Origin of the sequence: Roseovarius sp. M141 (assembly GCF_024355225.1) — a bacterium.
GTDB lineage: Bacteria > Pseudomonadota > Alphaproteobacteria > Rhodobacterales > Rhodobacteraceae > Roseovarius.
In genome coordinates, this window is the sequence record NZ_VCNH01000001.1 from 55,059 (window position 1) to 108,974 (window position 53,916).

The following is a 53,916-nucleotide window of genomic DNA, read 5'->3' on the forward strand; positions in this document are numbered from 1 at the left end:
AGGGTTCAGAGAATTTTGCTTCATACTGGCAACCGAGAGTTTCTAAGGAACAATGGCCGCCATGAGTCTTCCATTCGCTTATGTATCGCAGGCACCGTGTTATCTGGACAGTTTGCATAAGGCACAACGAAGCCCCCTGTTTGGCGGTAACCAAACGGTCCGTACTCTTGGGGACCTCCCTGAATCAGCGGATGTATCTTCTGCAGCAGTCTTCGTATCCTAGCGAACTCTGGGTTTTCGTCAGCTAGGGGGGCAGGTGAAATGAAAAAGCGTTGGTCAAACTCTAAGACTGGACTGTAGTCAAAGTGATTGATGGCATTACTTCTGTTTCGAGCTTCATCAGCTCCCTCAGGGCAGATGAAGAGCGGGCACAACAATACGTTAACTTCGGGGCCCAACGATACTGCTAAATCAACGGCATCGAGCATCTGAGAACCCGATCCTACAAAATCTTCAAGCAGCACCAGATTTTTTCTCACTACATTCCCATTTGCGTCCTCGTCTAGAACGCTCCTGCGAAATGCTGCGGGGTCCCAGTTTTCAGTGTTGCCTTCCCATTTGTAGCGCAAGGCTTCAGTTTGGATTTGGTTAGCAGTGCAAAATGCGCGGATTCCGAAGCTGTCCGTTACCTCCGTAAATCGGGTTGCCGCCAATTCTTGCGCCAACATTTGGCTGGCATTGTTCTGGAATGGATCAATGTTTGCGACCCTCATCAACCACTGCATGACATGTTTGCTGTAGGCCGTCCTATAGGCCGCCTCTTGTTCCCCACGGCCAATGAAAAAGAGGTGCGCAAGGACGCGATACAGTTCTTTTCGGTCAGCGTCGTTGTTTAGGTTTCCAATCCAATAGGCAAGCCGCGCGCCAAAATTTGCATGCCCACCATACGCCGTAACTGAATACTCGTGAAAAAGTTCGCGTTCTAAGAACTCCAAGTCCCGTTTAAGGTCTTCGATGCCGTCAGCGTCCCGCGCGTCTTCTAGGCACCAGCGTTGCAGGATTGTTCGAAATTCTGCTCTGGTCACAATGCGGCCCAACTGTCACTAAGCGTGGTTCCAACTAGCCTCGAAAACTTCGGTGGAACCGCATTTCCAATCATCCGATACTTTGTAGTCTTGGCGCCCGTGAACTTGAAGCTGTCAGAGAAACTCTGAATTCGCGCCGCCTCCCGCACGGCGAGCCCACGGTCTTGCTCTGGGTGCAAGAAGTACCTTGGTTGTCCGAAGCGCGTATCAACAGTAGGTGAAACGTCGTCCCACTTCAGACGACGAAACTTGCCGTTAAACGTATTCCGAAGATCTATGAAATCTCCTATTTTCCTTAGGTAACCTTTCTGTACTAGCCCTTCCACTAGGTTATCCGTACCGGCACCGAAAAATTCAATGAGATCGGCGAGTGGGACTGGATCAGCGTCTCCAAAATCACGCCTTCGGTTCTGACGCCTAAGCTTGACCACAGTTTCCAGTAGGTTCACTTCCAAAGTATTTACTTGACCGAATACTTCAGGGATGTCCCAAGTGTGGACTGCGGACAAGCCACTTCTGACATTTGATAGCTTTTGCCCAGGCGCAATTCTTCGAGCGATCAACGCGTCAGTCGAGTATTCGAGTAGTGGGTCCGGATCGAAGTCACACGCCTCATGAACATTTTTGAGCGCGTCTCCGATCGAACGGCGTTCTTGGCATGGAATCTGCAAAGAGAAACAATCGGACGACCGTACGGCCAATATGATTACTCTTACTCGCCGTTGAGCGATTCCAAAGTCAGACAGATTGTAAATTGACGATGATACTGAATACCCACTTTCTTTTAGTAACTCGACCGTCTTGTCGAAGTGTTTGGCGTTTTTTGTGCTCAGCAAGCCACGAACGTTCTCAATCACGACAACTTTTGGCTTAACCAGCGAAGCGATCCTAGCAACGTTCCATACATGGTTATTGCGTTCATCGTCGGGATTGTTTGGGCCGGCGGTCGAAAAGCCTTGGCAGGGCGGGCCAGCCGCAATTATATCGACCCCTTTGAGAAGAGGAAGATGTTGGTCGCCAAACGCACCAAGATCCATACATTCGGTTTTTGTGCCAAGATTTTTGGCAAGAACATCTAAAGCGGCGCGATCATTGTCGATGGCACAAACACCCTTCAGGCCTGCTTCATGGAAACCATGGTCAAGGCCCCCGCAGCCACTGTACAGGCTGGCAAACCGTATTTTTGTACCATCAAAAATGATCTTCTCTTTCGATACTGTGCTGATGCAACTGGCTCGGTGCGCTTACCATAGCGTTAGAAGCGATTGATATGAACAGCTTTATCAGAACTTCTTGCACACAAGTACGATGCTTTTGTCACCGACAAGAAAAAACAGAAAACAGTGACTGCGCCCGATAGACTTGTTTCCTTAGACGAATGCACCTCGCGACTGCAGCGAATGACCGAGATCCACCCCTACGTGTAGCTGACGTCAGGAGGGCAGGCATCGCTACGAGCGGAAACTATTGGGGGGTCGCAGCTGCCACGGGTGAGGGCAATCAGGAATCTTAAAATCTCATCGGATAGGTCATCCAGCCTGTCCTAAAAGGAAGTTTGATGACGGTAAAGGAAGATTTCCGCGAAATCTGACAAGAACTCGGCCAGAGCGCGGTTAATGTCGAGCAAGCCCTGCTTGTCGAAGATCAGATGCGCGTTCCCGTTCTTGAATGAGCGGATGATGCCGCCGCTAAAGTCTGCCTCGCCGTGGCGTCGGGCCTCGTCCATCATGCTCGACCATTCGCCATATTCCATGCGGGCTTGACCGCGATAGACGCGCAGGGCGTTGAGCGTGTCTTTGACACGTTCAGCGCCCCAGGATGAAAGATAGCGGTCAACGTGGTTGACGATGATCCGTTTCGGCAATCCCTGAACGCCAATGGCAACCTTGCTGTGGCTCTTATAGGCGGGGTCCAGATCGCAGAAACATTCGGCCAGCCCCTTTAGAATGTGGTGGCGTTGGTCCAGCAGGAACGCGCCGAAGTGTTCCGCGATGGCGGCAAGCGTCAACTCGGGCGGGTTCTCGAAAAACAGATCGAACCGCTTCCGGTCCTTCGCGCTGGCGCAGTCCTTGACCGGCAATCCTTCATAGACGTGCCGCCAAGCGGATCGCAGCAACGCGGCTTTCATCCGCTCGGCCGATATTTCTGGATCATGGCCGCGCAGGAAAATATCGCCGCCCCAACTGGTCCCGATGGCGCTGGCGTTTTTCACGCGGGCCGTAGCGTCAGCGAAGGCCCGCGCCTCGGCCTCGATGCCCTGATATTCCTCGATGATTTCGATAACGCCGCTTTCCGTCTCGCGCGTGACCGCGCCGCCGTCACGCTTCGCGGTGTATCGCTGCACAATCTCTTTGAGGCTCTGCCGGATGGCAGGGGCGCTACGCGCCTCCTGCTCCGGTGTGGTGCCGATACGGGCAAAACCGGTGTGCTGGTTCATGCCACGTCCTCCGCGCTGATGATCTTGCCAGTCGCTCCGATAAAGCGCCCGCCCGATGAACTGGTTTGGCCGCTGTTGAAAATGTCCTTTGGGGTCATTTGGTGCGGGAAAATCGTCGCCTCGCCTTTATCGTTGCATACGAAAATCCAGCCTCCGGTGCCTTCCTCGTCGCGGTAGCGGATCGCCTCGGCTTCATTGTCGAAATGGTGGGTGCTGCGGCGGCTGCTCATGCTTTCGCCTCCGGGGTATCGGTCCAGTCGTCGGCCCATTCGTCCATCGTGGCGATGGTGTCGCCGTCCGGGTTCTTGAGGGTGAGGATCGGCTTGATCGTGGCGGCGCGGTGATGGTCGCGCCCGAACATGCGAAGGATGATTTCGCTCGTGCCGTAAATGGCCTGCGGATAGGGCTGGCCCTGATAGTCGGCCTGCAATGTGAAAAGACGTGCTGACATGATGTTGCTCCGTGGATGCTGCCCCGCCGGGTCGGGCGGGGCGTTGTTGGGGGAAAGGATCAGACGCAAAGCGCGCGATAGGTCTCGGAGTCCTCGTAGCGGATGATCGGCTCGCCGCTCTCGGTCGTGCCGCCCCAGCAAGGGCCGACGAAACCGGCCATTTTCGGATGGCCCTGCAATTCGGGACGGGTGCGCGGGTTGGCGGATACGCCGGTAATCGCGGTGTAATTGTCCTCGGCCCATGCCTCGATGCTGTCGGGGTATGTGCTGACCATTCCTTCTTCGGTCGTGACGACGATTTGATAAGCCATTTTTCTCGTTCCTTTGTGGTGCTGCCCTGTCCGGCTTGGTGCCGATAATCGGGCGGGGTTTTAGGGGTCGGTCGCGAAGCGCCCGTCTCCTGAAACCTTGCCATGTGGCGAACTGAGGGGGTCGAGACTGCCTAAATCGACAAGCTGGCGCGGCCCGCAGCCCGCAGGGCGAGGACACGGGCTTGTCTATTTCGGTAGTCCGAAGGGGGCCGACGAAACGGCCCCCTTGCGGCGCAGCGGCGTTCGGCTTGCCCGAACCCCAAGCCCAGAAAAAACAGGATCGAAGATCCGACCGCCCCCTGCGATCGTCACCCGCAAGGGCCGCTCACAAGGTCCAGGGCGACCATGAGACAAAGCCCGCGACCTGGCTCGCAGAGACAGGGCGCGGGCTATTGGATCAGGAAGGCCAGGATCGAAGGGTGCGGGGCGAAAGCCGGTCCGCCGGCTGTAGCCTAGAGCGCGGTGCCATGATCGAGGATCATGGCAGGGGCCACGGCCCCCGCTGCTTGCGCAGCTCCCCCGTGGATAATTCTAGGAAAATGAGACGGGAAGAAAGGACGAACCGTCGAGCATCAATTACCGATGCAGACGGGCGATTATGTCTGACGGATAGTGCCGGTAGGCGGAAGGGCGGCTCGCTGGCCGCCCTTCTTGTCTTAGCTTTCCTCGTCTTTGTCGCGAGGCGGGAAAGCGGCCATTTCGACGCCGGGGAACATATTGTGTTTCACGGTGACGGAAGTGATCGTGCCGCTGTCGTCGGTGTTGATGAAAAGGACGCCGCAGTTGTCCCAGTAGTTCTTGCCGTCGCGGCCTTCGGTCTTGACGCGGAGCTTCAGAGTTTGGTTAGCCATTGGTTCGGTCCTTTTTGAGTGTTTCGGTGGACATGGCTTTGCGGGGGGGTGTCGTGTGTCCAATGCTACTTTGTTTCGCGAGGAATGGCCGCAGGCCAGGGGAAAGTAGTGTTTGAAGCGAAGCGTCTCACAGAACCCCTCCGCTATGTTCATCAGTCAGAAACACATGGAAAAGGGACGGGCGGGCAATGGCTCACCTGACAGGCGCCGATCAATCCGCAGGGTAGGCATGATCTTCTGGGACGTGCGAACGGAACTCTAAAACCACGGCGGCGGCACGATCACATCACCCGTAAATACTCACAAGTTATCCGCGAAATAGTCGTCTCTCGCTGTGACAAATGGCACGGGGAAAGCTAAGATATTGGAAGGATGCAGACGGGCGTTCACATCACGGCAGCGAGGATCGCAATGACAGCAACTATGACTACGCCGATGATCCACGGACGCCGACGCGGTTTCTTCGGGGTGCGGAAGTCGAGCTGGTGTTTCGGGGCCATTCGGACCTGTTTTCTGCTGTGGGCTGTGGCAACGCCGGGGGTCGCTTTTAGTGAAGCCATCCAAGGATCGCAAATCTACGTCATTGACGGGGATACCATCGACATTGGCGGCGAGCGGGTTCGCTTGGTCGGCTATGATACACCGGAAACATACCGCGCCAGATGCGACTACGAGCGACAACTTGGCAACATGGCGACCGCGCGGCTGCGCGATCTGATCGACGGTGTGAAGCAAGTCGATCTGATGCTTCTGCCGGGTCGCGACAAATACGGGCGGCTTCTGGGCCGACTCTATGTCAATCGGGCTGACGTGGGCGGCACGCTGATTGGCGAAGGGCTGGCGCGGCGGTATGAAGGCGGGCGACGGAAAGGATGGTGCGGATGAGAAATGCTGTGACAGAGCTGTGCGACACTGAATCGTTCTGGCTGCGCAACGCGAAGCTCGATCTTCTTTAACGTGATCCCGTTGACGCTCTAAACGATGCCGAAGCCCTGGTTCGGTTCGCGCAAGGTGGCCTCGATCAACTCCTGAAACCGACCGCGGATTTGGGGCCAGAGCGGTAAGCAGGCGTCGCCGTGCCACTAGGCAAGGCTTCGGCGCGAAAAGCGCCGGATCGGGCGGGGCAGGACGCAGACCTGGCCCGCCCGATCATTTTCAGATTTCAAAGGACGAAAGACTGGTGCCATCTTCCAAAGCGGCGGTGAGCCACTTGGGTTTGCGGCCTTTGCCGGTCCACGTTTCATCCGGGTTCTTCGGGTTGCGATACTTGGGCGGCGAAGCGGCGGCGGTGGACTTCTTCGCGGGTAGGTCGAACAGTTCCTCTACCGTGAAACCGTGATCCTTGGCCGTTTTCCTGACGGCTTTCTTCGCGTCGGATTTGCGGGTTTTGTCGAGGTTGCGCATCGCTGCCTCTACATCCTTCTGGTGCTTTTCCAGTTCTGGATAAGTCATTTCGGAAAGGTCCATCAAAGTCTCCGATGTGAGTTGGACGCCGGTAATCAGCGGTCGGCCATCGGACCCTATCCCCTCGCTCTGGCGAAAAAAAGGCCCCGCCGAAGCGGGGCCAGTCGTTATCCTCACCACAAGGAATCAGAATATCATTCGGGCCAGAAGCCTTTGCCTTGGCCGGTCGGCGCGACAACAAGCCCATATGGGTTTGAAGGGCCGTATCGGGTGCCGTTCTCAATAAAACAGCCATTGAACCCGGAAAGCCATGCGCGGTGCAGTTCGGAACGTGCCACAATCCGGCGAAACCACGCGGGCAGGACGTTTCGACTGTATCCGTAGAGATAAACCCTGTGCAGGATCGCGGTTTTCATCTGGTTTATCCTTTCGGCGGCAATCCAAATCTCGTTGGATCATAGTGTGTTCTTGGCGGCTGTGCCAGTTTTCGTGCGCGGAAACTTCGCCTAGAAAAGTGCGAGCTGGTCGGGCTGCGGGCGGATGCCGACGCGGCCCTGCGGGTCGAGTATCCAACCTTCGCCATCCCGCTCTATGCTGGCATACGGCCCGTGCTGGTCGATAAACACGCGGTCGGCTTCGGCCTTGCGGCTTAAGTGGAAGTCGCTGGCGCGGTGGCCGCTCGGGCGGCAGCACCAGACGCCGGGGGCTTTCCCACAATCGGGACAACGGACGGCCAGGACGGGGTGACGGTGGGCTGTGAAATCGGGCATGGTGCAAACCTCCTAGTTGAAGTCGGGATTCAGGACGGGATAGCGGTGGCAGGCTTCGCGGATACGTTCGTATCCTTCCATTTCGTCCAGCATCATCGTCAGACTTGCCTTGGCCTCGGCAAAGGAAACGGCGGGGCCGAACCGGCAGATTTGATCGAAGGCGCGGATCGCGTAGCCACTGCGGGGATGGTCGGCGGCGTAGCCTCCGCCCGTCTTGTAGAGTGCCACGTCAACGGGCGGCTGACCGTCGCGGGCGAAGGTGATGATATGCGCTTTTCTGGTTTTGGGCGCGGCGTCCATCATCGCCACATTGTAGGATTTCATCGCCATGATCTGTCTCCGGTATTGGGGAAAGGGCAGGGCGCTTTCGCGCCCTGCGGGTCTGGTCAGGCCATGCCTTCGGGAAGCCACGCGGCGATGCGGTCTTGCTGTTCTTCGGTCAGGCCAAGGGCGCTGCGGGTGGCCGGATCGGCAAACAGGCTTTCCAGCTTCTCGGCCTTCTCACTCTTTTTCAGCTTCTCGAACGCGGTGATGGTGGCATGGCCTGATGCCAGCCCCAGAAGATCGCTCCACAAGTCGTTGAGGTAGGGACCACCCACGCGCTTGAAAAAGTTCTCGGCGGTCGGGGTCCAGACTTCGCGGATACTCGGCTGCGTCTCCTTCTCGACCAGCGCCGCCAGCTTTTCATCGCCGCCCCGATACTGCGCCGCAAGAAAGCGGGTCAGTTCGCCGCGAACATGGTCCGCGCCCTTCTTTCGGAACGCGCGGAATGACGCGGCAAGGTCTTTGATTTCCCACATATCGCGCGGGGGGTTGGCGGTCAGCTTCTCGTCCAGCGCATAGCCTTCGGCTTCTGTCGAAGGCCAGTTCGGAACATCGGTAAGCGACAGGCCAAGCGGGTTTTTCCAGTTCAGAGCGTGGCTCAACTGGAAAGCCAGAAGATCAAGCAACAGGTCAGGGTCGCGCAAGATCGCATGTTGCTTCGCCCCTTGTGCGATGCGCCCCAGATCGTCGGCCAACTTCTGCGAGATAGGCGATTTAGGCTCGTCGTCCTCGATCCGCGTGGGCTTGCGAAGGAAACCGGCCTCGATGGCGGCGGCTTTATCCTCACGGGCAACAAGCCCATCGGAACCCTGCAACCGTCCATCGCGGTCCACATAGACCATGACACCAGAAACGGCCATTTGCTCGGCGCTGAACATGCCGTCCAGCTTTTCCTGCAATGCGGCCAGTTCTGCTTCGCCGTCCTCGTCCAGAACATCGCCCTCGGCCAGTTCCGCCAGTTCATCATACCGCTCGGTTTCAGCCTCGGTCAGATCGCCTTGCTCTGCATAGATGCGCTCAAACTTGCGGTCCTCGATGGTGTGATACCCGATGTAGCTTTCAGTGATCGCTTCGGCCCATTTCCAACCCTTGCCCCGCAACAGTTTTGCGACGGCGTCCAGCTTTTCTTGAAACACCGCGTCAAGGATTTCGGGATCATCAAACAGGCTTTCGTCGTCAAAAAGATCGCCGCCGATCCGCCCGCCTGCGGCCATATAGGCATCCTCGCCCACAAAGATCGCGCGGCGGTCGGTCCCGCGCACGGCGTCAGGTTTCAGCATCCGCTTGATGTTGTAATCCGACTGGCTTTCGCCGCGCACCTGTTCCAGTATCTCAAGGCTGCGCTTCTGGTCGTCGCTGATCGTGAACGCGGCGGCATTGGACAGGCTGATTTCGTCGGCCCGCAAGGCGTCCAGCACGGGCGCGGGAAGGTGGGCAAGCGCAAGGCGGCGATAGACGTGCTTTTCGGTCACGGCAAAGGCGCGGGCAATGATGGCGGGTGTCGATCCGCCCTGCTCCATCTTGCCATAGGCGCGGATTTCCTCGGCGGGGTGCAACGCGCGGCGGGCAATGTTTTCGGTTGTGGCCCATGCCTCTCCGGTGGTCCGGTCGGGGGCCAGGTTGACCATCGGGCTTGCCAGTTCGGGATGCGTCTCGGCCATATCGGGGTGCTGCTCGGCCAGATATTTCAAAGCGCGAAGCCTGCGGCCTCCCGCGACAATCTCCGCTCCGCCCTCGTCGTCGGCCAGCCCTGAAAGGTTCTGGATCAAGCCAGCGGTCCAGATGCTTTCGGCCAGTTCGATCACGTCTGCCTGCGGCACGTCCTGCCGCGGGTTCAAGGTGGAAAGGGTCAGGCGGTCCAGCGGGATACGGGCCTCTGTGGCGGTGATCTTGGTTTGCTTGGTCATTGGGACAATCCTTGTCGTGTGGTGAAGTTATGTGTTATTGGTTGCCCCGCCCCTCTTTGGGGGCGAGGCGAGGGGGCCTTAGATGGCTCCGTGCTGGATCAGGAAGCGGCGTCCGATGCCAAAATCATCGCCCTTCCTGACAAGCGCCCATGCTTCCGCAATTCGGGCTGTCAAAATCTCTCTGCTCATGCTGTCACCTCCTTTCCGGCGCGGGCTGCGCCTGACGGTCGCGCCCCTTTCGGGACGCGCCGTATTCAGTAGTCGGACGGGAACATGACGGTCAGGACGCGGCGCGTCTGGCTCGGATCGTCGGGCGTCTCTGAACCCCAGCGATAGTCGAGGTCGTAGAGGTCGATCTTCCACCAGACCTTGCGGCCCTGCACGGTGACGGCTCCGAACGTGTGGTCGCCGTAAGGGTCGTTGTCCTCGGTGAACGTCTCGTCAGCCATCACGGCGCGGGTGACTTCCATCTGAAAGGTCGGCCCGACTTCTGCCACGGCTCGGGTCATAACGATGCGCCCTTGCGGTGTGCCTGCGGGTCCGCCTGTCAGGACGTGTTTGCGAAACTGGTCATTCTGCTCCGCGATCCTGCGCGCTTGGTGTTCCGCTTCTGTCATTTCGAGTGCGTCGAGGTTCATTTTCTCGTTCCTTTGTGGTGCTGCCCTGTCCGGCTTGGTGCCGATAATCGGGCGGGGTTTTAGGGGTCGGTCGCGAAGCGCCCGTCTCCTGAAACCTTGCCATGTGGCGAACTGAGGGGGTCGAGACTGCCTAAATCGACAAGCTGGCGCGGCCCGCAGCCCGCAGGGCGAGGACACGGGCTTGTCTATTTCGGTAGTCCGAAGGGGGCCGACGAAACGGCCCCCTTGCGGCGCAGCGGCGTTCGGCTTGCCCGAACCCCAAGCCCAGAAAAAACAGGATCGAAGATCCGACCGCCCCATGCGATCGTCACCCGCAAGGGCCGCTCACAAGGTCCAGGGCGACCATGAGACAAAGCCCGCGACCTGGCTCGCAGAGACAGGGCGCGGGCTATTGGATCAGGAAGGCCAGGATCGAAGGGTGCGGGGCGAAAGCCGGTCTGCCGGCTGTAGCCTAGAGCGCGGTGCCATGATCGAGGATCATGGCAGGGGCCACGGCCCCCGCTGCTTGCGCAGCTCCCCCGTGGATATTTCTAGGAAAATGAGGCATAAGAGATCAGGAAAGATTCAACGTGTCAAAGTGTCGAATGATGGGAAAATAAATGAGATCAGACAGTAAGATGGGCTGCCATAACTGCTTCTTCTGGGGGGCATACTCGACGCCAGAAAACGCGGATGAAATAAAGGGGCCTTGCCATCGGCTGCCTCCGATACAGTCTGCGTTGGACCAGTCACCGGTGTTCCCAATTACGCTAGGCAATGTCGTGTGTGGAGAGTTTGTTGATAAGCGCGATCACACGGATATATTTTCTCGGAAAGTAGTCGATGTGTAATCTGTATTCCAACACGTTGCCTCCTGAAATGATGCGCCAGCTTTTCAAGGTGGATGCAAGCCGGGATCAACTCGGGAACGCCGAACCGCTGCCAGCGATCTTCCCGAAGCGACTGGCGCCTATCGTCGTCATGGATGGGGATGGCGAACGGGCGATCTGGAACGCTCATTGGGGGTTCGTGATGCCCCAGGTCTCGAAGAAAACCGGCGAACCTATCCAGCCCAAAGCGGTCAACAACGCCCGTGACGACAAGTTGCGCACGTCCTCGTTTTGGAGAACCAGCTTTCAAGAGCGACGCTGTTTGATTCCGGCGACCAGTTTTTGCGAGGCCAAAGGACGAAAACCGGCGACTTACATCTGGTTTGGTGTGACAGGCGAAGACGAAAGACCCCCTTTCGCCTTCGCCGGAGTCTGGCGCGGATTCAGCGGAAACTATGGCGGTGACAAGCGTGAGCTGGTCACGTCCTCGATGGTCACGACGACGCCGAATGAGCTGGTGGCCGACACGCATCCAGACAGGATGCCAGCGATTTTGCATCCAGACGACTATGAGACGTGGCTGGCGGGGCAACCGAAGGACGCCTTTGAACTGATACGGCCCTATCCTGCGGAAAAGATGGTGATCCATCAAAGCGGCGAAGGGCTTAGAGCCGACCAAGGCGGGCTATAAAAAGGTTAATAACCCTGACTTACTTAACATAAGAAGTCTTATCGGTCAAGCTTGACCAACCCTTGACCAAGCGAGGAACTTCCCCTATTTTACTGGAGCAAGTAGGAGAACTCCAATGGGTGTAGTCATCAAAACCGGCGAAGCAAAGACCCGTCTATCGGAGCTTCTGGCTCGCGTAGAAGCTGGCGAAGAAGTCACGATCGCGCGCGGTGACGTGCCCGTCGCGCGCCTCGTTCCTATCGCACGACGCGATAACGCTCATGCTGCCGTCGCCGATATAATGGCCGCCCGCGCTGGCTTGGCTGCGACAACAGCCGATGAGCTGATCGCCTGGCGTGACGAAGCACGACGGTAGATCGGCGTCCTCTGATGTCTCTTGTCCTCGATGCTTCCGTAGCTGCTGCCTGGGTCTTGCCCGATGAAGATACATCGGCCGCAGATTCAATCCTCCACCGCACAGCAGCGGATAGTGCGGTCGCCCCTAGCCTGATCTGGCACGAGTTGCGAAACATCCTGCTCATGGCCGCTCGGCGCGGGCGACTTACCCAAGAGGAAGTTGTGCCCAGTTTGTTGCGCCTTCGTCGGTTGCCAATCGAAACGGTGGATGTGTCGGCAGGCGGTGATGCGGCGCTGATCGGACTGGCTTCGACGTATGGGTTGACGGCCTACGATGCCGCCTATCTCGCCCTCGCCGAAGATCGTGGTCTGCCTCTGGCGACGTCCGACAAGGCACTGCGTCGGGCTTGTAACGCCCATGGCGTAACACTGATCTGACGCTCACGCCGTCATTTTGCAAAAGGGTTGTTCGGCAGTTGACGGTCAATGAGATCAATGGCCTGGCGAGGCGTTCGAAACTGCTGCGAAAAGGGTCGTTTGTGCGGCAGCTTGTTTGATCCGAAGACTGCCAGAACCGCAAAGGTATTGCCGGTGATACATCCACGACATTAGCAGGCTACTGAAGAAGTCAGGCTGGAAGGACGCTGTTCCTGCCGGCGCGATCTGAAGGCGCGGGCTCGGCTGCTGCGGACGCCGGGTCCGGCTCGCCGCTTTCGTCAGGCGGCAAGGAGCTTCGGCAGCCTGGCCAGATTGCAGGCTGCCATGGTCATCGTGAACTGCGCGCGGACCCTGTCGAGGCCACGGTGAAAGGTCTGGGCCACGCCGCCCACGGTCTTGGCCCAGCCGAATGGTTCCTCGATCTTCTTTCGGCGCCGCTGGGATAAGGCGTAGCCGGGATGGTGGGTGGTCCGGCCGTCGATGGCGGAATGTCGGGCCTTTTGTGCGACATGTGGCGTCACGACCATGCGCCTGAGCGTGGCAATGAAGTCGGCGCTGTCGTATCCCTTGTCCGCCCCAAGCGTCAGGCGCCGGGTCGAGCCCGGGGAGTGCCGATTGATCATCTCAAGCGCCGCCTTCCGCTCGCCATGCCCATCGGCGTGGGTCAGTTCTGCCTGCACGACAAGACCATTCCGGTTTTCCATCAGCGTATGCCCCATGAAGCATAGCATCGCCGCGGCGCCCGGCGACTTCTTGTAGAGCCGCGCATCCGGGTCCGTGACCGATGCATGGGTCGCGTTCGAGCGCTTCTCGCCTCGGAAGTTCACTTCGGCGTTACGCGTCTCGCGGGGCGTGTCGGGCATCGATTGGGTCTCGGTCTGCTGGGGCTGGTCGGTGTTGGCGGAGGTCTCGTCAGCTGGTGGCGGTGGCCCTCCAGGATCGTCCTCGCCCGGTGTCGCCCTGCCGTCCGTCGGCTGAAAGCTCTTCATCGACGCCCACGCCTTGACCAAGGTGCCGTCCACCGAAAAGTGCTCATCCGAGAGCAGCGGTCGGATCTCCGGGTGTGTCAGGATCGCGGCCATCACCTTGCGCGACATATCAGTCGTCAGCAGCCGGTCGCGGTTCTTCGTGAACACGGTCGGCACCCATACGGGATCGTCGATGCCGAGGCCGACAAACCAGCGGAACAGCAGATTGTAGTCCATCTGCTCCATCAACTGCCGCTCGGATCGGATCGAGAACAGGATTTGCAGCAGGCCCGCCCGGATCAGGCGCTCTGGTGCGATGGAGGGACGGCCGAAATCGGTGTAGAGCGCATCGAATTCGGCATCGAGGCTTGCCAGCGCGTCGTTCACGATCCGACGGATCAAACGCAGCGGGTGCCGTGCCGGAACGCGCTCCTCAAGATCGACATAGCTGAACAGCGATCCCGCTGCCTCGTCCGTCCCGCGCATCATCAACCCCGCCGCTGCCGCTGAGCCAAGAGTGAATCATGTTCTCGAAACAGCGTCGAGCCCGGACTTTTTCAGCAGCCTGTTAGTGTCCAGGTTTCGGGGGACACCTCACACATAGTTGAATGGCGTCCGAAGAAAGCTCTTGAACCTCTAGCTGCTGAAGCTCCTATAAAAGGAAAGCATTCGGTGAAAGGATCTCGCTGTGCCACAGGGTGCAGATCATGATGCCCATTCCAAGGCCTGCTACGGCCAGACGGCCAATAATCGAGAATGGCAGTGGCAAAATTTGCCACGGCAACGGCGGGATGAGCCACCTGGGCGGCGTAAAAATCTTCGTTTCGGTCGATTGAATATGAAATAAGACAGATGTCTGGAAATTGGGAGTATCTCAGATATCGGCGTATAAAGGGACGGAAGGTCTGGCATGAGGTGTGAGCATAAAGCGGCGAAAGAACTATTGGTGACAGCTGCGGTCGGTTCTCTGAAACGTGCACAAACCCGCGCAAGTGTCTTGACGGACGATTGCGGACGGAACCGGTGTATCCTGTCGCTGCCCGGGATTAAATGTGGAGCCTGTATCGCCAAAATTGAACGGGCGTTAAACGGGCGTAGCGACGTCGTGTCTGCGCGCGTCAACCTAACACAGCGTCAGGCAATTATTGTTTTTGAGGGCCGGGACACCGATCCGATGGCGATCATCGAGGCATTGGATAAGCTTGGCTACCCCGCGACTCCCATTCAAAGCTTGGATCAAGCTGTGACAGATACTTCCGGCAGAGAGTTGCTGCGGGCTGTGGCCGTCGCAGGCTTTGGTGCCATGAACATTATGTTGCTTTCTGTCGCAGTCTGGTCGGGCGCCGACGGACAGACCCGCGAGACATTCCATCTGGTCTCTGCACTCATCGCCGTGCCCGTCGTTATTTACGCCGGACAACCGTTTTTCAAATCCGCCATTACTGCTTTGCGTTCGCGGCAGCTGAATATGGACGTGCCGATTGCTCTGGCTGTGACGTTGGCCTTGGCGCTGAGTGTCTTCGAAACAGTACAGGGGGGGGAGAATGTGTTTTTCGACGCCGCGGTCACCTTGCTGTTTTTCCTGTTGACCGGTCGTTATCTTGATCACCGAATGCGGGAGCGCGCTCGCAGTGCGGTGACAGGATTGGCCGAATTGTCGCCCCGTGGTGCTTTGCTGCGCGACCTTGATGGCACCCTTACTTATGCAGCGCTTGAGGATATTGCACCCGGTTCTATCCTTTCCATTGCGCCGGATGAGCATGTTCCGTTGGACGTGAAAATCCTGACCGGAAACAGCGATCTTGACAGGTCGCTGGTGACCGGTGAATCGATGGCGGTCGCGATTGGACCGGGAGATACGCTTGAGGCTGGAACGCTTAACCTGACGGGTGTGATCGAAGTCAAAGTACTGCGGTCGTCGGACGATTCGTTTCTGTCACAGATGATCCAGATGCAGTCGAATGCCGAAGCGGGTCGCGGAGCCTATGTGCGTATCGCGGACAGGGCCGCGCGGCTTTATGCGCCGGTTGTCCACCTGTTGGCGCTGGCGACGTTCCTTGGCTGGATGCTGGCGACCGGTGGTGACTGGCAGACGTCCTTGTTCATTGCCATCAGCGTTCTGATCATCACCTGTCCCTGCGCACTGGGGCTGGCTGTGCCCGTCGCCCACGTGGTTGCGGCGGGGCGCCTGATGCGGATGGGGGTGTTGATGAAAGATGGTTCTGCCATCGAAAGAATGGCAGAAATCGACCGTGTCGTTTTCGACAAGACAGGCACGCTGACGACCGGCACGCCGATGATCGGTCATGTGCCGGACGATCCGGTCATGCGGTCGGGTGCAAAAGCTCTGGCGCTTCGGTCAGGCCATCCTGCAGCGCGCGCCATCGCGTCGGGATTGCCGGAAACACCGTCTGACGTCATCGGGATCGAAGAGGTGCCGGGCTTTGGAGTTGAAGGCTCCATAGAAGGACGCCGTGCCCGGCTGGGACGTGCTGAATGGATTGCCGAGATTGCAGATGTCGATGACGGTGCCCCAAGTCCAGCGTTCGGGTTCGAGGGCGGCCCGGCGTTTTCATTCGATCTGACCGAGACCCTTCGCGACGGTGCATGCGAAGCTGTTGTCGCATTGAATGGCGAGGGGTTCCGTGTTGCGCTGCTCTCAGGTGACGTGGCGGATCGAGCCAGGGCTGTCGCGGCGAAACTGGGCATTGAGGACGTTCGCTATGGTGCGACGCCCAAAGACAAAATTGAGGCACTCGAGGCGCTGCGCCTTGGCGGTCACCGGACGCTGATGGTGGGGGACGGGTTGAACGATGCGGCGGCACTTGCGGCGGCACATGTTTCCATGGCCCCGTCCAGTGCGTGCGATGCGGGCCGCACTGCGGCGGATTTCATCTTTTTGCGCAACACCCTTGCTGCTGTTCCTGATACGTGGAAAATTGCCCGTGATACGGCACGGGTTGTACGGCAGAATTTTGCACTCGCAATCGGCTATAACTGCATAGCGGTTCCTTTGGCGGTTGCAGGATTGGTGACACCCCTGATTGCGGCGCTGGCGATGTCAGGCTCTTCAATCCTTGTGATCGCAAATGCCCTGCGTCTGAACAAAGCGGGTGGGGTAAACCGCGAGAAGCAAGTAGCCCCCGCCATGAAACGAAGCGAGATATCAACATGACAATTCTTGTAATTCTGATACCCGTTACATTGTGCATGGGCGCCTTCGGGCTTGCGGTATTTTTCTGGAGCTTGCGTAATGGCCAGTACGAAGACCTGTCGGGTGATGCCGAACGTATCCTGCACGACGACGACGTACCGCTTCAGCCTTCAAAATCTGCACGCCGCGCCGAGATGACAAAGGAGACCACGCGATGATGTCCAACCTGACAGGTGCCGAGCGGACCAGGGCGATGATGATCACCGGTCTTGGCGCTCTGATCGGGCTGGTTATGGCTATTGTGGGACGCAATGATCCCATGGGCGCACACGGCTGGATTATCTTGCTGTTTTTTGCCGTTTTGTTTTTCGTCTTGGGCAATGCGCTGTATGATCCCGAACCGACAGAAGATCGCGGCGCCTCCTATTACGACGATCCCACCAAGGTCGGGATCATTCTGGCACTGGTCTGGGCCGTCGTGGGAATGAGTATGGGCGTGTGGGTTGCGTCGCAACTTGCCTGGCCCGATTTGCGTTTCGATGCGGCGTGGTCCAGCTTTGGCCGCTTGCGCCCGGTTCACACGTCGGGTGTGATCTTCGGCTTTGGCGGCAATGCGCTGATAGCGACATCCTACCATATCATGCAGCGCACCAGCCGCGCGCGGATGCCGGATCAGATATCGCCGTGGTTTGTGCTGCTGGGGTTCAACCTTTTTTGTATTATCGCCGCCAGCGGTTATATCATGGGCATCACCCAGTCCAAAGAATATGCCGAGCCTGAGTGGTACGCCGACATCTGGCTGGTCATTGTCTGGGTTGTGTATTTCATCCTATATATCCGCACACTGGCGCGGCGGAACGAACCTCACATTTATGTCGCTAACTGGTACTATCTGTCGTTCATTCTTGTTGTGGCAATCCTGCACATCGTAAACAATCTGGCGATGCCCGCATCCTTGACGGGGGCAAAAAGTTATTCGCTGTTTTCAGGCGTTCAGGACGCAATGACACAATGGTGGTATGGGCATAACGCGGTGGCGTTCTTCTTGACAACGGGCTTTCTGGGCATGCTCTATTACTTCCTGCCCAAGCGGGCCGAGCGTCCAATCTACTCCTATCGCTTGTCGATCCTGTCATTCTGGGGCATTGTGTTCTTCTACATCTGGGTCGGCTCGCATCACTTGATGTATACCGCCCTGCCGCATTGGGTCCAAACGCTGGGCATGACGTTCTCGATCATGCTGCTAGTGCCGAGCTGGGCGTCCGCGGGCAACGCGCTGATGACGCTGAACGGCGCGTGGCACAAGGTGCGTGACGATGCGACACTGCGCTTCATGATGGTCGCCGCAGTATTCTACGGGCTGTCAACATTCGAAGGGTCATTCATGGCGATCCGCCCGGTCAACGGTCTGTCGCATTACACCGACTGGACCGTGGGGCACGTGCATTCCGGTGCAATGGGCTGGGTCGCAATGATTACATTCGGGTCGATCTACGCGCTTGTTCCGGTTTTGTGGCGGCGCGAGACGATGTATTCATGGAAGGCGGTCGAGTGGCACTTCTGGCTCGCCCTGACCGGCACCGTCATCTACGTCTTTGCAATGTGGAACAGCGGGATCATCCAGGGCTTGATGTGGCGCACCTACAATGAGGCGGGTACGCTGCGATATTCTTTCGTCGACTCGCTGGTTGCGATGCATCCCTATTACATCGCGCGCGCTTTTGGTGGGCTGTTGTTCCTGACGGGTGCCTGCATCTGTCTGTGGAATGTCGTTATGACCATCCGGCGCGTTCCCCACGTGGCGCCGAGCCTCGATTATCCGACATCGTCCGAAGCTATGGAGCCGGCAGTGCCGGTCGCGGAGTAAGGGCATGTTCAAAAAAATCCTCAAACCTTTCGCGAGATTGTTCGAATTTCAGGCGCGCACCCATTACCGGATGGAGCGGCACTCCATGGCGTTGACCTTCGGAATCATCATCGCGGCCAGCATCGGCGGTATCGTCGAAATCGCGCCCTTGTTTACCATCGATGATACCGTCGAGACGGATCCCGATATGCGCGTCTATACCCCGCTGGAGCAGGCCGGGCGTGATATCTATATCCGCGAGGGGTGTTATGCATGTCACAGCCAGATGATCCGCACCCTCCGCGACGAAGTAGAACGGTACGGCCCCTATTCGCTCGCGGTTGAATCGCAATACGACCACCCGATGTTGTGGGGGTCAAAACGGACAGGGCCCGATCTTGCGCGGTTGGGGGATAAATATTCCGACGACTGGCAAGTGCGCCATCTGGTGAATCCGCGTGATTTGGTGCCTGAATCGGTGATGCCGCAATATGCGTTCTTGCTGGAAAAACCCCTGCGAACCGATGATCTGTCAGACCGGCTGGGCGCGTTGCGGGCCGTCGGTGTGCCCTATACCGACGAGATGATCCTGAACGCCGCTGATGATGCGGCCGGTCAGGCGCTGCCGGACGGCGACAAGGCGGATGGCGTGTTCGAGCGCTATGGTGACGCAACAGCCATACGGTATTTCGACGGTCGCCGCGATCGCGTGACCGAAATGGACGCGCTGGTGGCGTATCTTCAGATCCTCGGGAAGCTGACGGATCTGCCCGCACAAATGCAACCCATAGCGGAGGAATAGATCATGGATCTGTCTCACGAATGGTTTGTCGGCGCGGCCAAATCCTTCGGTCTATTCTATCTGATGGGCCTGTTCATTCTGATTACCATTTACGCCTATTGGCCCTCGCTGGGTGGACGGTTCGACAAAGCGGCAAAAAGCATTCTGGATGACGAGGATGGCCCGGTTCAGCGAAAAAAGACGGAGGACACGCCATGTCGGTAAAGGAACGTGATCCGCTTACCGGTCACCAGACCACGGGACATGAGTGGAACGGAATCACCGAGTTGAACACCCGCGTCCCGCGCTCGGTCTGGTTTTTCATAATCGTCACTCATATTTTTGCGCTGATCGCGTGGATTCTTCTGCCGACCTGGCCCCTGGTGACAACCTATACCAAGGGGCTACTTGACCGCGATCAACGTGATCAGGTCGAGGCAAAAGTCGTTGCGGCGAATGTGGCACGGGCTGACTGGGCGGACCGCATCACTGCCACACCGGTGAGCGAGATACTGGAGCAGCCCGAGCTTCTGGCACGCTCAAACGGTACAGCCCATCAAATTTTCGGAGATAATTGCGCGGGCTGCCATGGTCAGGACGCGGGCGGAGGGCCGGGCTTTCCAAGTCTCACAGACGATGCATGGCTGTGGGGGGGCGACCCCGAAACCATCATGGAAACGCTGCGCGTGGGCATAAATGCAACCCACCCTGATACACGTTACGCGCAAATGCTTGCCTTTGGCCGCGACGGATTGCTGGAGCGTGAGGACATTCGCATTGTCGTGGATTACGTCCAATCGCTCTCGGGCGCCGAGATATCGCCTGATCGCGCAGCTGCCGGTGAAGAAATTTATGTAAACAACTGCTCTGGTTGCCATGGCGCGACGGCACTCGGAGACACAGAGCAGGGTGCCCCCAACCTGACCGATGCATTCTGGATCTACGGAGGCGATGACAAGGCGATGTTCGATACGATCTGGGATGGGCGGCAAGGCTGGATGCCCGCATGGGAGGGACGCCTGACCGAGACAGAGCGCAAGATCCTGACCGTCTATCTCACCGATCTGGCACAGGAGGCAACACCATGACCGCGCTTTCCCGCCCCCGGTACTGGACTCGTCCACGCCTGTTTGCTCTGGTAAGCGTTATCGGCGTCCTTGCGCTCTTCATCGGGGCCAATTCACATCTGGTATACGTCTCCTTCGCCTCGAAACCCGATTGTGTTCTGCAGCAAAACACGGAAGGCGCCGCCATCTACCGGGCGGCGAAACCATCATGCTAAGTGATCATACCGATGCCCCGCCACCCCCCGACAATCCGAATGCATCGGATGGCATCCCAAAGGTCGTACCGGCATTGCCGCGCGAAAATCAACTTGCGCTCAATCTGCCGTGGCGCACAGCCATTCACTGGTTGCGTGCAGGATGGTCCGATCTTTGGAACCATCCGGTGCCCAGCCTGCTTTATGGCTTTGGAGTTTTTATCATATCTGCACTGATCGTCTGGGCATTGTTTTTGTTCAACTATGAATACGCGCTGTTTCCCGCGCTTGCAGGTTTCATGGTTGTAGGGCCGATCATAGCCAACGGGCTTTATGAGAAAAGCCGACTGCTTGAGGCGGGAGAGCGGCCTACGTACCTGAAAATGGCGCTGGTGAAACCTGAATCTGGCCCTCAGGCTTGGTTCATGGGCGTCATGCTTTTGGGCCTTTTGATGCTGTGGTTACGCGCCGCAGTGCTGATTTGGGCGCTATTTTTTGGCATCAATCCGTTTCCGGGCACGGATGAAATCGTTCCGATGTTGTTCACAACTCCGACCGGATGGACATTGCTGCTGGTCGGCGGATCTGTTGGCGCGCTTTTCGCCGCATTCTCGTTTTCAATCAGCGTCTTTGCAGTGCCAATGCTACTGAAAGAGCGAACTGATGCGCTTTCTGCTCTCGGGATCAGTATGGCAACGGTATGGAACAATCTATCTGTCATGATGGTATGGGGTGCGATTGTACTGGTTCTCTTTGCTGTATCTGTGGCGACCGCGTTTATAGGGCTCATCGTGATCTTTCCGCTGCTGGGTCACGCAACATGGCACGCATATCGCACGCTGAGACCGGATAACCGCCAAGAAGGCAATTCGGAAAAAATGTTCATTCGCCCGGCATAAATTTGCATTATGTTAGTTGTGCCCGAAACAGCCGTTATTTATATCGATCCAAGGGAGGCCTGAACAACGGCCCTCGGACACTATATTAGAAGTGAACCACTACCGGCTGACGCCGATAGTATCTCGTTTGGAATGCAATTGCAGATAAAAGAAGATGGGGTGGTTGCCGCCCTCCCCTGACGGCATCTCAATGTGCCAAGATGATGGTCTGTATCTTGCAGTTACCCATAAGTAGTAGGAGGGCATTCACGGAGTCTGTGCGCTGCTTCACAAACTGCTCGCGCGTCCGGAACGCGACCGCGCGCGCCTGCTGGCTGGTCGATTTCGGTTCGACGTAACGCATGGTCGGACGCAGCGCCGCTTCGACGATCGCGGCTGCATCAGCGCGCGGGGGTGGAGCATGATGCGGCGCGGCATTGCGACACCGGCCTCCGAGCGCGGGCAGGAAATCCGCCAGATCGGTGCTCAGGTGCGCGAGATTGCGCAGGAGTTCCACTCACGGGCCGCAGAATGGCTTGAACGTGCTGTCGGGGTTCTGCACGAGCGCACAGCGGCCCTTGGGCCGTCCGAGCACAATAGAGAGCTGCAAACCGCTTTGGAGCGATTGCAAGCCGCAAGAGAGGGGCCGATCCATAGCCGATGATGGCGGCTATTATTCTACATACGGCGGCAGCTCGCTGATGCCGTCGGAACCATATTCTGTGGTGTACGTTTTCCGATGTACGATGCAGTCTTGTCGGCACCATCCGGCAGGTGAAACGCAAAGGAAAACATCATGAAAAACCAGACATTCGCAGCCGTGAGCGCTGCAGCCGTGCTTGGGCTTACTGCTATTGTGCCCGTGCCGGCTCTTGCTGAGGATAAGAGCGCCGCGACAATTTCAGTTTCCGAGAAGGAGCCCGTCGGGCGGTATCTCGCCGATTCTGAAGGCCTGAGTCTCTACATGCTGGAAGCTGATACCCAAGGTGTTGGTGGCACAGAGGCTGTTAGCACGTGTTCCGACAAATGTACCGAGGAATGGCCCCCCCTAACCACCTCAGGCGAACCGCAAGCAGGGGAACAACTCGATGCTTCACTGTTATCGAGTATCGAGCGCGAGGACGGCTCAATGCAGGTTACATACAATGGTTGGCCTCTCTATCATTACCATGACGATAAGGAGAGCGGGGACATGTCCGGCCAAGATGTTCATGATGATTGGGGCGGATGGTATCTCGTGTCACCGTCAGGCGAGAAAAACGAAGGCAAAGCCGACTGAAAAACAAGCGGGTGAGCTTGTGCCGGATGAACCCTCCCTTGCAGCCGAGACTGAAACTGGTGCTGCAAAGGGAGGGTTCTTTGTATAGACCAATCTGGAGGTGGCACATGCCCAAGGCGATGGTGCTGACCGTTGGTCTCTTCCTCGCGAGTCCACTTCTTGCAGCGGCTGACGGGCTGAAGCTATATGGTCCGGGAGGGCCCGCTCCGGCGATGAAAGAGGTCGCCGCCAAATACGAGACCGAAAGCGGGATGACTGTCGAGGTCATCGCTGGCCCCACCGACAAGTGGATGGATGAGGCGCAGCAGAATGCCGACGCATTATTCAGCGGCTCGCAGAATATGATGGATGACTTCATTGAATCGTATGGCAATGTTCTCTCCGAGACCGTTGATCCGCTTTATTTGCGACCCTCCACCCTTCTGGTGCGCAAGGGGAATCCGAAGTGTTTCGACGGTGTGCTCAGCCTTATGCAAGAGGATGTCGCCATCATGGTGGTAGATGGCGCCGGTCAAGTTGGGATGTGGGAGGATGTCGTCGGTCGCACCCGTGATATCGACAATATGCGTAAATTTCGCGATAATATTGCCTTTGCCGCCCCAAACAGCGGTGTTGCTAAGCAGCGCTGGATGGAGAACGACGAGCTTGATGCTTGGCTGATCTGGAACCATTGGCAGATAGATAATCCCGATATCGCCGAAGAGGTGGTAATCGAACCGGAATTTAGGATCTACCGCGACGTAGCGGTTGCCAAGACTTCGAAAGGTGCAGAGAATCCGGAACTTGGGGCCTTTCTTGATTATCTGAAGAGCGATAGCGCGTCCCAGATATTCGCCGACCACGGCTGGCAGAAGGCGTTTTGAGTGATGTGGTAATCCAAAATTCGTGATGTCCACACCATAGACGTGTGGATGGTTCAACAACCGGTAGTTTTTACTAGGTTATGCAGAGGCAGCGAAGAGCTCTTTCGGGACTATCCTGAATTTTGTGCTCTGGCGTGGCAACTGCTCTGTAAGGAGACCCACGTATGAGCATCGACAAAGACCTATTGGACCGGCTGATGGAAGGCCGCGCAGCCGGCGACCTGTTCGGCAAGGAAGGCATTCTTTCCGAACTGACGAAGGCGCTGGCGGAACGCGCGCTCGGGACCGAGATGGAGGAACATCTTGGCGGGGAACGCACCGAAGAGGCACCTGAGGACCAGAACCAGCCGCCCAATCGCCGCAATGGCAGGAGCCAGAAGACGGTGACGACCGACAGCGGGAAGGTCATCCTGGACATCCCGCGCGATCGGAACGGCACCTTTGATCCGCTGCTGATCGCCAAGTATCAGCGCCGCTTTCCCGAGTTCGACCGCAAGATTGTGAGCATGTATGCGCGCGGCATGACGACCCGGGAAATCCAGGGGCATATCGAGGAGATCTACGGATTCGAAGCGTCTCCCAGCCTGATCTCGGCGATCACCGAGGCCGTCATGGAGGAGGTCACCGCATGGCAGAACCGCCCGCTGGAGCCCTGCTATCCGGTGGTGTTCATGGATGCGATCCGGGTCAATATCCGCAGCGACGGGGCGGTCAGCAACAAGGCGGCCTTCGTGGCCTTGGCCATCTTGCCGGACGGCACGCGCGATGTGCTGGGCCTGTGGTTTCAGGCCAACGAGGGTGCCAAATTCTGGGCCAAGGTTCTGAACGACCTGCGCAACAGGGGCGTCCAGGACATCCTCATCGCCGTGGTCGACGGCCTCAAGGGCTTTCCCCAGGCCATCGAGGCAGCCTTCCCGCAAACCCAGGTCCAGACATGCATCGTCCACCTGCTGCGCCATTCCATGAGCTTTGCCAGCTACAAGGACCGCAAGGCCGTCGCCACAGCCCTGAAGGCTGTCTACACGGCCGTGGACGCCGTGGCGGCAGAGGCTGCGCTGACCGAATTCGAGGACAGTGATCTGGCCGCCCGCTACCCGGCCATCGTGCCAAGCTGGCGCCGGGCCTGGAACGAGGTGATCCCATTCCTCGACTATCCGCCCGAGGTGCGCCGACTGATTTACACCACGAATGCCATAGAGGCGCTCAATTCGAAAATCCGTCGCGCCGTTCGAACCCGAGGTCATTTTCCCAGCGATGATGCGGCGGCAAAGTTGATCTACTTGGCGCTGAATGCTACCTCAACGGAGTGGAAGCGTTCAGTGCGCGAATGGCACGCGGTCAAGAGCCAACTCGCCATCATGTTCGAAGAACGCTTCCCAATGGCGTAACAAAATGCGCCAGGGCACAAAATTCCGCACAGTCTCGCTCTTTCTTAATCAAGGACTATGACACCCGACTGTTTCGATTTGTGTTCAGGTTCGATATGGATCGAAATGCGCGCATCCTCATATGCATCCTTCAAAACACTCTCAATCCGGTCACAAATTTCATGCGCTTGGAACACCGTTGTCTCTCCAGGCACGACTAGATGAAAGTCGATAAAAATTGCTGGCCCGGCATGGCGAGTCCGAAGATCGTGCGCCTCCATCGCGCCGTCTGCTTCTGACGCGATAATTTCACGGATAGCGGTCAGCGTTTCCTGTGGCACAGCCTCGTCCATGAGGCCGCTCAGAGATTCCTTAACGAGCTTCGAGCCTGACCAAAGGATGTTAACAGCTACGAGGGCGGCCAGCACCGGATCGAGAATCCACCATCCGGTTATGACTGCGAGAAGCAGTCCAACGGCTATGCCAACAGAGGTCAGAACATCAGTAAACAGGTGTTTTCCATCAGCCACCAGAGCTGGGGATTTGTGCCTCCTTCCACGAGAGACCAAAATCCATGCCCAAAAGCCATTGATTGCGGTGGCTCCAAGATTCATGAGAAGCCCCTCAATCGGCGCATCAAGCACGAGAGGCTCCATGAAGCCGTAGTAAGCCTCTCGCAAGATCAGAAGCGCGGCCACGATGATCATCACACCTTCAAGGACGGCACTGAAAAATTCAGCCTTATGGTGGCCATAAGGATGGCCGGTATCAGCAGGCTTGGCCGCGATATGAATGGCAATGAGAGCGGCGAACGCGGTTGCTACATTGACGGTGCTTTCAAGGGCGTCTGATAGGAGCGCGACTGAGCCTGTCATCCAATAAGCGAGGACCTTCAAACCCAAGACAATGAAGCCCACGAAAATACTGCAAATTGCAAGTTTGATAGTGGTCATGGGCAGCCCCGTTTTTCTTTTCGTTGTGTTAGGTAGACAAATTATCACGAAAGCGCAAATAGCTGAATTTGCGAATGAAAATCATGTTCGATAGCAGGTAGAGAGGTTGTATTCAGAACTGGTTGGATACCGTTGAGGAGAATAGCAACTAAGCTTAAGACTGCGCCTCGATGTATCGTAACTCTTGACCTGTTACGGTCGTAACATTATTTGTGGGCCATGGAAAACACTTCATGGCTACTTCTCACCTACAAAGTTCCTCCGGAGCCTGCCGCCAAGCGGGTCTCCCTTTGGCGCAAGCTCAAGGGAATGGGAGCGGTCTATCTTCAAAACGGGGTTTGCCTGCTGCCCAAGACCGACGATCACGTTCGCCGCCTCAAGATGCTGGAAAATGACATCTCTGAAGCGCAGGGAGAGTCGGTCATCCTCGAAACCGTTGCCCTCGATCCGGCGCAGGAAACCAAGGTTCTGACCCGTTTCAAGGCGGAGCGAGACGACGCCTATGAAGAATTCATAGACAAGTGCGATGACTTCGAGGCCGAGGTCGCCAAGGAGGTGACGGCAAACCATTATACATACGCCGAACTGGAAGAGAACGACGTCGATCTCAAGAAGCTTCAGGGCTGGCTGACGAAAATCCAGAAACTCGACTTCTACGGAGCCGACCGCGCATCCGAAGCACAGGAGCGGCTGGAAGGCTGCGTCACCGTGCTGGATGACTACGCGCGCAAGGTTTTCGACGCACATGATGAAAACAAGTGAGGCCAAAGCAATGAATGCACTGACTGTTCAAAGGCCGTTCCTACCCATCCGGTTCGCGCCATCCCTTTCGCGATCTATCGGACCAACGGCTCTCGCCCTCTGGCTCGACCGGCAACGGCAACGCGCCCATCTGTTGCGACTCGACCAGCATCTGCTTGACGACATCGCCGTGAGCCGCGTCAAGGCCATTCGGGAGGCGCGGCGATGGGACTGAACCGCGCACGGGGTACAAAGGAGATCGACAATGCTTGAATGGTCCACCGCAGGCCCCGCCGTAGGAGCAGCCTTTCTGGCCTCGATTGTTGAAGTTGTCGAGGCGTTCACCATCGTGCTGGTGGTCGCCACCCTGCGCGGCTGGAAGCCTGCTGTGCTTGGCACGGGGGCCGCGCTGTTCGTCCTTGCGGCGATCGTTGTGATCCTCGGCCCGCTTCTCGATCAGGTGCCGCTGCACCTGTTGCAACTGGTGATCGGGGTGCTTTTGCTGCTCTTCGGTATCGGGTGGCTGCGCAAGGCTGCGCTGCGGGCCGGTGGTGTCATTCCGCTGCACGATGAGAATGCGATCTTTGCAAAGGAAACGGCAGGCCTGACCGCCGAGGTCGGGCGACGGCAGACATCGCAGGACTGGATCGCGGGGATCGCTGCGTTCAAGGCGGTGCTGCTCGAAGGGTTGGAAGTCATCTTTATTGTCATCGCTGTCGGTGCAGGGCGCGGAATGCTCTGGCCTGCCAGTCTTGGCGCGCTTGCGGCCTGCGCATTGGTCCTCGTGGTTGGAGCGATTGCCCATCGACCTCTGGCGCGGGTGCCGGAAAACACCCTCAAGTTCGGCGTTGGAGTTATGCTGTCGGCCTTCGGCGTATTCTGGACCGGTGAAGGACTGGGCGTGGACTGGCCGGGGCATGATCTGGCTCTGTTTGTCTTCGCGGCGCTGTTCCTTGCCGCAGGGATCATGGCCGCCCGCATGGTGCGGCAGCCAATCAGCGAGGTGACGCCATGAACATCCTCAAGGACGTGTTCATGGAGCTGTTCAGCATGTTCGTGGCCGACGCCCGGCTCACCGCCACCATTCTGGCGATGGTCGCCCTCGCTGCGGTGCTGATCGACGCGACCAGCCTGCCACCCCTTGCAGGCGGCTTGGTCCTGCTGCTGGGCTGCATCGCTGTCCTATTCCTCAGCGTCAGGAGGGAAGCCAAGCGACGCGCGCCCTCGCAATCAGGTTCCTTTTGATCTGTGCAGGCGCATTCTTCATGTTCAAAGCGCCAATCCTGAACTTGCCGACACCTTGCGGATGAAGCGAACCACGATCATGGACCAACTGCGGGACTGGGCCCGCACGATAAAGCGCGACGTGGTCGCACTCTACCTGGCGGCCCGCGATCCGCGTGTGCCATGGCTCGCGAAGGTCGTCGCAATCGGTGTCGTCGCCTATGCCCTCAGCCCAATCGACCTCATCCCTGATTTCATTCCGGTTCTGGGCTATCTTGACGACGTGATACTCGTGCCGCTCGGCATTCTGCTGGCCGTCCGTCTCGTGCCGGATGACGTGATGGCCGATCTCAGGTCGAAGGCCGATCTGCATTCAACGCTCCCAAAAAGCCGCGCCGCGGCGATCGCGGTTGTGGTGATCTGGATGGCAGTTGCCGCCGCGATTTCGTGGTGGTGGTTCAAAGGGGACATTACGGCCAATGGCACTCCAATGTAACTTTGCTTTCAGCCCTGCATCAAATGCGATGTCTGACAATTTTCATCATCTGCCAGCAATGATGAAAGGCGGGCACATAGTTGAACGATACCAGAAGAAAGTTCTTGAACCTCTAGTTGCTGAAGCTCCTAGAAAGAGAAACTATCCGGTGAAAGGACCTCGAAAATGCCACATGATGTAACCCATGATACCCATTCCAAGTCCTGCTGCGGCCAGACGGCCGAAGACACCGCGCAGGTGGCAGCACCTCCGCCATCCGCCGGACGCAGCTTTCGCGTCAACGGGCTGGATTGCGCCGAAGAGGTCGCGGTCCTGAACAAGGTCGTCGGACCGGAAGTCGGCGGTAGCGAGCATCTGGCGTTCGACGTGATCAATGGACGAATGACCATCCTTGAAAGCGCCAAACCGCTCAGCGACGACAAAATCATCAAGATCGTCGGCTCGACCGGCATGAGCGCGAAGATGTGGGATGCCGAAAGCGCCGAAGCGGATCAGGCGGCCCATTTTGCGCGCCAGCGTCTTTTCACGGGCCTGAGCGGCGGCTTCTGGGCCGCGGGGTTCCTTTACCACATCGTCGAGACGGGGGCGGGTGGCGCGCTGCGGCTCTTCTCTGGTCACGGCGAGACGTCGATGCCTCTGGTCGAGATGGGGCTGTTCATGCTGGCGGTGGTGTTCGGAGCATGGCTGGTGGCCCCCAAGGCCTGGTCCGCTGCGCGCCGCTTTTCGCCTGACATGAACCTTCTGATGATCGTCGCCGTGGCCGGGGCGATCGGGCTGGGCGAATTTTTCGAGGCGGCGACGGTCGCCTTCTTCTTTGCCCTGTCCCTCGCTCTCGAATCCTGGAGCGTGGGACGCGCGCGCAACGCAGTCTCAGCACTGCTTGACCTTGCTCCGCCAACAGCGCGGGTCATCCGTGCCGACGGATCGGAGACCGACGTTCCCGCCGCCGAGGTTGCGATCGGAGATCGCTTCGTCGTCCGGGGCGGTGATCGTATCCCCCTTGATGGCGAAGTCACCGAGGGTCGGGGCGATGTCGATCAAGCTCCGATCACCGGAGAAAGTGCCCTTGTGGCAAAGGAAACTGGTGACGAAGTCTATGCCGGGACGATTAACGGCGATGGCACGCTGACGGTCAGGGCCACCAAGGCCGCAGGCGATACCGTGCTCTCGAAAATCATCCGCATGGTAGGCGATGCGCATTCGCGCCGGGCCGAGGTGGAGCAATGGGTCACGAAATTCGCCCGCATCTACACGCCCATCGTCATGATATTGGCGATTCTGATCGCCGTCGGTCCGCCGCTGCTGTTCGCGGGGGCGTGGAATTACTGGTTCTACAACGCTCTGGTTCTTCTGGTGATCGCCTGCCCCTGTGCGCTGGTCATCTCCACGCCGGTTTCCATCGTCGCCTCGCTCGCGGCCTCTGCGCGCAACGGCGTGCTGATCAAGGGCGGTGCCTATGTCGAGGCCCCCTCGCGTATGACCGCCCTGGCAATGGACAAGACCGGAACGATCACCATGGGCGAGCCGGAGGTCGCGGGTCTGCATCCCTTGGGCGGCACGGCCGAGCGCGATCTTTTGAGCGCGGCTGTCGCGCTGGAAGCGCGCTCTTCCCATCCTCTGGCACGCGCTATCCTTGCGCGCGGCGAACGCGACGGGCTGAAGCAATCGGCCGCGACCGACACCAAGACGGTGCCAGGCCGCGGCGTAGAGGGAACCTGGAAGGGCCAGCCTGTTTGGCTTGGTTCGGATCGTTTTGCGACCGAGAAAGGGCTCGGCGAGACGATCCCTCGCGACCTGCTGGAGCGGATCGAGGGAGCTGGCAGCACACTCGTGGCCGTGGGCTCAGGAAACCGTCTGCTGGGCCTGATCGAACTGCGCGACCGTATCCGCCCGGATGCGAAGAGGGTCGTGGCACGTCTGCATGCCCAGGGCGTGAAAAAGATCATCATGCTGACCGGCGACAACGAGCGCACGGCACGCGCTGTGGCGGCAGAGGTCGGCATCGACGAGGTTCGCGCGGAACTTCTGCCCGAGGACAAGGTGACGGCAATCGAGGAACTGGTTGCCAACTATGATGTAGTGGCAATGATCGGCGACGGTGTGAACGATGCACCTGCCATGGCGCGGGCGCATTTCGCCATCGCCATGGGTGCGGTCGGATCGGACGCCGCTATTGAGACCGCCGATATCGCGTTGATGACGGACGATATCGCCAAGGTGCCATGGCTGATCGGGCATTCACGCCGGACCATGGGCATCATTCATCAGAATATCGGCATCGCACTGGCGACCAAGGCGCTGTTCGTCGGGCTGACGGCCTTCGGCATGGCGACGATGTGGGGGGCCATCGCTGCGGATGTCGGCGTTTCGCTGCTGGTCGTCGCCAACGCGCTCAGGCTGCTCCGGGCCAAGAAGGATCGACCAGACCCGTCCGGAGGAGAGAAAGTGGGAGAGAAGGTGGCGCAGGGAGCCCTGGCGCATGGCCATTGATTGATCAGGCATGCCGACACCGATATGAATGGGCACATAAAAAGATCGAGCGGACGACATGATGAAAACGACACGACGCGCTGCGGTTCTAGGCGGGCTGGCACTCGGTCTTGCCGGATGCGCGAGCAAGTTCCGGGCCTACGACGGGCCCGAAGTCACCCGGCTGCAAATGTTCAAGGGCGACCGGAACCTGTTCCTGTTCAACGATGCCCAAGTCCTGAAAGCCTACCGGATCGATCTCGGGTTTGCGGCAGAGGGGCCCAAGCAGTTCGAAGGTGATGGAAAAACGCCCGAGGGGGCCTATACCGTCGACCGCCGCAATCCCGACAGTCTGTTCCATCTCTCCATCGGCATCTCCTATCCGAACGAGGCCGATATCGCCTTCGCCGCTGCACAGGGACGTGAGCCGGGCGGCGACATTTTCATCCATGGCGGGCCACGACCCGGTATCGACGCGATCAAACCAGACTGGACGGCGGGTTGCATCGCGGTGTCGGACCGCGAGATTGAGGATATCTACGCGATGGTGCGGGACGACACGCCGATCGACATATTCGCCTAGCGCCGTTGCGGCTTTAGCGGGAGGATCAGAGAACCCGGGCGAGAAAGATCGAGGCGAACAACGCCAGGAGCCCGAATGCGATCGCGGAACTCGCCGCGTACTGGGCGATGTCCAGCTTGTTGCCGCCGCGCTTCTTGGCGAGATATCCGCCCCATAAGGCACCCGCCACTACTCCAAAAACCACGATCATGGCACGTTTTCCTTTGCGATAGTCAATCCAATGGCGCCCGCGATGTACGCTGCCAAAACGAGCAGGAACATCATCTGTCCGTATTTACCGAACGGCGTGGTCGGGAGCGCAGCTGGCAAGCGGGCGTCCAGTACGCCGGTCTCATCCAGCCCGAGGCGGGCAACGATCCGGCCGTACCCATCGATAACTGCTGAAATGCCCGTGTTGGCCGCGCGAACCATCGGCAGCCCCTCTTCGACCGCGCGCATCCTGGCTGCGGCCAGATGTTGCCGGGGACCGAGAGACGCACCGAACCAAGCGTCATTGGTGGCGTTGAATATCCAGTCCGGACGCGAAGCGGCGTCTACGACGCGTCCCGGGAAAATGGCCTCGTAGCAGATCGAAAGGCCGACCGGAGGTAAACCGGGCAGCTCAACGGTCTGAGGGCCGGGACCGGGTGTAAAGTCCCCAAGCCCCGCCGTCAGCCGCTGGAGCGGCAAAACGTCCCGCCAAGGAACGTATTCTCCGAATGGCACGAGGTGATGCTTTGCGTAGCGCGCAAGGATATCGCCACTCGGACCGATTGTCAGCACTGAGTTTCTGTAGATCGTGCCCCTCCCGGCCGACTGACGCGTCTGCGCACCCGTCAGAAGAACGCTGGTTTCGGGCAGCAGATCGGCGATCCGCTTCAGGATGTCGGGCTCTTCGTCGAGATAGCCGGGAAATGCACTTTCCGGCCAGAGGAGGAGGTCGAACGCGCCCGGTTCTGCCGAAAGATCCAGGTAACGCGCGATGTTTCTGGCCCTAAACGCGGGGTCCCATTTCTCCGTCTGAGGGATGTTTCCCTGAACGATCCTGACGGTTGTGTCTGTTGGCGGTGTGAGGGCCATAAGGCGAACCGTGCCGAGGGTTCCGGCACCCGCTACCAGCGTCATGAGAAGAATAGTAGCAAAGGCATTCTGCCGACGGTCCCGTACGAGGAGCGTTGCGGGCAAGGTAGACAGCAGAACTGTGAGGAGGCCGACACCGTAGCTTCCAACCCATGCTGCCGCCTGACGCGGAACATCGAAGTCGGCCCACGCATAGCCAATCAGATTCCAGGAGAAGCCTGTCAGCACGGTGCCCCTAAGCCATTCCGAAACCGACCAGCAGACCGCAAAGATCAATGCGCCGGGGACACCTTTCATTCTGCTCCCTGCGAATGCCGCAGTTGCCGCCGCTGGAAACAGTGCAAGGCCTGCCGCCAGCCCGACCACCGCGGGGACAGCCATCAAGCCGAACCGCTCCGCATCGACATAAAAGCTCTCCGCGATCCAGGACAGTCCGAAAAGGAAGAAGCCGACGCCGAACGCCCATCCGGCAAGACCGGCTGTCCTGCGGGTCTCTCTGACCGTGAGGAGATAGAGCCCGCCAAACGAGATTGGCAAAACCACCGGCAGCGAGAACGGAGGCAGTGTCAGAACCGCGAATGCTCCGAGAAAAAATGCACTCAGAGAACGTGCAAGTCCCGAGGATATCCAGACGCCAGGAGCGGTGATGCATACCGAAAACACCGCGATCTATTTCGATGCTTCAGACGATGCGATCTTCTCGCGTCCAGCGACGATCAGCAAAATCCCGACGCCACAGACCACGAACACATCCGCAAGGTTGAACGCAGGCCAATGCGCCGTTCCGAGATAGAAGTCCAGGAAATCGGTCACTCCGCCGAAGCGAAGACGATCCACAATATTCCCCAGAGCGCCGCCGATCACCATGCCATAGGCAACCGCCTCGGATATGCGCGTCGCCCGGATCAGACAGACGGCCAGAAACAGCACGATGGCGGCAGCAACCAAAGCCAGTACCCACCACGGTACGCTCTGAAAGAACCCAAAGGTCACGCCGTAGTTGCGGTGAAAGATCAGATTGAAACCTGGAAAGACAGGGATGCCTGCGGCAAGCGTGTCCGCGTTGGCGAGCACGAACGCCTTCGATGCCTGGTCGGCGGCGAGCGCTGCGATGGATGCGTAAAATCCCAAAACATAATTTTTCATGGATCAACCTAACCAGACATCGAGGAACAGCATGACGACGAGGCCAATCGCGAGGCCCGTCGTCGCTTGTTTCTGGTGGCCGCTGCGATGGGTTTCGGGGATGATCTCGTGGCTGATGACGTAGAGCATCGCGCCCGCCGCGAATGCCAGACCCCAGGGCAGGAGGGGCTGCGCCACGACGATCACCGCCGCACCGAGAAATCCTGTGACGGGTTCGACCAGACCGGTCAGTGCCGCAATTCCGAAGGCACGGCCCGCCGAGTACCGCTCGCCCAGCAAAGCGACCGCCACGGCCAAGCCCTCGGGCGCATTCTGCAATCCGATGCCGAGGGCAACTGGGAATCCGCCGGTGAACCCATCAGCTCCGAATGCAACGCCGACGGCCAGACCTTCTGGTGCGTTGTGGATCGTGATGGCGATGATGAAGAGCCAGACGCGCCGCAGCGAAACAGCCTCGGGGCCTTCACGGCCACTGCTGAAATGCTCGTGTGGAATCAGCTCGTTCATCAGGGCGACCACGCCCATCCCCATCAGGATCGCCGCGCAAACGATCAGCGCTGGGATCGCCCCGTCGCCGTATCGCGATTCAGCTACGTCCAGCGCCGGGATGATGAGGGAAAAAAACGATGCGGCAAGCATGACCCCGGCGGCAAAGCCGAGCGAGATATCACGCCATTTGCGTGACGGAGTCTTGCCGAGAAGCACAGGCGTCGCCCCGACGGCGGTCATGAGACCGGCGACGAGGCTTCCCAGAAAACCCAGTGCAACAGGCGAAAGTGTTGCGATCTGCTCCAACTCAACTTGCCGGATAGGACGAGAAGACTTCGGTGGTGCCGTCGGATTTCACCAAAAAGACATCGTAGGCTTCGGCATCGTCGCCGAAATCCATGCCCGGCGAGCCGATGGGCATGCCGGGCACGGCAAGACCGATGGCGTCAGGACGTTCTTTGAGAAGCCGGGTGATGTCGGCTGGAGGAACATGACCTTCGATGGTGTAGCCTTCAACGGTCGCCGTATGGCAGGAGAACATCTCAACGGGGATGCCGCGATCCATCTTCAGACGGATCAACGCGCCGCCCATGTTTTCGCCTTCCGGGGCAAACCCGGCCTCGGACAGCTTCTCCATCCAGGCAATGCAGCATCCGCAGCCGCGCGTCTTTCCGACGTGGATGGCGGTCTGGGCGGTTGCGGCCGTCGCGGCGGCAATAATGAGAGTCGCAGCGGCAAGGGTTTGAAGCCTGTTTTTCATGGTTATTCCTTTCAAATCAGTCATGTATCTTCGCGAAGAACGGCCACGAAACGTGTGCGCGTCTCTGCAAGAATTTCAGTGGCATCGGCGGCGTCGAGGTTTTCCGCAGAGGCGAGCAACTTCTCCCCAAGCGGATCGATGGGTCGACCGTCCACGCGCACTTCGTAGTGAAGATTGGGGGCTGTTGCGGTGCCCGTTTCACCGACCTCGCCGATCACCTCGCCTGCAAGAACGCGGTTCCCGACCGCCAGTGCCTTTGCCACTGCGCTCATGTGCGCATATCGGGTCATCGTATCAGACCCATGCGCGATCTCGACCACCCGGCCATACCCGCTCCGCCATCCGATAAAGGAGATCCGTCCGGGTGCGGTCGCTGCAATCGGCGTCCCCGCAGCAGCGGCGTAGTCGACGCCTGTGTGCATCCGCATATTGCCGTAGATCGGATGCTTGCGCTGCCCGAAGACCGATGACAGCCGCGCGCCTTCCACCGGCGGCGCGACTGTCCGCAGGATTTCTCCGTTCAGATAAACCGTCGCACGTCCGCTGTCTTCGTCCGCCCACACGATCTCGAGTTGATCGTCCTCCAGGTCGAGTGCAGCATAGGACATAAGCGGCTGGCCGATTTCCGAACCGTCCGGAAGGACCGTCTGACGCCAGAGGATATTCAGACTTTCCCCGCCTTGAAGATCCCTGCGAAAGTCGACCGTGTCCCCCAGAATCTGTGCGAGATCGACGGCGAAACGGGCCGGAACGCCTGCTCTGTCGAGCGAAGCGTAGATCGACCCGTTCACCTGCAATTGCCCCGCACGCTCGATCGTCGACGCGCTCGGCGTAACCGTCCGACCGGCAATGGTGCCGTCCAAGGTAACTTCGATCCGCACGCCGTCATCGACAGCCAATGTCACAACGGATGGCGTGCCGTCCCGGCGATACCCGACGCTGAGGCGGTGGCCCGGTCGAAGGCGGCGCAGGTCGTATTCGACGGCCAATGCCAGTGCGACCTCGGCCCGCGTCTGCGCACCCATGTCAGCGCGGGAAAGAAGCACGTCCAGCGTGTCACCGGATTCGACCGTCGCCTTCCATGGCGGCACGGCGAGGGCCTGAACCAACGCCGTCAGATCATCTGGCTCGGCACGTTCCTGTCCGGGAAGCTTCGGCGGCTGAAACCCGGCTGGAAGCACATTCGACATCGTATCGCCGGAGGTGATGACGCCGGGCCAATCGAGCGGTTCGGGTGGACTGGTCGGGGCCATCGGAGCCTCGGAAACGATGTTCTCAGGTGGGGCCTCCATGAACAAAGTCCGGCTCGCCATCGTGCCGACCGCTGCCGCGGCCACGGTCGTTCCCAGAACGATATGTCTCAGTTTCAAGATTTTGCCCCCTTGGTTCCGTCCCGCATCGCACGCCTAATCTTCGGCACGGCAAATTCGCGTGGTTCGTGATAATCGATGACGCTGACGAAGCGGCCTGTCGCATCGAACAGGAAAACACCCGCAGTGTGGTTCATCGTATAGCTGCCGTCTTCACCCTCGACCTTCTCGTAGGTGGCGCGGAAGCCTTCGGCGACAGCGGCGATCTGGTCGGGTAAGCCCGTCCATCCCTGAATCTGCGGATGGAAGTAGGAAACATACTCGGCCATGGTTTCGACCGTATCGCGGTCCGGGTCCACGGTGATAAGAACGGTGCGCAGATCTTCGGCCTCCGGCCCAAGCTCGTCGAGCCAGCCGGAAATATCCGAGAGGGTCGTCGGGCAGACGTCGGGGCAGTAGGTGAAGCCGAAGAAGACCAGACTGGGGTGGCCGATGAGGGTTTCAGGGCCTACCTCCTGACCATCCTGATCCGTCAGGCTGAAATCCATCGAAGATAGCGGCATGGGCCTCTTGCCCGGAGCAGGATCAGCTCCAGGCCCATCGACCTGCCACCAGCCGACGAACAGGGCGGCAAAGACTGCCGCCGCGCCGATTGCCGCGATTTTGGCCACACTCATCATCAGCCGGTTCAGCCTTCGGGGCCGCGTGCGCCGATGCCAAGGACCGGGACGGTGATTTCCAGCTCCGTTCCGTCAGAAAAGAGCAGGGTCAGCGAAAAAGTCTCCCCCTCGACGAGCGGAGATTGCAGTTGCATCAGCATGGCATGATACCCGCCAGGTTCGAGGGCGATCATGCCCCCGGCTGGGATCATGATATCGTCGGCCGGAGCCATGCTGCTGACGCCGTCAGAATTGGTACTGGTTTCGTGGATCGAGGCCATGCCGGATATGTCAGTGCGAAGACCGATTAAGGAGATCGATTCGCTGCCCTCGTTCCGAACGGTCAGATAGGCCCCGCCGGGCCGCGATGTTCCAAGGCTCGCGCGCGCCCACGGCTTCTCGACCACAATCGAGGCGTCCTCTGACATTTGCTGCGCTGAGGCTGCCAATGGCAGGCCCATCAGAAGAGCGACAGACAGGCTTTGAAATGCCTTTGCGAAGGTTTTGAACACGTCGGTTCTCCTGTTCATTCTAGTTTGTTGCCGCAGCCTCGACTTCGGATTGTACGAGCGATAAAAGCTGCTCCGCACCGAACTCTGACAAAGGCTTGCTGTTAACGAAGAACGTCGGTGTGCTCTGGATTCCGACAGCTTCGACATCTGCCCGGTCCTGATTGAGGACGCCGACGATGCTTGGTGATTTGATCTGGTCCGCCGCCGCCGCAGTATCCAGACCCGCCGCGCCGGCGATTTCCATGATCCGCTCCGCTGCCGGTGCGCCGTGAGAGGCCCAGGCCGACTGGTTTTCGAGCAGCGCTTCCAGCACCGGAACGAAGACATCCTGCAACCGCGCCGCTTCCAGCACCTTGATTGCCAGCTCTGACCCTTCGCCGTGGAAGGGCGTGTAACGCATGACGACGCGCACATCGTCGGGGTATTGCGCCAGTATCTGCTTCACGATGGGGTGGAAGGCGCGGCAGGCCTCGCAGGCGGGGTCGAAGAACTCCACGATGGTCACCGGCGCATCCTCGCGCCCGAGAATAGGTGAATAAGCCCGAACGAGACGATCCTGTTGTTCCGGCGGAGCGGCTGTAGCCACCGGGGTCGGACCAGGGCGGGACACAAACCAGGTGCCAGCCGCAAAAACGGCCAGTACCACAGCGAATATAGCGAGCAAAAGTGTTTTTCGGTTCATGTTGAAATCCGTCGAAGTTGAATGAGAAGGCCAAGGATCGCCCCGAACGTCAGCAGGGAGAGCAGAGGGATTGGCATACCAAGGATCAGCATTGCGGCATCGGTGCAGGACGGCCCGGATGCAGTGCAGGGCACGATCGGCGCAGGCACGATCCCGGCGTAAAGCAGGAAATGGTAGAGGGCGACAGCACCGCCCAGAACGGCAAGGGGCGCGGCATAGCGCCAGATCGAGAGGTCGGCGCGCCACGCCGCCACGCCCAGGATGATCGCGAGCGGGAACATGAAGGCTCGTTGGAACCAGCACAGATTGCAGGGAGTCTGCCCCAGAACCTCTCCGATGAAGAGCACGGCAAGCGACGCAGACAAGGCGACGAACCATGCCGCGAACAGGAAAGCCACCGGATTCTCGGCACTTGGCGTTGCGTCTGGCCCAGCTGTCACGTGCCGATTCTTTCGCGAAGATCGGCAACGATCAGTCCGGGTTCCTGATCGTATTCGTAAATGCGGACAAACTCACCTTGCGGATCAAACAGAAGGAAAGACGACGTGTGACCCATAGTGTAGCCGTCAGGCGATGAGGCTTCCTCGATCTTCTGGTAGTAGATCTTGAAGGTCTTGGCGGTGCGTTCGATCTGTTCCGCGGAACCGCTCAGCCCAAGGATTCCGGGACCAAACTGGGGAACGTAGCTGGCCAGAGCGCTTGGCGTATCCCTTTCAGGGTCGACCGTGATGAACAGGGGCTGGACGGCGGAACCTTGGGTGTCAAGATCATCCATGACCTGTGCGATGGTGGCCAGACCCAAAGGGCAGACGTCCGGGCAGTTCGTGAAACCGAAGAAGACGAGCATCCAGCGTCCGCGAAAATCCTCGTCGGCCTGAATCATTCCATTGTGGTCCGTCAACTCGAAATCCGCAGCAAATCTCGCGGCTTCGGGATCGAGACGGGCAGCGACCGGTCCTTGATTGCGGTCGGTCATCCAAAGCGCAGCAGTCACCGCTGCAGCGACAACCACCGCCGACCAGAGAGCTATCCGGACCTTCTTCATTGCTTGCGCCACCCACCTGTTCAGTTTTATCTGTACGCGGGATACAAGCTACAGCGGATAGAGGTTCAAGCGAAAAGTTACTTTTTGTTGTCAGAAGTCACGCCAATGTGAAACCTTCGTCTTTTCAACGGAGTTGGTTCTTGGATAAACTACAGTTGCTGTAGATTGAAGGAACGCAAATGCTGGCAATTGGAACACTCTCGCGGAGAACCGGAACCAAGGTTCAGACGATCCGCTATTATGAAGAAATCGGATTGATGAACGAGGCCGGAAGGACGGCGGGCGGCCAGCGCCGGTATTTTGAGAAGGATCTCGACCGGCTGGCTTTCATTCGGCACTCACGCCAGCTCGGCTTCTCGCTCGACTCCATCCGGGAGCTGCTGGACCTGTCGGACAACCCGTCCCAATCCTGCGCGGAGGCGGATTCCATCGCGCGGCGACAGCTCCGCCAAGTCGAACAGCGGATCAAGCGTCTGCAAGCCCTAAAGAAGGAGCTGAAACGCATGGTCGCCGAGTGCGAGGGAGACAGCGTTGCCGAATGCAAGGTGTTGGAGGTCCTGCGTGACCATTCGGAATGTCTCACGGAGCACGACGAGATCGGGGCATGAACGCAGTAATCGTCTATCCGCTTGCCGCACTGGCCGAAATTGCAGGCTGCTTCGCCATCTGGGCCTGGCGGCGGACCGGAGCATCGCCATTATGGATCTTACCTGGCGTGTTGTCGCTGGTCGCCTTCGCATGGCTTCTCGCTCAGGTTCAGACTCCTGCGGCAGGTCGTTCATTCGCCGCCTATGGCGGCATCTATGTCGCTGCGTCGATCTTGTGGATGTGGCTGATCGAAGGACAACGTCCTGATCGCTGGGATCTGATCGGAACCGCTGCCACGCTCGTCGGCGCAGCCATAATTCTTGGGGGAGCGCGGGATACCTGAAAAGAAAGTTCTTGAAGCTACAGTTACTGTAGATGTTACCTCTCTGTCGAATTGATTTCAGGACACAAGAGATGGCCATTCCAGATGCTGAACTTCGCCCAACCCGACTTCTCGATTTTCGCATGGTTGCGATAGCTGAACTGATCGCCAACCGCGGGTGGCGGGACTTGTCCGAGCACGACCGGATTGGGGCGGCCTATAATTTCGTGCGCAATGAAATTGCCTTTGGATACAATTCCGCCGACGACATTTCTGCGTCGGCGGTGCTGAGGGACGGTTATGGCCAATGCAATACCAAGGGGACACTCTTGATGGCGTTGCTAAGGGCACTGGACATTCCATGTCGATTGCATGGCTTTACGATCCATAAATCATTGCAGCGCGGGATCGTGCCCGAAATTGTCTACCCACTTGCGCCTGAGAGCATCCTCCACAGCTGGGTGAAGGTCTGGCATCGGGGGCGCTGGATCAATCTGGAAGGTTTCATTCTGGACGATGCAATTCTGTCTGTTCTTCAGGACAGCTTTGCTGATGAATCCGACAGCCTGTGTGGTTACGGAATCGGAACAAACCGTCTTTCTTCACCCTCCGTCGAATGGCGAGGAACGGATACCTACATCCAGGAAACCGGCATCAATGCCAATCTCGGTTTGTTCGAAACTCCGGATGATTTTTTTAGACAACACCAGCAATCCCTCGGACGTCTAAAGGGCCCGCTCTATCGTTATCTGATCCGTCACTGGATGAATACCCGCGTGAGACGCATACGAAGTGGGATTGTTCCGGTCATCCCGTTCGATGAAGCCAATCCTGCTCATCTTGTTCGCAAAGGACAGGTTGGATCGCTATGATCGCTGCTTGGATTTATACGCTGATACCGGCCACGGTCGCGATCCTGGGGGCCGTCGTTGCGGTCAATGTGCGGCCTGGACCGACACTGGTCAGCGCTATCCAGCACTTTGCAGCAGGCGTCGTCTTTGCGGCTGCTGCGGGTGAAATCATGCCGGATGTCGCCCATAGCGGATCTCCGATCGCGACGATCGTCGGTGGCTTTGCAGGGATCGGCGTGATGCTGGCCATCCGTCAGCTGGAAAGGGTTATCAAGGGCCCGGCGGGGCTGCTCACACTCGTTGGCGTCGATATCCTGATCGACGGTCTTGTGCTCGGGATTGCCTTTGCCGCCGGGGCCAAGGCTGGTCTATTGCTGACCATCGCGCTCAGCGTTGAGGTCCTGTTTCTGGGACTGGCCGTCACAACCGAGCTTTCGGAGACGGTTAAATCCCGGATGCGGATCGTTCTGATCATCGCCGCCTTGGTTGTCTTGCTGCCCGTGGGTGCGTTCATCGCAACGCCGGTCGCCAGCCTTCCGGCGCATTACATCACCGGGTTTCTGAGCTTCGGACTGATCGCTCTGCTTTACCTCGTCACCGAAGAGCTGCTGGTGGAAGCGCACGAAACCCCCGATCGGCCGTGGGTCACCGCGATGTTCTTCGTCGGCTTCCTGCTGCTCCTGTCTCTCGAAGAGGTGATGGGATGAACCAAACTGAAGAGAAAAGGACACCGCATGCCGCATGATCATGCCCATATGGAGCCCAAGGAAGGCGACCGGCGGGTCGCAGTCGCCATCTGGGCAAATGGCCTTCTGACGGTCGCGCAGATTGTCGGGGGGATACTCTCCGGCAGCCTCGCGCTGATCGCGGATGCGATCCACAACCTCTCCGACATGGCGTCGCTCGTCATCGCGTTTGGTGCACGCAAGATCGCACGCCGCCCTGCGGACGCAAAGATGACCTTCGGGTACGGCAGGGTCGAGATCGTGGCCGCACTGATCAACTATACCTCGCTGATCATCATCGGGCTTTATCTGGTCTACGAGGGTGCGATGCGCTTTGTCGACCCAGTGCAGATCGAAGGCTGGACGGTCGTGATCCTGGGTGGGGTGGCACTGTTTATCGACACCCTCACCGCCTGGCTGACATATTCGATGCAGAAGGGCAGCGTGAACATCCGCGCGCTCTTCCTCCACAATCTCAGCGACGCATTGGCGTCCGTGGCGGTCATCGTCGGTGGTGTTCTCATCCTTCTTTACGACATCCGCTGGGTCGATCCGGCAATCACCATCGGGATTGCCGCCTATATCCTCTGGCTTGCCTTCAGCGAGATCGGCGGCCCGATCCGCACCCTGATGCTGGGCAGTCCGCCCGACATTGACACGGACGAGGTCATCGCAGCCGTGGAGAACATCGACGGTGTCGAGGAAGTCCATCACGCGCATTTCTGGCAGATGCAGGAACATCGCGCGGCGCTCGACACACATGTCGTGATCGCCGAGGACCGCTGGGGTGACCTGGAAAGCATCAAGACGGCAATCAAGACCCGCCTCGAAGAACAATTCGGAATCGACCATTCCACGCTGGAATTCGAGCGCCTCGGTAACAAACACAAAGATGCAGACAAATACGGACATGGATGAGGGGAGAACCACATGTGGAAGGAAATAAGTATCGAAGGTGACGGCGTGCTGGGGCTCGAATGCAGCGGTAAGTTGTCAGAACAGGATTTCAAGACGATGCACGCCTGGCTGGATCGCGAGTTGGCCAGAGCTCCGAAGAAGCCCGCGTTGGTAATTTTCATGGGAACGTTCGAGGGTTACGAAAGCGCCGCAGCGCTATGGACTGATATGAAAGTGGACATGCGGCACGGGAACGACTTCTCGCGGGTCGCGCTGGTCGCTGACCAGAAATGGATTGAGTGGAGCACGAAGGCGACGGATTTTGTAATGGCCCCTGAACTGAAGTGGTTTGAAAACGCTGCGGGATGTGCGGCTATTGCCTGGGCGCGACCGAAGGGATGATTAGCCGCCGCTCTTCACTCACGGCCTTGTGACTTTAAAGTGTTTGAAGCTCTAGTGGGTGGAGGTCGTAGAGATGACAAAATTCATCAAATCGGAGGTTTCATCATGAAACGAGTTAATAATATGTCAGTCACGCGTCGAACTGCGCTCCTTGGGGCCGCCGCAAGCGGTTTGGTTCTTGGAACCGGTAGAGTAGTGGCGCAGACAAACGGTGCTTTGGCAGTCAAGCCTGTTTTGGTCGCGGCCAAAACGCACGAGGTCCAGATGCTGAACCGCGGCGAAGCCGGAACCATGGTATATGAGCCCCGCTTCGTGTCTGCCGAAGTCGGAGATACCATCGTCTTTGTCCCGGAAGATAAGGGGCATAACGCCGAGAGCATCAAAGATATGTTGCCCGAAGACCAAGAGGATTTTGCAGGCAAAATCAATGAGGAGATCGAAGTCCAGCTGACGAGTGAAGGCTTAATCGGTGTCAAATGCAAGCCGCATTTTGGTATGGGCATGGTCATGATCATTCAAGTCGCGGGCGCACCCGTTCCAGATGATTTCCTCGAAGGCAAGATGCCCGGGAAAGCAAAAAAGGCGTTTGAAGAAATCCTGGCCGAGAACAAGCTTAGCTGATCTCTCTTCACGAGGGCAAAGGCAGGTCAGGTCAGCCTTCGATACGCGCAAGATTGGCAAACAATCGTCGAACGGTTGTATCAGTCTCTACAACGGGCATATCGAAGAGCTGTTCGGGCTGGGCAAGGTCGGAACCCGAGTGAAGCTGATCTAAAGTCGGTACATGCTTATGGAAGCATGCTCGGACCGGTTCGATTTTAGCAGCTGTGCTGGTATTAGCAGCATGCTCGGCTTCTGTCACTGATGTGCCTGACAACGCACAAATGGGACAACTGCTAGAATCTATCTCTTCCGTGGCGGAACCCGATCGGGATCTTAAGTCTGCGCCTCATTGCCGGAAGTCGGGTGCTACTGGTATCTGCACGTCGGGCTCGTTGAAACGTCTTGGGAGCTCCTGCGAAATTCTGGCGGCAAGGAAGAGCGCCAGTGGTATCAGCAACCAGATAAGATTCTGCGGCGCCGGGGTTCCGAGTGTGTTGACTGGCCCGCCACGGTCATGCGTCCACTATGTCGAAATTCGCCATGCAGCCCAGTTCAGTAAATTTGGCCTGATGGGTGTGAAACATGTAGAGCCCAGGTTCATGGTCGGCGAAGTTGAATTCGAGGATACCTCGTTCTGCCTGACATTGGGTGATGATGTCGATGGTACTCAGGGTTGGCGTCAATGTCATGCCTTGGTTGTAATAGTCGAAGAAACTGCATTGGAGGTGGAACGAGTTGATCGGATCAAACTCGATAGACAGCTTTAACATAGCCCTTACAGCCACTAGAGGTTCAAGATAAAAATGAGTTGGCTTTTCAACTTGATTCCTTGTTAGTCGTGAAATCGAATATCCCAGTCTTGACCTTTGGCTTAACGGGCCGGAGTGATGGCATTCAAATAACGGAAGGCAGGTTAATGCGAGCGATTATGCAAAAGCGAGCCGTGATGATTGCGACAACACTTTCGCTCACTGCCGGGTGCGCCATGCAGCCAGCCGAAACTGGCGGTACGGCAAACCAGATCGGAAATGTACCCGCAAACGTGGTCGCGCTGGCAGATCCTAATCAGGATATTTCAACCGCGCGCCTTTTGCCCGAAGATGGCTGCTTCTGGTACGAGCATCGCGGGCCGGTCGAGACGACTTTGGTGCCGCTGCGCAGTCCGGAAGGCAACCCGATTTGCGCTGCACGCGAAGCCTGAGACCGATCCGGTAGATCACATGGGCGGCCCCCGGAGCGCGCGCGCATCGCTTAGCTTCGCGGGCTGACGCTGTCCTGCGCTGAGTAAAGAAATGCTGTAGAGCCAATTTCTACGTTGGGGTAGAGTTCGTTGATGTGCGCCATGACCATTCGCACGCAGCCGGAACTCGCAAGACCGCCGATGCTTCTCGCATGCGGCGTGCCATGGATCCGTAGATAGGTATCCCGGTCGCCGACGAAAAGATAAAAGGCGCGCGATCCCAAGGCGTTTTCCGGACCGGGCTCCATGCCATCGGCGACGTCAACGTAGAGTTCCGGATCGCGATCAATCATGTTCCGGGTCGGCTGCCAGTGCGGCCAGCGAACCTTGCGCTTGATCGTGTAAGTGCCCGGTTCGTAGAGCTTTCCGCGCGCAATTGCCACGCCATAGCGCATCGCTGTGCCGCCTTTTTCGATGTGGTAGAGATAGCGAGCCACAGCATCCACATGGATGTCTCCCGGCACGAGCCCGTCGTTCGCGACTACGCGAGTGGGGAGAAAACGCGGTTGCAGGCCCCAAGGATTGGAAGTCTCCAGGTTGAATCCGGGCGGCGTCACCTGTGCGTCCCAAGCAGCCTTTTGCGCTTCGGTCGGCCAAGTGTTTGCGAAGACCGGGCTGGCAATCGGCGCAGAGAAAAGGGCGGCAGTAGTCATCACGAAATGGCGTCTTGACAGCATAGTATATTTTTCCAACTCTGTTAGGCGAAGGCCGCAGTACAAGAAACGGCGTTTGGTGTGTCTTAGGACCTCCACCAACTAGAGCTTCAAGGGGTTTCTGTTGAGGTTGTTGCTTGGCCAGCTTCTATATTGATCGTTTTATCGTTTGGCTATGATTGGCACACATAGAGCATGCCGAAAGGTGATCTTAGCTTTGCAAGATTGTCTATTTTCATCAAACCCAATAGGTATAGTGAAAATTGCAGGTATCGCCGTTGCGCCAACGATCCCACGCCATATAATATACATAACTATGGTTATGGCGTTTACATCTGATAGCCTTGGTTTTTCATGCGTTTGGCGTCCTCCGCAAGCGCGTCAACTGCACACCCCTCATCGCGGAACAGACGATAAGATACCCTTCTTGACGTGCCAGCATATCCCCATTCTCGGACAAGAAACGCGCAGCCGAAAAGGTCGCGCTGCACTGTCAAAAGGAAAAACCGGCGGGTTTTGCGGTCAGGGTCTGTGCGAAGCAAGCGCAGAGCCGTGGGGAACATTTCGATTTGGTCTGCGCCGGTCACTCGTCTTTGTTCCAGGTCTTGCTATCGGTTAGAAACCGCTCGTATCTCTGGCCTGTGATGCGCATTTCCTCCCATACGCGAGCGCGCTCGGCATCGAGGCAGGCAGTGTATTGCGAAGCGTCACGAAAATACTGGTTAAACTCGTCATAAAACTCGTCGCGAAACTCCTTTGCCAACTCCATGTCGGTCAGCTCGGGTGCGATTGGTGGATCACACCATTCAGCGTTGGCAACACCTGGGCCAAGGATAGTCAGCGCCGCGATGATGATCGAAAGAGGTTTCATGGTCTGATTATCCCTTCTTTGACAGCCTGTCCGTGAATGGCCAGTTTAGCTGCAAAATGGTTCGCGCCGTAGGTCTTTTGGATTGCAGCAACACGTTGGTCATAGGCATCTTTCCCGATAGCCTTCCGAAGGTCGCTTTCGTGAAATGCTTTGTTTGCAAAGGGCGCTGGCCTTGCCATGAGGATTACCGGATCGGCGCAAGGTGGGGTTGGTGCGATTGGTTTTGGCGGCGCTTTCGGTGCCGACTCAAACTTGGGTTTGGCCTTGCGGACAAAGGCGATCAGCCACGACAGCGGCGCGCGGTTTCATACAGCCGGGCGTCCGTCGGATGGGCGATATTCTTCTCCATGACTGTGGTATCAACAGTCACCCGCTTGAGATCTTTACCCTTTACCACCCCAGCACGCTGTCCGGCCCTAATCGTCTCGGTTAGCAGCCACTCCACGCCTTCCTCACCGATACGATTGCGCCAACGTGTCATCGACGAGGGGTCGATCGGCAGGCGGTGCTGAAAGAATGTCTCGCCGCAGAAGTGCTGCCAGTAAGGATTTTCTGCCCACCGCGCCACGACGCCTTCGTCGGAAAGGGCAAAGGCATGCTGGAGATACAGCAGCCCCGCCACCAGCCGCGGCGGTGTTGCCGGGCGACCGGTGTGGGACGGAAAGAACCCGCCCCATTCACGATCGAAGGTTTCCCAGTCAATCAGTTCAGCGAGCTTCACCAGTTCGTGGCGCATGTCGATCATCTCGGCCAATCGGGCGCGGAAGAGATCATCCTGTTCAGAAGGCGGCGTTTTGGGCTTCATATCGTGGCTCAAATTTGCAGGGTTTCTATTGCCAGAATACAAAACCTTGCGAGACTTGCCCAACAAAATCGCCATTTTTCCGATATAATTCAGATAGATGGGAGTTATTCAGGGCGGACTACTTATTCTAATTGGGGAGAAAACAAAGAACCTGTATAAGTTCGTCAGATGGGAGATAGATTTAGCTATTGAACTCGAGCTTCCAATCATTGCCGTCAATCTGAATAATAGTCGTTTTCAGGATGAACTCTGCCCGCCCATTATACGTGACAAGTGCGTGGTACACGTTCCATTCAAGCTTCGACCCATTCAGCATGCGATTTTGAATTGGCCTGGCGAATTCAAAGGACTTGATCTACAAACAAAGGCAGGCGGCGCAAGACACTTTAACGATGGTCTATATCGTCAGTGGGAATAAGCTCATTTTAGCTTTGCTGCCAACTTGGCCCAGGGAACAGCCTTAATCCCATTCTTTTGTAGCCACTCCGGTTTCTTTCCAGAGTACTTTTCTCCCGCATGAACAGCAATAACTGCTTTCCCCAGCTTTAGGCTCTGCTCAACTTCCCACTTCACCCACCGACTTTGAGCTGTTGAATCGGATAGATATACGACGGTTGTTGAACATCGTTTTATTCGTTCAGAGATTTTTTCTCTTATGTATTCAGCTCGTTTGCTATCATAGGGAGCCCTTACCGAGTGATCGTTAAACTCGATGTCACTGTTGTCGTTCTTGGCCTGAGCACGTAGCAAATTCACTTCATTCATGTCTTCCGCAGCGAAGCTGATGAAAACATTCTTTTTGCCGCCAGCGAGCGCTTCACGGGCTTTCTGCTCTAGTGAACTAACATCACCAAGACGGTTCCAACCGCCACCACCACCACCTCCCATCTAAGCCTCCTCGAAATTGAATTCGTTGCACGCAATGCAAGCTCCGCAGGCATCATCCAGACCCAAATGGCATGAATAGGTGCCAATGATGCCCTTCGCTTGAGCTAGCGCGACGACATCGATTTTATGGAAGGCCGACAGTGGCGCAAGAACTCGAATTTCCCTACCCATGCAGCGTCCAATTATGGCTTCTGCATCTTTTAGGAAGGCATCAGTTTGGTCAGGAAATAGGCTAGCATCCTCGTGAAGTAGCCCTATCGAGACAGCATCCGCATCTCTTTGAAACGCATAGCTAGCGGCGACTAACAGGAACAGCATGTTGCGCCCCGGCGTAAATGCATCCTCCAACACACGCAATGTTGGATCGGTCAGTCCTGAACGGATAAGTGAACCGAACCCTCCAAGGCCGGCAACTTCCGGCGCAGGAAGATCAAGCCGCGCCAACACTCTGCGGCAGGCATCTAGCTCTTTATCCCGAGCCCTTTGTCCATAGTCCACAAAAAGTGGAAATTGCTCGAGCCCTTCTTCTTTGGCGAGAAGGGCAACAAGACTGGAGTCAAGGCCTCCTGACACTAATGTCACAACACTCATATCAGCTTTTCCTTTGGCTGCTTAATTACACGCATCACGATCCATATGGCCCAATCTAGGATACCGACTGGGCAATCTGAGTCTCTGGCATGCGCGCGTAATACAACTTCCGTGTCGACATAGCCTGAAATTGATTGCACAGAGCGACTATGTGCCGAGTTCAAACCTAAAAGTTCCATGTATTCCAAGACATGGCGATCCAAGATCGCAAGGTCGTAGCTTAGCCCAACATTTCTGAGAAACATGCTAGCTTGTTTTGGGCCAAGGCCAGGTGCGTTGTCGACCAGCCATTTTCTAGCATCCTCTGCTGTCGTAAACTCTTCAAGCAATTCCGAAAGACTGTCGCGCGTTTTATGTATTTGCTTATGTGTCATAGCAAGCTGAGATGCCTTGGCCGATGGAAACCTATACTTCCGCAATCTACCCTGAACGTTGACCGGTTCGCTCAGAATTTCCAAAATATATTTCTCCCGCTGAGTGTGCGCTTTTTGGGTTAGGAGCAACTCAGATCTGTCGAGTACGTCCGCTACGGCTGCGGCAAGCGGGTAAGGGACTTGACTGCTAAGAATACAAGCCTGCATTCCCCAAGTGGCGTGTCGTTTGAGGTGAAGATCGCCTGTATCCGAGCGCTAGACAAGGATTTTCTGCCGCAAGCGGCACCTGCGGTCGCGCAGACTGCTGGATCTGGACGGATCAGACCGCGAAGCCGCTGTTTCCTTGCCCAGGGGCGGCGTTTTTCAGCGCAGCGGACAGATCTGTCCAGCCGCTTTCGTTCAGTTTGAGCGTGGATCGCGATCATGCGCATAGCGGTGGCGCTCGCAATCGGCGGATAGCGGCGAGGATGGCGCGTACCATCGTGCCGGTGACAGCGACCTCGGCCAGCTGGAAGGTGATGGTGCGGGCGTGACGGACCACACGTGCCCCGATCTTGATCAGCTTCAGTTGCAGGCTGGTCAACGACCAGTCGGCCATGGCCTCGGGCAGCTCGATGCAGCGCAAGAAGGTGGCCAGGTTGTACGCCAGGGCGTGCAGTTGCAGCCGCACCTCATTGTCGCGGAACTTCCGGCACGACAGCCGCGTCCAGCGAAAGGCGTATTTGCCCTCTTTGATGTGCTGCTCGGCGGTGCCGCGCTGGTTGTAGAACCGCACCACCCAGTCCGGCTCCATCGGCAGGTTGGTGACGATGAAGCCGACACGCGGGAACAGTTCGCCCGGATGCCATTCGATCTTGGCGATCACCCGGCGTTCCTTGTCCCAGGACGCCGCCTGATACTCGAATTCCTCGAAGAACCGCTTGACCTTGGTCAGTGACGGTACGCCCGACAGGGCGCGTTAGCCGATGCGCGATCTTGTCCTTGAGGACCGCGTTTGCGGGCAGCCGGATGGCGTAGAAGAACCGCGCTTCTTCCAATCGCTCATAGATCGCCGGGATCGCGTAGGCAGCATCGGCCCGGAAGAACCTGCCACCAAGGTCGCGCTCCGCGTAGCGCGCAATGACGGGGTCGAGAACATCACGCCAGCCATCGGCGCTGTGGACGTTGCCATGGCGCAGGGCGCAGCGTTCCAGCATCCCGAACTGGTTGAACAGAAAGTTGGGGTGATAGCAGCTACAGTCGAAATGGCCATTCCAGGCGGACCCTTCCTGGTCGCCATGGGTCGGGCTGACCGAGCTGTCCATGTCCAGAACGATGTACTTCAGCCCGTTACGGTCATGGAACCGGTCGATCCATTGCCCGTTCAGGTCGGCCAGCGCGGCACGGTTCCCGGCCAGAGCCAGCGTCTCGGTCTCGAACCGTCCCATCTGCGATGCCGAGGCCGCTTGTGCATCGACCGCTCTGCCGCCGACAACTTGGCGCATGACCGGATCGCAGGCGAGACGGTTGGCGTCGTTGACATCCTCGTATCCGGCCAGCCGCCCAAAGACTGATTGCCGGAACAGGCCGTCGAGCCGATGGACCGTGTTCTTGCCAGAGCGAGTATCGCGCAGCGCCGCTGACGCCAAATCGGACAACCCGAGCGCGTCATCAAGCTCGCGCATCACCAGAAGGCCGCCGTCGGAACTGAGCTGCGTGCCGCGAAATTCCAGCCGCACGCGAGGGTCGAAATCCACCCGATCTGCCCGTTGCAAGCCCGCACCCTCTGGGTGATCCATGAAACGCGCCCCTCGCAGCCTTCAACACCATGTTTTATATAGGAAATATAATGGTCAGGACAGCGAAATCAGCGCCTTACTTGGGAAATGTGGGACAAGATGACAGGTCCCACCATAGGGCGCGCTCGCTGACGGCAGGAACGGTACACTCAATTCTCCGCCTTATCTCTGGACAGATGCTAGCCACAGCGGCTTGGATTTGGTCAGCCCTATAGATCATGGTCGAACAATTCTGGTGCTGCTTCATGCAAAACTTGAACCGCCGCTTTGCCCAAGCGCGCGCCCACAAAACTTTCCAATCGACCCTTGCTAGCAGCCTCGCGCAGTTTGATTTCAAAATCTAAGAAATACTCAAGATTGTGAAAGGCGACTTTTCCGGAATAATCCACACCCGAGCCTTCCTTAAGTGCCTCCTGGACGACGATTGAACTGGAAAGTTCAGCTTGCCATGCGAAAAGATCGAAATGTTGAAAATGGTTCAAACGATCATTTTCGTGATCTACTACTGTCCGACACCACTCGAGCCCGTCGAATGTGTCAGCACCCGCAGCAGCCATAATGGCGACTGTCCAAGGATTGCCTGTCCCCAATAGATGCACTGGCTGATAGAATGACAAAGTGTCCAACTCTTTACGTATGGCACGCATAGTCTTGACGCGCTGAACTATACCAGCTCCCAATTCCCGTTCGGGGATGCCAATCAACTGAGGTTGAAGCGCCTCAGCTACAACTCTCGTAATTTCAGGAATGAGCTCGAATTGATAACCTGAATTTGGTGACGGTGGTGCGTGGACGACAGGTAAAATCGGCGCGTTGGTGAAACCCTGATCTCGCTTGGCCATGTTAACAATTTTGTCGGAGATTCCCTCCGGTGTTGTGTCTTTATCGAAGTTGAAGTGAGCCAGTTTGTCGAAACAGAAAACCCAATCATGCAGGTCGTGTCTTAAAGCCTGCGCGAGGTCTTCTGGTTCCCATTCGTGCATCATCAGCCGAGATGATTCATAGTTTCCTGAGTCGAGCAAAACAAAACCTCCCGTCTCACGAAACGCTCTCAGCTCACTAATTAAAGACGCGGGCTCCCGGCGCTCTACTAGATCCCAAGCTGAAACTAATATGGCAGGTGCTTTGGCGATAGTTAGCGCTTTGACTGCCTGATCTGGTACCAATTGTGTCTCAAAGGAAGAAACTGAAAGAAAAAGTGTCGGCAGTTGAAGGCGACCGTTGGCAATGTTTATCGGTCGATCAGGGGCTTGAGGCGATGGTAGCACTGATAGTAAACGTGAAAATAAAGCCTCATATTTTTGATGATCGGCTTTACCGTCCCAGCTGGAAAACGAAGTTGAACTATATCCTCCGAAACCGTAGGCTGGCTTACTGTCATCGAGTGTAACCCCAACAATGCAAACCTTGTGATCCTTGGCCAGTTGAACATCGTCGCGAACAGTATCTTTTTTTATTGACGTCTTTGACCATAGCACAATGACGCAACTTGCCGACTGAATCTCCTGATTTATTTCTTCTGCGAAGCGCTCTTTGATGTACTCGTCCCACCAAACGCTCCATCGAGTCTCTAAGTGCTTCACGAGCTTCTTTGCGATGTTTTTATCTTCGCTGCCGTAGATAAGTACAAGGTCAGCCAAAAGTTGAATCTCTTTCGAAAAAATAAGCTGTTGGCGCGCTACGTTTCACGACCTCACAAAGCAAGGCGGTTGGCTTTACATCATTTCAAACCATAGTCGCCCAGGCAGCGTGATACAAGGCCGTCGTGAAATCACTTACGGTACATTCGACATGCAAATTACTAAGGCCCTCCCCAGCTTGTACTTCATCAAGTAGTACTACTGGAATATTTTTATGCGAAGCAAGGATGGTTTGAACAGCCTCTTGACTTAGGCCATCCGCAATTATGAGAATAGCAGATGGTCTTTCGCTTCTTCCCGTTGCGAGATCCCCTTGGATGGCGACGCCAAGCTCGCGCAAACGATGTTTAGCTTCCTCAAATACATAGTGGCGACCGAGAGTATCGCGCGCTCCAACAACTTGGACCCGCCCTCGGGTCGGTCCGGTCACAGGGTTGTAGTCGTGTGCTGTGCTCCTCAAGGGCAATCGCTTGGTATCCGCGTAAATTGCTACACCTGCAGATGCTCGGTATGCAGCCGTTTCAGGTTCTTGGCCTTGCTTCGCCCAGAAAAAAGCAAAAAGTGCAGAGAATACATCACCTGTACCGATCTTGAAGACGGTCGGAGATCGAAATGATGGGACGTCGAAGCTTCGCTCAAGTGCGTCGACTACGGTCGCTCCACGAATTCCTCTTTTGATAACAACAACGTTCGCCTGCTTTCGACGAATAATCTCCCCGGCCGTCTCGATAAGTGTCGCTCCTGAAGCTCTAAGATTCAGTTCTGCTTCGTTGAGTACAAGCGCCAATTGCTCGGCACTCGACCCGTTGGAAAAAAAATCTTGAATTTCCTTTGTCCCTTGAGGATCAAAGACGGCTCGCTTGGCTGAGACGATCGCATCACCCTCGATAAATCCAAAACGGAGCACCGCCTCACCTCTGACTTGGATCGGTTCGTGTTGAATAGATATTGGGGGATGAAGATGTGGAGCAGAGAGCGGATGGAAATATGCAAAAGCGATACCAGAGTCACGCCTTGTCAATGAAAGTTGGATACCGTGGTCCCTGTATGAGTCAAGGGGGAGACTGCTAGCATCTTCAAAGTAGCAATGCAGCACGACTTCATCTGAAAGCGCTGCTATTGACATTGCTGCTCGACCACCCGACCCAAACAAGGCATTCCACGCGGGTCGCAGACACACTTCTTGATAGACACCTCCTACAACATGCATGATTTTATCACATATGCAGGATGGGGACATTCTGTTTGGTGTGCTGCGCTGGAGTACATTCGCCCAACTTGCCCGCGATATCTACTCGGTGCAATCAATTGCATGCGTTCTATCAACACCTCACGTTTTAGTGGTCTCAAGATGTATCCGATTCTGCGCTGGAAGCGACATTATAATTTTTGGCACAAAGGCTGAGCAGATAGCGAAACACGGGCAATTGCATTCTCGTCCGATGAATGCTCCAGCTATCGCCAGACTGTCTGACGTCAGCGCCTATGGGTCCAAATAGGGCGATTTGATACATAAAGCCGCGCATGACGGACCTCCATGCAAATTGTTGCGAAAGATTCGCTTCCTGCCTTATTGCTTCAAAGCAAGGTTCGCGACAACACTTGCAAGGTTCTGGGGTTCAAGCCTCGATGAAATCGCATCTAACTCCAACAATCCGCGTGTCAAATACGGGTGAAATTTCTCAGTCAGCAGATTTCCTGCGCCTGCAAACAGGTCAACGTCCTCGCCGCCTCCAATTCTCTTGAGCATTACAGATATCGGCGGGGTTTC

Annotated in this window: 67 protein-coding genes and 5 pseudogenes (2 of these 72 running past the window's edge); 32 read left to right on the plus strand and 40 right to left on the minus strand. The window is 57.4% G+C overall.

The annotated features are described in order from the left end of the window. From FGD77_RS00305 to FGD77_RS00340, 8 genes are all read right to left on the minus strand, one after another. Positions 1–24, minus strand: the start of a protein-coding gene (locus tag FGD77_RS00305) for a hypothetical protein (RefSeq protein ID WP_255005418.1). It extends 2,007 nt beyond the left edge of the window; only the first 24 of its 2,031 coding nucleotides appear in the window; it begins with the start codon at positions 22–24; its stop codon lies off the left edge, out of view. Continuing rightward, a complete protein-coding gene (locus tag FGD77_RS00310; RefSeq protein WP_255005427.1) occupies positions 21–1,025 on the minus strand; it encodes a hypothetical protein in 1,005 nt (334 codons plus the stop codon). The genes FGD77_RS00305 and FGD77_RS00310 overlap by 4 nt, the downstream gene beginning before the upstream one ends. After that, positions 1,022–2,251: a DNA cytosine methyltransferase gene (locus tag FGD77_RS00315; protein WP_369682670.1), complete on the minus strand. Its 1,230-nt coding sequence runs from the start codon at positions 2,249–2,251 to the stop codon at positions 1,022–1,024. The genes FGD77_RS00310 and FGD77_RS00315 overlap by 4 nt, the downstream gene beginning before the upstream one ends. A gap of 317 nt (positions 2,252–2,568) precedes the next feature. Beyond that, a complete protein-coding gene (locus FGD77_RS00320; protein ID WP_255005428.1) occupies positions 2,569–3,462 on the minus strand; it encodes a DUF4942 domain-containing protein in 894 nt (297 codons plus the stop codon). Beyond that, on the minus strand, positions 3,459–3,692 hold the full coding sequence (locus FGD77_RS00325) for a hypothetical protein (protein WP_108693763.1): 234 nt from the start codon (positions 3,690–3,692) through the stop codon (positions 3,459–3,461). The genes FGD77_RS00320 and FGD77_RS00325 overlap by 4 nt, the downstream gene beginning before the upstream one ends. Next, complete coding sequence (locus FGD77_RS00330; protein WP_133176256.1) at positions 3,689–3,913, minus strand: hypothetical protein; 225 nt, start codon at positions 3,911–3,913, stop codon at positions 3,689–3,691. The genes FGD77_RS00325 and FGD77_RS00330 overlap by 4 nt, the downstream gene beginning before the upstream one ends. Positions 3,914–3,972: 59 nt before the next feature. Then, the gene (locus tag FGD77_RS00335) at positions 3,973–4,224 is read right to left on the minus strand and encodes a hypothetical protein (protein ID WP_108693765.1); all 252 of its coding nucleotides are present in this window, start codon (positions 4,222–4,224) and stop codon (positions 3,973–3,975) included. A gap of 656 nt (positions 4,225–4,880) precedes the next feature. Further along, the gene (locus tag FGD77_RS00340; protein WP_108693501.1) at positions 4,881–5,075 is read right to left on the minus strand and encodes a hypothetical protein; all 195 of its coding nucleotides are present in this window, start codon (positions 5,073–5,075) and stop codon (positions 4,881–4,883) included. 411 nt (positions 5,076–5,486) lie between these two features. On the opposite strand from FGD77_RS00340, the gene FGD77_RS00345 reads away from it, so the two are divergent. After that, positions 5,487–5,960: a thermonuclease family protein gene (locus tag FGD77_RS00345; RefSeq protein ID WP_255005430.1), complete on the plus strand. Its 474-nt coding sequence runs from the start codon at positions 5,487–5,489 to the stop codon at positions 5,958–5,960. Between the two features lie 270 nt (positions 5,961–6,230). Here FGD77_RS00345 and FGD77_RS00350 read toward each other — a convergent pair whose 3' ends face one another. The 6 genes from FGD77_RS00350 to FGD77_RS00375 form a co-directional block, all read right to left on the minus strand. After that, the gene (locus FGD77_RS00350) at positions 6,231–6,542 is read right to left on the minus strand and encodes an H-NS family nucleoid-associated regulatory protein (protein ID WP_108693499.1); all 312 of its coding nucleotides are present in this window, start codon (positions 6,540–6,542) and stop codon (positions 6,231–6,233) included. 131 nt (positions 6,543–6,673) lie between these two features. Further along, positions 6,674–6,895 carry a hypothetical protein gene (locus tag FGD77_RS00355; protein WP_108693498.1) on the minus strand — a complete coding sequence of 74 codons (222 nt, stop codon included), beginning with the start codon at positions 6,893–6,895 and terminating at the stop codon, positions 6,674–6,676. A 90-nt stretch (positions 6,896–6,985) separates the two neighbouring features. Further along, on the minus strand, positions 6,986–7,249 hold the full coding sequence (locus FGD77_RS00360) for a hypothetical protein (protein ID WP_108693497.1): 264 nt from the start codon (positions 7,247–7,249) through the stop codon (positions 6,986–6,988). Positions 7,250–7,261: 12 nt separating this feature from the next. Continuing rightward, positions 7,262–7,579: a hypothetical protein gene (locus FGD77_RS00365; protein WP_108693496.1), complete on the minus strand. Its 318-nt coding sequence runs from the start codon at positions 7,577–7,579 to the stop codon at positions 7,262–7,264. 56 nt (positions 7,580–7,635) lie between these two features. Continuing rightward, positions 7,636–9,480, minus strand: coding sequence for a ParB/RepB/Spo0J family partition protein (locus tag FGD77_RS00370; RefSeq protein ID WP_255005438.1), 1,845 nt, complete (start codon positions 9,478–9,480; stop codon positions 7,636–7,638). Positions 9,481–9,734: 254 nt separating this feature from the next. After that, positions 9,735–10,118 carry a DUF3768 domain-containing protein gene (locus tag FGD77_RS00375; RefSeq protein WP_255005441.1) on the minus strand — a complete coding sequence of 128 codons (384 nt, stop codon included), beginning with the start codon at positions 10,116–10,118 and terminating at the stop codon, positions 9,735–9,737. Between the two features lie 822 nt (positions 10,119–10,940). Between FGD77_RS00375 and FGD77_RS00380 the strand changes: the two genes are divergently transcribed. The 3 genes from FGD77_RS00380 (at position 10,941) to FGD77_RS00390 (ending at position 12,392) form a co-directional block, all read left to right on the plus strand. Next, positions 10,941–11,618 carry an SOS response-associated peptidase gene (locus tag FGD77_RS00380; RefSeq protein WP_108693488.1) on the plus strand — a complete coding sequence of 226 codons (678 nt, stop codon included), beginning with the start codon at positions 10,941–10,943 and terminating at the stop codon, positions 11,616–11,618. Positions 11,619–11,733: 115 nt separating this feature from the next. Continuing rightward, the gene (locus FGD77_RS00385) at positions 11,734–11,973 is read left to right on the plus strand and encodes a type II toxin-antitoxin system Phd/YefM family antitoxin (protein ID WP_255005446.1); all 240 of its coding nucleotides are present in this window, start codon (positions 11,734–11,736) and stop codon (positions 11,971–11,973) included. 14 nt (positions 11,974–11,987) lie between these two features. After that, complete coding sequence (locus FGD77_RS00390) at positions 11,988–12,392, plus strand: type II toxin-antitoxin system VapC family toxin (protein ID WP_255005449.1); 405 nt, start codon at positions 11,988–11,990, stop codon at positions 12,390–12,392. Between the two features lie 278 nt (positions 12,393–12,670). Here the strand turns inward: FGD77_RS00390 and FGD77_RS00395 are convergent, their stop codons facing one another. Next, positions 12,671–13,846: an IS5 family transposase gene (locus FGD77_RS00395; protein ID WP_255005698.1), complete on the minus strand. Its 1,176-nt coding sequence runs from the start codon at positions 13,844–13,846 to the stop codon at positions 12,671–12,673. Positions 13,847–14,270: 424 nt separating this feature from the next. Between FGD77_RS00395 and FGD77_RS00400 the strand changes: the two genes are divergently transcribed. From FGD77_RS00400 to FGD77_RS00435, 8 genes are read left to right on the plus strand one after another with little or no spacing between them, the layout of a single operon-like run. Continuing rightward, positions 14,271–16,535, plus strand: a complete 2,265-nt coding sequence (locus tag FGD77_RS00400; RefSeq protein ID WP_255005450.1) for a heavy metal translocating P-type ATPase — start codon at positions 14,271–14,273, stop codon at positions 16,533–16,535. Then, positions 16,532–16,732: a cbb3-type cytochrome oxidase assembly protein CcoS gene (gene ccoS, locus FGD77_RS00405; RefSeq protein ID WP_255005456.1), complete on the plus strand. Its 201-nt coding sequence runs from the start codon at positions 16,532–16,534 to the stop codon at positions 16,730–16,732. The genes FGD77_RS00400 and ccoS overlap by 4 nt, the downstream gene beginning before the upstream one ends. Next, on the plus strand, positions 16,729–18,381 hold the full coding sequence (ccoN, locus tag FGD77_RS00410; protein ID WP_255005457.1) for a cytochrome-c oxidase, cbb3-type subunit I: 1,653 nt from the start codon (positions 16,729–16,731) through the stop codon (positions 18,379–18,381). The genes ccoS and ccoN overlap by 4 nt, the downstream gene beginning before the upstream one ends. Before the next feature lie 4 nt (positions 18,382–18,385). Then, entirely contained in the window at positions 18,386–19,162 is a 777-nt protein-coding gene (ccoO, locus tag FGD77_RS00415) for a cytochrome-c oxidase, cbb3-type subunit II (RefSeq protein WP_255005464.1), read from the plus strand. 3 nt (positions 19,163–19,165) lie between these two features. Beyond that, positions 19,166–19,366, plus strand: a complete 201-nt coding sequence (locus tag FGD77_RS00420; RefSeq protein WP_255005472.1) for a cbb3-type cytochrome c oxidase subunit 3 — start codon at positions 19,166–19,168, stop codon at positions 19,364–19,366. Further along, positions 19,357–20,229, plus strand: a complete 873-nt coding sequence (gene ccoP / locus FGD77_RS00425; protein WP_255005474.1) for a cytochrome-c oxidase, cbb3-type subunit III — start codon at positions 19,357–19,359, stop codon at positions 20,227–20,229. The genes FGD77_RS00420 and ccoP overlap by 10 nt, the downstream gene beginning before the upstream one ends. Beyond that, positions 20,226–20,423: a hypothetical protein gene (locus tag FGD77_RS00430; RefSeq protein ID WP_255005476.1), complete on the plus strand. Its 198-nt coding sequence runs from the start codon at positions 20,226–20,228 to the stop codon at positions 20,421–20,423. The genes ccoP and FGD77_RS00430 overlap by 4 nt, the downstream gene beginning before the upstream one ends. Further along, entirely contained in the window at positions 20,417–21,301 is an 885-nt protein-coding gene (locus FGD77_RS00435) for a DUF2189 domain-containing protein (protein ID WP_255005477.1), read from the plus strand. The genes FGD77_RS00430 and FGD77_RS00435 overlap by 7 nt, the downstream gene beginning before the upstream one ends. 238 nt (positions 21,302–21,539) lie before the next feature. Here the strand turns inward: FGD77_RS00435 and FGD77_RS00440 are convergent. Further along, positions 21,540–21,686, minus strand: a pseudogene (locus FGD77_RS00440) (IS110 family transposase); the annotation flags it as partial. A gap of 390 nt (positions 21,687–22,076) precedes the next feature. Here FGD77_RS00440 and FGD77_RS00445 point away from each other — a divergent pair. From FGD77_RS00445 to FGD77_RS00455, 3 genes are all read left to right on the plus strand, one after another. Continuing rightward, positions 22,077–22,559 (plus strand): hypothetical protein, encoded by a 483-nt coding sequence (locus tag FGD77_RS00445; protein WP_255005479.1) that lies wholly within the window; start codon positions 22,077–22,079, stop codon positions 22,557–22,559. A 107-nt stretch (positions 22,560–22,666) separates the two neighbouring features. After that, positions 22,667–23,422, plus strand: a complete 756-nt coding sequence (locus tag FGD77_RS00450) for a substrate-binding domain-containing protein (protein ID WP_255005480.1) — start codon at positions 22,667–22,669, stop codon at positions 23,420–23,422. Between the two features lie 164 nt (positions 23,423–23,586). After that, complete coding sequence (locus FGD77_RS00455) at positions 23,587–24,810, plus strand: IS256 family transposase (protein ID WP_255005482.1); 1,224 nt, start codon at positions 23,587–23,589, stop codon at positions 24,808–24,810. Positions 24,811–24,854: 44 nt separating this feature from the next. Here the strand turns inward: FGD77_RS00455 and FGD77_RS00460 are convergent, their stop codons facing one another. Continuing rightward, positions 24,855–25,742: a cation diffusion facilitator family transporter gene (locus FGD77_RS00460; RefSeq protein WP_255005484.1), complete on the minus strand. Its 888-nt coding sequence runs from the start codon at positions 25,740–25,742 to the stop codon at positions 24,855–24,857. Between the two features lie 219 nt (positions 25,743–25,961). Here FGD77_RS00460 and FGD77_RS00465 point away from each other — a divergent pair, with 219 nt between their 5' ends. From FGD77_RS00465 to FGD77_RS00490, 7 genes and pseudogenes are all read left to right on the plus strand, one after another. Beyond that, positions 25,962–26,504 (plus strand): Chromate resistance protein ChrB, encoded by a 543-nt coding sequence (locus FGD77_RS00465; RefSeq protein WP_255005487.1) that lies wholly within the window; start codon positions 25,962–25,964, stop codon positions 26,502–26,504. 10 nt (positions 26,505–26,514) lie between these two features. Beyond that, positions 26,515–26,718, plus strand: a complete 204-nt coding sequence (locus tag FGD77_RS22215) for a DUF1127 domain-containing protein (RefSeq protein WP_369682668.1) — start codon at positions 26,515–26,517, stop codon at positions 26,716–26,718. Between the two features lie 30 nt (positions 26,719–26,748). Next, complete coding sequence (locus tag FGD77_RS00470; protein ID WP_255005489.1) at positions 26,749–27,498, plus strand: COG4280 domain-containing protein; 750 nt, start codon at positions 26,749–26,751, stop codon at positions 27,496–27,498. Then, on the plus strand, positions 27,495–27,728 hold the full coding sequence (locus tag FGD77_RS00475; protein WP_255005491.1) for a hypothetical protein: 234 nt from the start codon (positions 27,495–27,497) through the stop codon (positions 27,726–27,728). The genes FGD77_RS00470 and FGD77_RS00475 overlap by 4 nt, the downstream gene beginning before the upstream one ends. A 91-nt stretch (positions 27,729–27,819) precedes the next feature. Next, positions 27,820–28,131: pseudogene (locus FGD77_RS00480) on the plus strand (YkvA family protein); the annotation flags it as partial. Between the two features lie 237 nt (positions 28,132–28,368). Next, positions 28,369–30,693 carry a cation-translocating P-type ATPase gene (locus tag FGD77_RS00485; protein ID WP_255005493.1) on the plus strand — a complete coding sequence of 775 codons (2,325 nt, stop codon included), beginning with the start codon at positions 28,369–28,371 and terminating at the stop codon, positions 30,691–30,693. Between the two features lie 61 nt (positions 30,694–30,754). Then, a complete protein-coding gene (locus FGD77_RS00490) occupies positions 30,755–31,255 on the plus strand; it encodes a murein L,D-transpeptidase family protein (RefSeq protein ID WP_255005495.1) in 501 nt (166 codons plus the stop codon). Positions 31,256–31,280: 25 nt separating this feature from the next. Here FGD77_RS00490 and FGD77_RS00495 read toward each other — a convergent pair whose 3' ends face one another. The 11 genes from FGD77_RS00495 to FGD77_RS00545 all read right to left on the minus strand — a co-directional run bounded on the left by FGD77_RS00495 (position 31,281) and on the right by FGD77_RS00545 (position 38,848). Then, positions 31,281–31,445 (minus strand): hypothetical protein, encoded by a 165-nt coding sequence (locus FGD77_RS00495; protein WP_255005497.1) that lies wholly within the window; start codon positions 31,443–31,445, stop codon positions 31,281–31,283. Beyond that, entirely contained in the window at positions 31,442–32,977 is a 1,536-nt protein-coding gene (gene lnt / locus FGD77_RS00500) for an apolipoprotein N-acyltransferase (protein WP_255005498.1), read from the minus strand. The genes FGD77_RS00495 and lnt overlap by 4 nt, the downstream gene beginning before the upstream one ends. Positions 32,978–32,983: 6 nt before the next feature. Then, positions 32,984–33,460 carry a signal peptidase II gene (lspA, locus tag FGD77_RS00505; protein WP_255005500.1) on the minus strand — a complete coding sequence of 159 codons (477 nt, stop codon included), beginning with the start codon at positions 33,458–33,460 and terminating at the stop codon, positions 32,984–32,986. A 3-nt stretch (positions 33,461–33,463) separates the two neighbouring features. Beyond that, entirely contained in the window at positions 33,464–34,246 is a 783-nt protein-coding gene (locus FGD77_RS00510; RefSeq protein WP_255005699.1) for a ZIP family metal transporter, read from the minus strand. A gap of 10 nt (positions 34,247–34,256) precedes the next feature. Further along, positions 34,257–34,709 (minus strand): DUF411 domain-containing protein, encoded by a 453-nt coding sequence (locus FGD77_RS00515; RefSeq protein WP_255005700.1) that lies wholly within the window; start codon positions 34,707–34,709, stop codon positions 34,257–34,259. Between the two features lie 20 nt (positions 34,710–34,729). Beyond that, the gene (locus FGD77_RS00520; protein ID WP_255005501.1) at positions 34,730–36,079 is read right to left on the minus strand and encodes a M23 family metallopeptidase; all 1,350 of its coding nucleotides are present in this window, start codon (positions 36,077–36,079) and stop codon (positions 34,730–34,732) included. After that, positions 36,076–36,699: an SCO family protein gene (locus tag FGD77_RS00525; RefSeq protein ID WP_108693482.1), complete on the minus strand. Its 624-nt coding sequence runs from the start codon at positions 36,697–36,699 to the stop codon at positions 36,076–36,078. The genes FGD77_RS00520 and FGD77_RS00525 overlap by 4 nt, the downstream gene beginning before the upstream one ends. Before the next feature lie 8 nt (positions 36,700–36,707). After that, positions 36,708–37,139, minus strand: a complete 432-nt coding sequence (locus FGD77_RS00530; protein ID WP_108693506.1) for a copper chaperone PCu(A)C — start codon at positions 37,137–37,139, stop codon at positions 36,708–36,710. 70 nt (positions 37,140–37,209) lie between these two features. After that, the gene (locus FGD77_RS00535) at positions 37,210–37,872 is read right to left on the minus strand and encodes a thioredoxin domain-containing protein (protein ID WP_108693481.1); all 663 of its coding nucleotides are present in this window, start codon (positions 37,870–37,872) and stop codon (positions 37,210–37,212) included. Continuing rightward, positions 37,869–38,312 (minus strand): disulfide bond formation protein B, encoded by a 444-nt coding sequence (locus FGD77_RS00540; protein WP_203228111.1) that lies wholly within the window; start codon positions 38,310–38,312, stop codon positions 37,869–37,871. The genes FGD77_RS00535 and FGD77_RS00540 overlap by 4 nt, the downstream gene beginning before the upstream one ends. Then, the gene (locus FGD77_RS00545; protein WP_108693505.1) at positions 38,309–38,848 is read right to left on the minus strand and encodes an SCO family protein; all 540 of its coding nucleotides are present in this window, start codon (positions 38,846–38,848) and stop codon (positions 38,309–38,311) included. Before FGD77_RS00545 ends, FGD77_RS00540 begins: the two co-directional genes overlap by 4 nt. A gap of 248 nt (positions 38,849–39,096) precedes the next feature. Here FGD77_RS00545 and FGD77_RS00550 point away from each other — a divergent pair, with 248 nt between their 5' ends. From FGD77_RS00550 to FGD77_RS00585, 8 genes and pseudogenes are all read left to right on the plus strand, one after another. After that, positions 39,097–39,525, plus strand: coding sequence for a helix-turn-helix domain-containing protein (locus FGD77_RS00550; RefSeq protein ID WP_108693479.1), 429 nt, complete (start codon positions 39,097–39,099; stop codon positions 39,523–39,525). After that, positions 39,522–39,848 (plus strand): YnfA family protein, encoded by a 327-nt coding sequence (locus FGD77_RS00555; RefSeq protein ID WP_108693478.1) that lies wholly within the window; start codon positions 39,522–39,524, stop codon positions 39,846–39,848. The genes FGD77_RS00550 and FGD77_RS00555 overlap by 4 nt, the downstream gene beginning before the upstream one ends. Before the next feature lie 71 nt (positions 39,849–39,919). After that, positions 39,920–40,699, plus strand: a complete 780-nt coding sequence (locus FGD77_RS00560; RefSeq protein ID WP_207768765.1) for a transglutaminase family protein — start codon at positions 39,920–39,922, stop codon at positions 40,697–40,699. Then, on the plus strand, positions 40,696–41,385 hold the full coding sequence (locus FGD77_RS00565; protein WP_108693477.1) for a ZIP family metal transporter: 690 nt from the start codon (positions 40,696–40,698) through the stop codon (positions 41,383–41,385). The genes FGD77_RS00560 and FGD77_RS00565 overlap by 4 nt, the downstream gene beginning before the upstream one ends. 27 nt (positions 41,386–41,412) lie before the next feature. After that, on the plus strand, positions 41,413–42,321 hold the full coding sequence (locus tag FGD77_RS00570) for a cation diffusion facilitator family transporter (RefSeq protein ID WP_108693476.1): 909 nt from the start codon (positions 41,413–41,415) through the stop codon (positions 42,319–42,321). A 12-nt stretch (positions 42,322–42,333) separates the two neighbouring features. Then, positions 42,334–42,702, plus strand: a complete 369-nt coding sequence (locus FGD77_RS00575; protein ID WP_108693475.1) for an STAS/SEC14 domain-containing protein — start codon at positions 42,334–42,336, stop codon at positions 42,700–42,702. 105 nt (positions 42,703–42,807) lie between these two features. Beyond that, complete coding sequence (locus FGD77_RS00580) at positions 42,808–43,323, plus strand: pseudoazurin (protein ID WP_243405201.1); 516 nt, start codon at positions 42,808–42,810, stop codon at positions 43,321–43,323. 40 nt (positions 43,324–43,363) lie between these two features. Continuing rightward, positions 43,364–43,477: pseudogene (locus tag FGD77_RS00585) on the plus strand (L,D-transpeptidase family protein); the annotation flags it as partial. Positions 43,478–43,817: 340 nt separating this feature from the next. Here FGD77_RS00585 and FGD77_RS00590 read toward each other — a convergent pair. After that, a complete protein-coding gene (locus tag FGD77_RS00590; protein WP_207768764.1) occupies positions 43,818–44,075 on the minus strand; it encodes a hypothetical protein in 258 nt (85 codons plus the stop codon). Positions 44,076–44,221: 146 nt separating this feature from the next. On the opposite strand from FGD77_RS00590, the gene FGD77_RS00595 reads away from it, so the two are divergent. Next, positions 44,222–44,506 carry a hypothetical protein gene (locus FGD77_RS00595; protein ID WP_108693503.1) on the plus strand — a complete coding sequence of 95 codons (285 nt, stop codon included), beginning with the start codon at positions 44,222–44,224 and terminating at the stop codon, positions 44,504–44,506. Between the two features lie 50 nt (positions 44,507–44,556). Here the strand turns inward: FGD77_RS00595 and FGD77_RS00600 are convergent, their stop codons facing one another. The 4 genes and pseudogenes from FGD77_RS00600 to FGD77_RS00615 form a co-directional block, all read right to left on the minus strand. Beyond that, a complete protein-coding gene (locus FGD77_RS00600) occupies positions 44,557–45,222 on the minus strand; it encodes a L,D-transpeptidase (protein WP_108693473.1) in 666 nt (221 codons plus the stop codon). Positions 45,223–45,527: 305 nt separating this feature from the next. Further along, the gene (locus tag FGD77_RS00605) at positions 45,528–45,761 is read right to left on the minus strand and encodes a WGR domain-containing protein (protein ID WP_108693502.1); all 234 of its coding nucleotides are present in this window, start codon (positions 45,759–45,761) and stop codon (positions 45,528–45,530) included. 20 nt (positions 45,762–45,781) lie between these two features. Then, positions 45,782–46,069 carry a hypothetical protein gene (locus FGD77_RS00610; RefSeq protein ID WP_255005508.1) on the minus strand — a complete coding sequence of 96 codons (288 nt, stop codon included), beginning with the start codon at positions 46,067–46,069 and terminating at the stop codon, positions 45,782–45,784. A 295-nt stretch (positions 46,070–46,364) separates the two neighbouring features. Continuing rightward, positions 46,365–46,874: pseudogene (locus FGD77_RS00615) on the minus strand (transposase); the annotation flags it as partial. A 97-nt stretch (positions 46,875–46,971) separates the two neighbouring features. Between FGD77_RS00615 and FGD77_RS22220 the strand changes: the two are divergent. Then, positions 46,972–47,292 (plus strand): TIR domain-containing protein, encoded by a 321-nt coding sequence (locus tag FGD77_RS22220; protein ID WP_108693242.1) that lies wholly within the window; start codon positions 46,972–46,974, stop codon positions 47,290–47,292. 2 nt (positions 47,293–47,294) lie between these two features. Here the strand turns inward: FGD77_RS22220 and FGD77_RS00620 are convergent, their stop codons facing one another. The 7 genes and pseudogenes from FGD77_RS00620 to FGD77_RS00650 all read right to left on the minus strand — a co-directional run. Then, a complete protein-coding gene (locus FGD77_RS00620) occupies positions 47,295–47,762 on the minus strand; it encodes a TIR domain-containing protein (RefSeq protein ID WP_108693241.1) in 468 nt (155 codons plus the stop codon). Further along, a complete protein-coding gene (locus FGD77_RS00625) occupies positions 47,763–48,353 on the minus strand; it encodes a 7-cyano-7-deazaguanine synthase (protein ID WP_108693240.1) in 591 nt (196 codons plus the stop codon). Beyond that, a complete protein-coding gene (locus FGD77_RS00630) occupies positions 48,350–48,811 on the minus strand; it encodes a hypothetical protein (RefSeq protein WP_255005512.1) in 462 nt (153 codons plus the stop codon). The genes FGD77_RS00625 and FGD77_RS00630 overlap by 4 nt, the downstream gene beginning before the upstream one ends. 337 nt (positions 48,812–49,148) lie before the next feature. After that, positions 49,149–50,505: pseudogene (locus FGD77_RS00635) on the minus strand (IS1380-like element IS1247 family transposase). Between the two features lie 209 nt (positions 50,506–50,714). Beyond that, positions 50,715–52,145: a toll/interleukin-1 receptor domain-containing protein gene (locus tag FGD77_RS00640; RefSeq protein ID WP_165802938.1), complete on the minus strand. Its 1,431-nt coding sequence runs from the start codon at positions 52,143–52,145 to the stop codon at positions 50,715–50,717. A gap of 85 nt (positions 52,146–52,230) precedes the next feature. Continuing rightward, positions 52,231–53,355 (minus strand): carbohydrate kinase family protein, encoded by a 1,125-nt coding sequence (locus FGD77_RS00645; protein WP_165802937.1) that lies wholly within the window; start codon positions 53,353–53,355, stop codon positions 52,231–52,233. A gap of 360 nt (positions 53,356–53,715) precedes the next feature. Further along, positions 53,716–53,916 carry the end of a DEAD/DEAH box helicase gene (locus FGD77_RS00650; protein ID WP_108693236.1) on the minus strand. Its footprint extends 1,974 nt past the window's final position, so only the last 201 of its 2,175 coding nucleotides appear in the window; its start codon lies off the right edge, out of view; its stop codon occupies positions 53,716–53,718.

Coding starts and splice junctions, on each gene's coding strand:
- FGD77_RS00320 (WP_255005428.1), bottom strand. CDS start 3,462: ATGAACCAGCACACCGGTTTTGCCCGTATCGGCACCACACCGGAGCAG.
- FGD77_RS00325 (WP_108693763.1), bottom strand. CDS start 3,692: ATGAGCAGCCGCCGCAGCACCCACCATTTCGACAATGAAGCCGAGGCG.
- FGD77_RS00330 (WP_133176256.1), bottom strand. CDS start 3,913: ATGTCAGCACGTCTTTTCACATTGCAGGCCGACTATCAGGGCCAGCCC.
- FGD77_RS00335 (WP_108693765.1), bottom strand. CDS start 4,224: ATGGCTTATCAAATCGTCGTCACGACCGAAGAAGGAATGGTCAGCACA.
- FGD77_RS00340 (WP_108693501.1), bottom strand. CDS start 5,075: ATGGCTAACCAAACTCTGAAGCTCCGCGTCAAGACCGAAGGCCGCGAC.
- FGD77_RS00345 (WP_255005430.1), top strand. CDS start 5,487: ATGACAGCAACTATGACTACGCCGATGATCCACGGACGCCGACGCGGT.
- FGD77_RS00350 (WP_108693499.1), bottom strand. CDS start 6,542: ATGGACCTTTCCGAAATGACTTATCCAGAACTGGAAAAGCACCAGAAG.
- FGD77_RS00355 (WP_108693498.1), bottom strand. CDS start 6,895: ATGAAAACCGCGATCCTGCACAGGGTTTATCTCTACGGATACAGTCGA.
- FGD77_RS00360 (WP_108693497.1), bottom strand. CDS start 7,249: ATGCCCGATTTCACAGCCCACCGTCACCCCGTCCTGGCCGTCCGTTGT.
- FGD77_RS00365 (WP_108693496.1), bottom strand. CDS start 7,579: ATGGCGATGAAATCCTACAATGTGGCGATGATGGACGCCGCGCCCAAA.
- FGD77_RS00370 (WP_255005438.1), bottom strand. CDS start 9,480: ATGACCAAGCAAACCAAGATCACCGCCACAGAGGCCCGTATCCCGCTG.
- FGD77_RS00375 (WP_255005441.1), bottom strand. CDS start 10,118: ATGAACCTCGACGCACTCGAAATGACAGAAGCGGAACACCAAGCGCGC.
- FGD77_RS00380 (WP_108693488.1), top strand. CDS start 10,941: ATGTGTAATCTGTATTCCAACACGTTGCCTCCTGAAATGATGCGCCAG.
- FGD77_RS00385 (WP_255005446.1), top strand. CDS start 11,734: ATGGGTGTAGTCATCAAAACCGGCGAAGCAAAGACCCGTCTATCGGAG.
- FGD77_RS00390 (WP_255005449.1), top strand. CDS start 11,988: ATGTCTCTTGTCCTCGATGCTTCCGTAGCTGCTGCCTGGGTCTTGCCC.
- FGD77_RS00395 (WP_255005698.1), bottom strand. CDS start 13,846: ATGCGCGGGACGGACGAGGCAGCGGGATCGCTGTTCAGCTATGTCGAT.
- FGD77_RS00400 (WP_255005450.1), top strand. CDS start 14,271: ATGAGGTGTGAGCATAAAGCGGCGAAAGAACTATTGGTGACAGCTGCG.
- ccoS (WP_255005456.1), top strand. CDS start 16,532: ATGACAATTCTTGTAATTCTGATACCCGTTACATTGTGCATGGGCGCC.
- ccoN (WP_255005457.1), top strand. CDS start 16,729: ATGATGTCCAACCTGACAGGTGCCGAGCGGACCAGGGCGATGATGATC.
- ccoO (WP_255005464.1), top strand. CDS start 18,386: ATGTTCAAAAAAATCCTCAAACCTTTCGCGAGATTGTTCGAATTTCAG.
- FGD77_RS00420 (WP_255005472.1), top strand. CDS start 19,166: ATGGATCTGTCTCACGAATGGTTTGTCGGCGCGGCCAAATCCTTCGGT.
- ccoP (WP_255005474.1), top strand. CDS start 19,357: ATGTCGGTAAAGGAACGTGATCCGCTTACCGGTCACCAGACCACGGGA.
- FGD77_RS00430 (WP_255005476.1), top strand. CDS start 20,226: ATGACCGCGCTTTCCCGCCCCCGGTACTGGACTCGTCCACGCCTGTTT.
- FGD77_RS00435 (WP_255005477.1), top strand. CDS start 20,417: ATGCTAAGTGATCATACCGATGCCCCGCCACCCCCCGACAATCCGAAT.
- FGD77_RS00445 (WP_255005479.1), top strand. CDS start 22,077: ATGAAAAACCAGACATTCGCAGCCGTGAGCGCTGCAGCCGTGCTTGGG.
- FGD77_RS00450 (WP_255005480.1), top strand. CDS start 22,667: ATGCCCAAGGCGATGGTGCTGACCGTTGGTCTCTTCCTCGCGAGTCCA.
- FGD77_RS00455 (WP_255005482.1), top strand. CDS start 23,587: ATGAGCATCGACAAAGACCTATTGGACCGGCTGATGGAAGGCCGCGCA.
- FGD77_RS00460 (WP_255005484.1), bottom strand. CDS start 25,742: ATGACCACTATCAAACTTGCAATTTGCAGTATTTTCGTGGGCTTCATT.
- FGD77_RS00465 (WP_255005487.1), top strand. CDS start 25,962: ATGGAAAACACTTCATGGCTACTTCTCACCTACAAAGTTCCTCCGGAG.
- FGD77_RS22215 (WP_369682668.1), top strand. CDS start 26,515: ATGAATGCACTGACTGTTCAAAGGCCGTTCCTACCCATCCGGTTCGCG.
- FGD77_RS00470 (WP_255005489.1), top strand. CDS start 26,749: ATGCTTGAATGGTCCACCGCAGGCCCCGCCGTAGGAGCAGCCTTTCTG.
- FGD77_RS00475 (WP_255005491.1), top strand. CDS start 27,495: ATGAACATCCTCAAGGACGTGTTCATGGAGCTGTTCAGCATGTTCGTG.
- FGD77_RS00485 (WP_255005493.1), top strand. CDS start 28,369: ATGCCACATGATGTAACCCATGATACCCATTCCAAGTCCTGCTGCGGC.
- FGD77_RS00490 (WP_255005495.1), top strand. CDS start 30,755: ATGAAAACGACACGACGCGCTGCGGTTCTAGGCGGGCTGGCACTCGGT.
- FGD77_RS00495 (WP_255005497.1), bottom strand. CDS start 31,445: ATGATCGTGGTTTTTGGAGTAGTGGCGGGTGCCTTATGGGGCGGATAT.
- lspA (WP_255005500.1), bottom strand. CDS start 33,460: ATGAAAAATTATGTTTTGGGATTTTACGCATCCATCGCAGCGCTCGCC.
- FGD77_RS00515 (WP_255005700.1), bottom strand. CDS start 34,709: ATGAAAAACAGGCTTCAAACCCTTGCCGCTGCGACTCTCATTATTGCC.
- FGD77_RS00525 (WP_108693482.1), bottom strand. CDS start 36,699: ATGATGAGTGTGGCCAAAATCGCGGCAATCGGCGCGGCGGCAGTCTTT.
- FGD77_RS00530 (WP_108693506.1), bottom strand. CDS start 37,139: ATGGGCCTGCCATTGGCAGCCTCAGCGCAGCAAATGTCAGAGGACGCC.
- FGD77_RS00535 (WP_108693481.1), bottom strand. CDS start 37,872: ATGAACCGAAAAACACTTTTGCTCGCTATATTCGCTGTGGTACTGGCC.
- FGD77_RS00545 (WP_108693505.1), bottom strand. CDS start 38,848: ATGACCGACCGCAATCAAGGACCGGTCGCTGCCCGTCTCGATCCCGAA.
- FGD77_RS00550 (WP_108693479.1), top strand. CDS start 39,097: ATGCTGGCAATTGGAACACTCTCGCGGAGAACCGGAACCAAGGTTCAG.
- FGD77_RS00555 (WP_108693478.1), top strand. CDS start 39,522: ATGAACGCAGTAATCGTCTATCCGCTTGCCGCACTGGCCGAAATTGCA.
- FGD77_RS00560 (WP_207768765.1), top strand. CDS start 39,920: ATGGCCATTCCAGATGCTGAACTTCGCCCAACCCGACTTCTCGATTTT.
- FGD77_RS00565 (WP_108693477.1), top strand. CDS start 40,696: ATGATCGCTGCTTGGATTTATACGCTGATACCGGCCACGGTCGCGATC.
- FGD77_RS00570 (WP_108693476.1), top strand. CDS start 41,413: ATGCCGCATGATCATGCCCATATGGAGCCCAAGGAAGGCGACCGGCGG.
- FGD77_RS00575 (WP_108693475.1), top strand. CDS start 42,334: ATGTGGAAGGAAATAAGTATCGAAGGTGACGGCGTGCTGGGGCTCGAA.
- FGD77_RS00580 (WP_243405201.1), top strand. CDS start 42,808: ATGAAACGAGTTAATAATATGTCAGTCACGCGTCGAACTGCGCTCCTT.
- FGD77_RS00590 (WP_207768764.1), bottom strand. CDS start 44,075: ATGTTAAAGCTGTCTATCGAGTTTGATCCGATCAACTCGTTCCACCTC.
- FGD77_RS00595 (WP_108693503.1), top strand. CDS start 44,222: ATGCGAGCGATTATGCAAAAGCGAGCCGTGATGATTGCGACAACACTT.
- FGD77_RS00600 (WP_108693473.1), bottom strand. CDS start 45,222: ATGCTGTCAAGACGCCATTTCGTGATGACTACTGCCGCCCTTTTCTCT.
- FGD77_RS00605 (WP_108693502.1), bottom strand. CDS start 45,761: ATGTTCCCCACGGCTCTGCGCTTGCTTCGCACAGACCCTGACCGCAAA.
- FGD77_RS00610 (WP_255005508.1), bottom strand. CDS start 46,069: ATGAAACCTCTTTCGATCATCATCGCGGCGCTGACTATCCTTGGCCCA.
- FGD77_RS22220 (WP_108693242.1), top strand. CDS start 46,972: ATGGGAGTTATTCAGGGCGGACTACTTATTCTAATTGGGGAGAAAACA.
- FGD77_RS00620 (WP_108693241.1), bottom strand. CDS start 47,762: ATGGGAGGTGGTGGTGGTGGCGGTTGGAACCGTCTTGGTGATGTTAGT.
- FGD77_RS00625 (WP_108693240.1), bottom strand. CDS start 48,353: ATGAGTGTTGTGACATTAGTGTCAGGAGGCCTTGACTCCAGTCTTGTT.
- FGD77_RS00645 (WP_165802937.1), bottom strand. CDS start 53,355: ATGCATGTTGTAGGAGGTGTCTATCAAGAAGTGTGTCTGCGACCCGCG.